Source organism: Lactobacillus sp. HMSC08B12, from assembly GCF_001808415.1.
GTDB lineage: Bacteria > Bacillota > Bacilli > Lactobacillales > Lactobacillaceae > Lactobacillus > Lactobacillus delbrueckii.
Genome location: NZ_KV793208.1, coordinates 1 through 56777 on the forward strand (window position 1 = coordinate 1; position 56777 = coordinate 56777).

At 50.7% G+C, this 56777-nt stretch carries 52 protein-coding genes, 1 tRNA gene, 3 pseudogenes and 1 riboswitch (1 of these 57 running past the window's edge); of the genes and pseudogenes, 16 read left to right on the forward strand and 40 right to left on the reverse strand.

Features of this window, described 5'->3' with window-relative positions:
* Window positions 1-93 precede the first annotated feature (93 nt).
* The 6 genes from HMPREF3168_RS08345 to HMPREF3168_RS08370 all read right to left on the reverse strand — a co-directional run bounded on the left by HMPREF3168_RS08345 (window position 94) and on the right by HMPREF3168_RS08370 (window position 7108).
* The gene (locus HMPREF3168_RS08345; RefSeq protein ID WP_035185418.1) at window positions 94-2526 is read right to left on the reverse strand and encodes a CRISPR-associated helicase/endonuclease Cas3; all 2433 of its coding nucleotides are present in this window, start codon (window positions 2524-2526) and stop codon (window positions 94-96) included.
* Between the two features lie 47 nt (window positions 2527-2573).
* A complete protein-coding gene (locus HMPREF3168_RS08350; protein ID WP_070489579.1) occupies window positions 2574-3833 on the reverse strand; it encodes a sensor histidine kinase in 1260 nt (419 codons plus the stop codon).
* Between the two features lie 2 nt (window positions 3834-3835).
* The gene (locus tag HMPREF3168_RS08355) at window positions 3836-4504 is read right to left on the reverse strand and encodes a response regulator transcription factor (protein ID WP_035162662.1); all 669 of its coding nucleotides are present in this window, start codon (window positions 4502-4504) and stop codon (window positions 3836-3838) included.
* 2 nt (window positions 4505-4506) lie between these two features.
* The gene (locus HMPREF3168_RS08360; protein WP_035185421.1) at window positions 4507-5115 is read right to left on the reverse strand and encodes a GTP pyrophosphokinase; all 609 of its coding nucleotides are present in this window, start codon (window positions 5113-5115) and stop codon (window positions 4507-4509) included.
* Window positions 5116-5300: 185 nt separating this feature from the next.
* Window positions 5301-6170, reverse strand: a complete 870-nt coding sequence (locus HMPREF3168_RS08365) for an FAD-binding protein (protein ID WP_070489581.1) — start codon at window positions 6168-6170, stop codon at window positions 5301-5303.
* Between the two features lie 11 nt (window positions 6171-6181).
* The gene (locus HMPREF3168_RS08370) at window positions 6182-7108 is read right to left on the reverse strand and encodes an FAD-dependent oxidoreductase (protein ID WP_070489583.1); all 927 of its coding nucleotides are present in this window, start codon (window positions 7106-7108) and stop codon (window positions 6182-6184) included.
* 230 nt (window positions 7109-7338) lie between these two features.
* Between HMPREF3168_RS08370 and HMPREF3168_RS08375 the strand changes: the two genes are divergently transcribed.
* Window positions 7339-7427 (forward strand) — tRNA-Ser (locus HMPREF3168_RS08375).
* A gap of 135 nt (window positions 7428-7562) precedes the next feature.
* Window positions 7563-7787, forward strand: coding sequence for a helix-turn-helix domain-containing protein (locus HMPREF3168_RS08380; protein WP_070489585.1), 225 nt, complete (start codon window positions 7563-7565; stop codon window positions 7785-7787).
* 407 nt (window positions 7788-8194) lie between these two features.
* Here HMPREF3168_RS08380 and HMPREF3168_RS10950 read toward each other — a convergent pair whose 3' ends face one another.
* From HMPREF3168_RS10950 to HMPREF3168_RS08390, 3 genes are all read right to left on the reverse strand, one after another.
* Window positions 8195-8329 carry a hypothetical protein gene (locus tag HMPREF3168_RS10950; RefSeq protein WP_256388599.1) on the reverse strand — a complete coding sequence of 45 codons (135 nt, stop codon included), beginning with the start codon at window positions 8327-8329 and terminating at the stop codon, window positions 8195-8197.
* A gap of 252 nt (window positions 8330-8581) precedes the next feature.
* Complete coding sequence (gene argH / locus HMPREF3168_RS08385; protein ID WP_070489587.1) at window positions 8582-9964, reverse strand: argininosuccinate lyase; 1383 nt, start codon at window positions 9962-9964, stop codon at window positions 8582-8584.
* Between the two features lie 35 nt (window positions 9965-9999).
* Window positions 10000-11226, reverse strand: coding sequence for an argininosuccinate synthase (locus tag HMPREF3168_RS08390; protein WP_003611079.1), 1227 nt, complete (start codon window positions 11224-11226; stop codon window positions 10000-10002).
* Window positions 11227-11793: 567 nt separating this feature from the next.
* Here HMPREF3168_RS08390 and HMPREF3168_RS08395 point away from each other — a divergent pair.
* Window positions 11794-12699 carry a LysR family transcriptional regulator gene (locus HMPREF3168_RS08395; protein ID WP_070489589.1) on the forward strand — a complete coding sequence of 302 codons (906 nt, stop codon included), beginning with the start codon at window positions 11794-11796 and terminating at the stop codon, window positions 12697-12699.
* A gap of 18 nt (window positions 12700-12717) precedes the next feature.
* Window positions 12718-13623 (forward strand): LysR family transcriptional regulator, encoded by a 906-nt coding sequence (locus tag HMPREF3168_RS08400; protein ID WP_070489592.1) that lies wholly within the window; start codon window positions 12718-12720, stop codon window positions 13621-13623.
* A gap of 44 nt (window positions 13624-13667) precedes the next feature.
* Here the strand turns inward: HMPREF3168_RS08400 and HMPREF3168_RS10375 are convergent, their stop codons facing one another.
* From HMPREF3168_RS10375 to HMPREF3168_RS08410, 3 genes are all read right to left on the reverse strand, one after another.
* Window positions 13668-13814, reverse strand: coding sequence for a hypothetical protein (locus tag HMPREF3168_RS10375; protein WP_155114311.1), 147 nt, complete (start codon window positions 13812-13814; stop codon window positions 13668-13670).
* A gap of 72 nt (window positions 13815-13886) precedes the next feature.
* Entirely contained in the window at window positions 13887-14288 is a 402-nt protein-coding gene (locus HMPREF3168_RS08405) for a hypothetical protein (protein ID WP_070489594.1), read from the reverse strand.
* Window positions 14289-14309: 21 nt separating this feature from the next.
* On the reverse strand, window positions 14310-16745 hold the full coding sequence (locus HMPREF3168_RS08410; RefSeq protein WP_070489596.1) for a hypothetical protein: 2436 nt from the start codon (window positions 16743-16745) through the stop codon (window positions 14310-14312).
* A 26-nt stretch (window positions 16746-16771) separates the two neighbouring features.
* Here HMPREF3168_RS08410 and HMPREF3168_RS09990 point away from each other — a divergent pair, with 26 nt between their 5' ends.
* Complete coding sequence (locus HMPREF3168_RS09990; RefSeq protein WP_236162031.1) at window positions 16772-17125, forward strand: hypothetical protein; 354 nt, start codon at window positions 16772-16774, stop codon at window positions 17123-17125.
* Here the strand turns inward: HMPREF3168_RS09990 and HMPREF3168_RS08420 are convergent.
* A complete protein-coding gene (locus HMPREF3168_RS08420; RefSeq protein ID WP_083289614.1) occupies window positions 17111-18016 on the reverse strand; it encodes a LysR family transcriptional regulator in 906 nt (301 codons plus the stop codon). The genes HMPREF3168_RS09990 and HMPREF3168_RS08420 overlap by 15 nt on opposite strands.
* Window positions 18017-18383: 367 nt before the next feature.
* Here HMPREF3168_RS08420 and HMPREF3168_RS08425 point away from each other — a divergent pair.
* A pseudogene (locus HMPREF3168_RS08425) lies at window positions 18384-19308 on the forward strand (LysR family transcriptional regulator).
* 77 nt (window positions 19309-19385) lie between these two features.
* Here HMPREF3168_RS08425 and HMPREF3168_RS08430 read toward each other — a convergent pair.
* From HMPREF3168_RS08430 to HMPREF3168_RS08495, 14 genes are all read right to left on the reverse strand, one after another.
* A complete protein-coding gene (locus tag HMPREF3168_RS08430) occupies window positions 19386-22247 on the reverse strand; it encodes a YfhO family protein (RefSeq protein WP_083289615.1) in 2862 nt (953 codons plus the stop codon).
* A 121-nt stretch (window positions 22248-22368) separates the two neighbouring features.
* Window positions 22369-23622, reverse strand: coding sequence for a tetratricopeptide repeat protein (locus HMPREF3168_RS08435; RefSeq protein WP_003612965.1), 1254 nt, complete (start codon window positions 23620-23622; stop codon window positions 22369-22371).
* A gap of 115 nt (window positions 23623-23737) precedes the next feature.
* On the reverse strand, window positions 23738-24013 hold the full coding sequence (locus HMPREF3168_RS08440; protein WP_002877566.1) for an HU family DNA-binding protein: 276 nt from the start codon (window positions 24011-24013) through the stop codon (window positions 23738-23740).
* A gap of 203 nt (window positions 24014-24216) precedes the next feature.
* A complete protein-coding gene (der, locus tag HMPREF3168_RS08445; RefSeq protein ID WP_003612959.1) occupies window positions 24217-25524 on the reverse strand; it encodes a ribosome biogenesis GTPase Der in 1308 nt (435 codons plus the stop codon).
* 76 nt (window positions 25525-25600) lie between these two features.
* Complete coding sequence (rpsA, locus tag HMPREF3168_RS08450) at window positions 25601-26806, reverse strand: 30S ribosomal protein S1 (RefSeq protein WP_003612975.1); 1206 nt, start codon at window positions 26804-26806, stop codon at window positions 25601-25603.
* An 88-nt stretch (window positions 26807-26894) separates the two neighbouring features.
* The gene (gene cmk, locus HMPREF3168_RS08455; protein WP_003612970.1) at window positions 26895-27572 is read right to left on the reverse strand and encodes a (d)CMP kinase; all 678 of its coding nucleotides are present in this window, start codon (window positions 27570-27572) and stop codon (window positions 26895-26897) included.
* Window positions 27573-27624: 52 nt separating this feature from the next.
* On the reverse strand, window positions 27625-28020 hold the full coding sequence (locus tag HMPREF3168_RS08460; protein WP_003612969.1) for a LysM peptidoglycan-binding domain-containing protein: 396 nt from the start codon (window positions 28018-28020) through the stop codon (window positions 27625-27627).
* A 109-nt stretch (window positions 28021-28129) separates the two neighbouring features.
* Window positions 28130-28834, reverse strand: coding sequence for an ECF transporter S component (locus tag HMPREF3168_RS08465; protein WP_003612985.1), 705 nt, complete (start codon window positions 28832-28834; stop codon window positions 28130-28132).
* Between the two features lie 80 nt (window positions 28835-28914).
* Window positions 28915-29030: riboswitch (FMN riboswitch) on the reverse strand.
* A gap of 27 nt (window positions 29031-29057) precedes the next feature.
* Complete coding sequence (locus HMPREF3168_RS08470) at window positions 29058-29777, reverse strand: pseudouridine synthase (RefSeq protein WP_003612952.1); 720 nt, start codon at window positions 29775-29777, stop codon at window positions 29058-29060.
* Window positions 29777-30379: an SMC-Scp complex subunit ScpB gene (scpB, locus tag HMPREF3168_RS08475; RefSeq protein ID WP_003612949.1), complete on the reverse strand. Its 603-nt coding sequence runs from the start codon at window positions 30377-30379 to the stop codon at window positions 29777-29779. Before scpB ends, HMPREF3168_RS08470 begins: the two co-directional genes overlap by 1 nt.
* Window positions 30369-31103 carry a segregation and condensation protein A gene (locus HMPREF3168_RS08480; protein ID WP_002877580.1) on the reverse strand — a complete coding sequence of 245 codons (735 nt, stop codon included), beginning with the start codon at window positions 31101-31103 and terminating at the stop codon, window positions 30369-30371. The genes scpB and HMPREF3168_RS08480 overlap by 11 nt, the downstream gene beginning before the upstream one ends.
* Window positions 31093-31446, reverse strand: coding sequence for a hypothetical protein (locus HMPREF3168_RS08485; protein WP_003612967.1), 354 nt, complete (start codon window positions 31444-31446; stop codon window positions 31093-31095). Before HMPREF3168_RS08485 ends, HMPREF3168_RS08480 begins: the two co-directional genes overlap by 11 nt.
* Before the next feature lie 10 nt (window positions 31447-31456).
* Window positions 31457-32353, reverse strand: a complete 897-nt coding sequence (gene xerD / locus HMPREF3168_RS08490) for a site-specific tyrosine recombinase XerD (RefSeq protein ID WP_080550698.1) — start codon at window positions 32351-32353, stop codon at window positions 31457-31459.
* On the reverse strand, window positions 32346-33224 hold the full coding sequence (locus tag HMPREF3168_RS08495; protein ID WP_003612963.1) for a CvfB family protein: 879 nt from the start codon (window positions 33222-33224) through the stop codon (window positions 32346-32348). Before HMPREF3168_RS08495 ends, xerD begins: the two co-directional genes overlap by 8 nt.
* Before the next feature lie 190 nt (window positions 33225-33414).
* Here HMPREF3168_RS08495 and HMPREF3168_RS10810 point away from each other — a divergent pair, with 190 nt between their 5' ends.
* The 5 genes and pseudogenes from HMPREF3168_RS10810 (at window position 33415) to HMPREF3168_RS09995 (ending at window position 34594) form a co-directional block, all read left to right on the forward strand.
* The gene (locus HMPREF3168_RS10810) at window positions 33415-33636 is read left to right on the forward strand and encodes a hypothetical protein (RefSeq protein ID WP_148129891.1); all 222 of its coding nucleotides are present in this window, start codon (window positions 33415-33417) and stop codon (window positions 33634-33636) included.
* 103 nt (window positions 33637-33739) lie between these two features.
* On the forward strand, window positions 33740-34015 hold the full coding sequence (locus HMPREF3168_RS08505) for a hypothetical protein (RefSeq protein ID WP_246825706.1): 276 nt from the start codon (window positions 33740-33742) through the stop codon (window positions 34013-34015).
* A 38-nt stretch (window positions 34016-34053) separates the two neighbouring features.
* A pseudogene (locus HMPREF3168_RS10955) lies at window positions 34054-34182 on the forward strand (aliphatic sulfonate ABC transporter ATP-binding protein); the annotation flags it as partial.
* Between the two features lie 34 nt (window positions 34183-34216).
* Window positions 34217-34285: pseudogene (locus HMPREF3168_RS10960) on the forward strand (hypothetical protein); the annotation flags it as partial.
* A 51-nt stretch (window positions 34286-34336) separates the two neighbouring features.
* Complete coding sequence (locus HMPREF3168_RS09995; protein ID WP_246825709.1) at window positions 34337-34594, forward strand: aliphatic sulfonate ABC transporter ATP-binding protein; 258 nt, start codon at window positions 34337-34339, stop codon at window positions 34592-34594.
* 285 nt (window positions 34595-34879) lie between these two features.
* On the opposite strand, the gene pyk is transcribed toward HMPREF3168_RS09995, so the two are convergent.
* From pyk to dnaE, 3 genes are all read right to left on the reverse strand, one after another.
* Window positions 34880-36649, reverse strand: a complete 1770-nt coding sequence (pyk, locus tag HMPREF3168_RS08520) for a pyruvate kinase (RefSeq protein ID WP_003612947.1) — start codon at window positions 36647-36649, stop codon at window positions 34880-34882.
* Between the two features lie 39 nt (window positions 36650-36688).
* Window positions 36689-37648, reverse strand: coding sequence for a 6-phosphofructokinase (gene pfkA, locus HMPREF3168_RS08525; RefSeq protein ID WP_003612988.1), 960 nt, complete (start codon window positions 37646-37648; stop codon window positions 36689-36691).
* Between the two features lie 208 nt (window positions 37649-37856).
* Window positions 37857-41351: a DNA polymerase III subunit alpha gene (gene dnaE / locus HMPREF3168_RS08530; protein WP_246825707.1), complete on the reverse strand. Its 3495-nt coding sequence runs from the start codon at window positions 41349-41351 to the stop codon at window positions 37857-37859.
* 119 nt (window positions 41352-41470) lie between these two features.
* On the opposite strand from dnaE, the gene HMPREF3168_RS08535 reads away from it, so the two are divergent.
* The 4 genes from HMPREF3168_RS08535 (at window position 41471) to proC (ending at window position 44921) form a co-directional block, all read left to right on the forward strand.
* A complete protein-coding gene (locus HMPREF3168_RS08535; protein ID WP_003612908.1) occupies window positions 41471-41671 on the forward strand; it encodes a YjzD family protein in 201 nt (66 codons plus the stop codon).
* A 116-nt stretch (window positions 41672-41787) separates the two neighbouring features.
* Window positions 41788-42864 (forward strand): glutamate 5-kinase, encoded by a 1077-nt coding sequence (gene proB, locus HMPREF3168_RS08540; RefSeq protein ID WP_003612902.1) that lies wholly within the window; start codon window positions 41788-41790, stop codon window positions 42862-42864.
* 22 nt (window positions 42865-42886) lie between these two features.
* A complete protein-coding gene (locus tag HMPREF3168_RS08545) occupies window positions 42887-44134 on the forward strand; it encodes a glutamate-5-semialdehyde dehydrogenase (protein WP_003612907.1) in 1248 nt (415 codons plus the stop codon).
* A gap of 13 nt (window positions 44135-44147) precedes the next feature.
* Window positions 44148-44921 (forward strand): pyrroline-5-carboxylate reductase, encoded by a 774-nt coding sequence (gene proC / locus HMPREF3168_RS08550; protein ID WP_002877626.1) that lies wholly within the window; start codon window positions 44148-44150, stop codon window positions 44919-44921.
* A 75-nt stretch (window positions 44922-44996) separates the two neighbouring features.
* Here proC and HMPREF3168_RS08555 read toward each other — a convergent pair whose 3' ends face one another.
* A complete protein-coding gene (locus HMPREF3168_RS08555; RefSeq protein WP_236156511.1) occupies window positions 44997-45566 on the reverse strand; it encodes a GntR family transcriptional regulator in 570 nt (189 codons plus the stop codon).
* Between the two features lie 101 nt (window positions 45567-45667).
* Entirely contained in the window at window positions 45668-46231 is a 564-nt protein-coding gene (locus HMPREF3168_RS08560) for a TIGR01440 family protein (RefSeq protein WP_013439386.1), read from the reverse strand.
* A 323-nt stretch (window positions 46232-46554) separates the two neighbouring features.
* Between HMPREF3168_RS08560 and HMPREF3168_RS10820 the strand changes: the two genes are divergently transcribed.
* Window positions 46555-46857 (forward strand): DUF2238 domain-containing protein, encoded by a 303-nt coding sequence (locus HMPREF3168_RS10820; protein ID WP_231519811.1) that lies wholly within the window; start codon window positions 46555-46557, stop codon window positions 46855-46857.
* Here the strand turns inward: HMPREF3168_RS10820 and HMPREF3168_RS08570 are convergent.
* The 8 genes from HMPREF3168_RS08570 to uvrC all read right to left on the reverse strand — a co-directional run.
* A complete protein-coding gene (locus HMPREF3168_RS08570) occupies window positions 46854-48764 on the reverse strand; it encodes an SNF2-related protein (RefSeq protein ID WP_003613985.1) in 1911 nt (636 codons plus the stop codon). The genes HMPREF3168_RS10820 and HMPREF3168_RS08570 overlap by 4 nt on opposite strands.
* 85 nt (window positions 48765-48849) lie before the next feature.
* Window positions 48850-50415, reverse strand: coding sequence for a bifunctional metallophosphatase/5'-nucleotidase (locus HMPREF3168_RS08575; protein WP_003613987.1), 1566 nt, complete (start codon window positions 50413-50415; stop codon window positions 48850-48852).
* Window positions 50416-50482: 67 nt separating this feature from the next.
* On the reverse strand, window positions 50483-50674 hold the full coding sequence (gene rpmF, locus HMPREF3168_RS10005; RefSeq protein ID WP_003614010.1) for a 50S ribosomal protein L32: 192 nt from the start codon (window positions 50672-50674) through the stop codon (window positions 50483-50485).
* A gap of 114 nt (window positions 50675-50788) precedes the next feature.
* Window positions 50789-51583 (reverse strand): SDR family NAD(P)-dependent oxidoreductase, encoded by a 795-nt coding sequence (locus HMPREF3168_RS08580; protein ID WP_003613994.1) that lies wholly within the window; start codon window positions 51581-51583, stop codon window positions 50789-50791.
* A gap of 10 nt (window positions 51584-51593) precedes the next feature.
* Entirely contained in the window at window positions 51594-52523 is a 930-nt protein-coding gene (gene rnz / locus HMPREF3168_RS08585) for a ribonuclease Z (protein ID WP_003613998.1), read from the reverse strand.
* Between the two features lie 36 nt (window positions 52524-52559).
* Window positions 52560-54503 (reverse strand): acyltransferase family protein, encoded by a 1944-nt coding sequence (locus HMPREF3168_RS08590; RefSeq protein ID WP_003614000.1) that lies wholly within the window; start codon window positions 54501-54503, stop codon window positions 52560-52562.
* Between the two features lie 52 nt (window positions 54504-54555).
* Window positions 54556-55878, reverse strand: coding sequence for a GTPase ObgE (gene obgE / locus HMPREF3168_RS08595; RefSeq protein ID WP_003614004.1), 1323 nt, complete (start codon window positions 55876-55878; stop codon window positions 54556-54558).
* A 68-nt stretch (window positions 55879-55946) separates the two neighbouring features.
* Window positions 55947-56777: the final stretch of an excinuclease ABC subunit UvrC gene (uvrC, locus tag HMPREF3168_RS08600; RefSeq protein WP_003614001.1), read on the reverse strand. 972 nt of this gene lie beyond the right edge of the window; only the last 831 of its 1803 coding nucleotides appear in the window; the start codon falls outside the window, past its right edge; the stop codon is at window positions 55947-55949.

Consider the following 56777-nt stretch of genomic DNA (forward strand, 5'->3'; position numbering starts at 1 on the left):
TGTTCAATTTATTCTTGCAATTGGCGAAATTCAAGAAAGCGCTTTTTATAATTGCGAAGGAGACTATCATTTTTCTCTTCCTAACACCACATTTTAAAAACTAACGAAGTTATTGTTAGTAGGATTTTCAACTAATCCAATCCCATCATCGTAGTGGTCATCTCTAATAGCAAATATCTCATTTTTCTGATATTCGTCTCCTAGAGAAATTACAGCTCCTTTGTCAATTAATTCTTTAAGCTTTGTCCGATAAACACCTACCAAATATGGTTGAGACACTTTCAAGAGTTCTTTAAGTTGTCTGCTTCCTTCTCGTGAATTCAACTTCGTAATAATTTCTTTGCCTAAACCATATGGGGCAATCAAAGACACCATGTCTTCATCGATCACTTCAAAATTCCGTGCTATCGTCTCACTAGCAGACCCTTCAATAGTTTTAGGACCACTATGATATTCGTTAACATATTTTTGCATCAATTTACTGCCATCGATGCAATCTGCCAAATATACTTGATAACCATGATCACTTACCAAGTATTCCTTGTCAGCATCCCTATATAAAACTTGGAAGTAGTAGTTGATTGTCTCATCTTCTAAGAAAGAATCTGCCTTGTACTTTCCATCCAGCATTCCTTGGACGATTTCTTTGCCGTTCTTTATTTCCTGCAAGCTGTTTAATTTCTCTGCAGTTTGATCCATTAAAATTAGGTTTACTGTTCCATATTTCTTTTCAGCATTCCTATTGCACCTTCCGGCTGACTGGACAATTGAATCCAAACCACACAGCGATCTGAAGACGCAGGAGAAACTAATATCTACCCCAGCTTCAATAAGTGCGGTTGAAATGCAAATCACATTTTTTCCTTCCGCCAGCAGTTCCTTTATTTCTTCAATTGCCTTTTTACGGTGTTCTGGGCACATTCTTGTTGTGAGAATGTAAACGTAGTCTTGAGCACCTTTTTTGACCTCATTAAACACTCTTTCTGTCGCTGAAATTGTGTTGAAAATGGCAAGGACAGATCCTTGTGCTCTGGCAGCTTCTAAAATCATTTCTGCTGCTTCAGTTACTGTTAGCTGATGGTCTGCTCCATCCTTTTTAGTGCGATCAATGATTTTCACCCGTTTGAACTGCTGAATTCTACTTGACAAATTAGAAATCATTTCAGGCTTACCAGCCAACTTTAATGAGGTTCCTGATGATAAATTATTAAAGGCCGGTTGTGTTGCCGTACATAGCACAATATTGCATTTTCCAATATTGCTCAAAAAGTTAAGAAGCTTGTTAAACATTGATATAGTCTTTAACGGTAGTTTTTGCACTTCATCGAAAATAATTACTGAGTCACACAAGTTATGAAAGCGCCTGCGATTAACCGTACTCTTGGCATAAATGCAATTTAAGAACTGAACCGTCGTGGTAATTACAATTGGACTGTCCCAGTTATCCTCAGCAAGTCTGACTGTCTTTTCAACCTCAGTATCATCTTCTGTCAGATCATTTGAAACGTTTGAATGAAATTCTAGTATATTAGTAGTATTTTTAGAATTATCATTGAGCATATTCCGAATCACTTCTGCATTTTGCTCAATAATCGTGATATATGGAAGCACATAGATAATATGCTTCTTTTTAGTCTTGATCGCATGCTTCAATCCATAACGCAAACTTGCCAATGTCTTCCCACCACCTGTCGGAATAGACAAGCGGTAAATACCATCTGCTTGGTCTGCAAAAGCATCACATTCATCCGACATTTCGGAACGAGCTTGATTGATTTTCGTGCTCTGGTCAAATTTGCTTATACTGTTTAGCAACTTGCCATAGTACTGCTCAAAGATTTCATCATACTGGTATTCAGTTGCACTCTTACCAAATGAAAACAGAGATGTGTCTGTCCGGTCAGCATCTAACAAACAAGAGTAGATAAACTGGCCCACATAGTAAAGATTGTCAAGTAAGCCATCTTGATCCTTTAGCAACTCCTTAAAAAGTTGGCTAAACTCTCGCATCGCCGTCTTTAAATAGATATTAAAGTCGTTTTCTGCCATCGTTTCTTGATAAAAAAGACTTTCAGCTTGCTTCAGTTCTATTTTTTTCTCGGGATCAATATCAAACTTTTCAACCCTTTCGTAATAGGGACTTTTTAAGCGGGCGTTTAGATAGTCTTTCAATCCTAAACTATTATGGTGAGAGAAAACCGCATTAGAAATGATTTCAGCAAAAAGGCTATCTGCCGAAAATTCTTCCGGCTGTTGCGATAATTCTTTAACTTTCTCTTTGAGGAAAACTGCGCCAAAACTAGAGTGATCAACACTGCCTTTCTTGGCTTTTTCAGAATGCCTAATATACTTTTGGAATTCTTGCCGATATTTACCCAAATCATGTACTAAGGCAGCTACGCCTGTTACATGTGGTATTCCTAAAATATCACCATATTTTTCAGCATACATCTTGCTATTCCAAAGATGATCCCTTAAGGTCTGGATCTCCTCTGAATTTTCTTTTGTGTGAGCAATATAAGTCATATTATTTCTCCTTTTTTAGCAAAAAAGCACCCCGCGAGGGAGTGCTTTTAGTGGACCCGCTTGAAAGTTACCGTAAAGTTCATCACGCCATCCGACCAGCTAGCATTGATTTTGCCGCCAAAAGCAGCGACCAGATCCTGGGCCATAGACAAGCCGATCCCAAAACCATTCTTTTGCTTCTGATCATAATGGTGGGATTCGTCTTCCCGGTAAAAACGTTCAAAGAAGCGGTTGGTATCGATCCCAGCCCCATTCTTATATGAATTGGTGACCGTCAAAACCGCGTTCTGATTAAGCCGGCTCTTGGCCAGGACAACCATGACTTCGCCTTCGGGATCACAATACTTCTGGGCGTTGTCGATCAAGATGTTGGCCAGTTCCAGCAGGCTGTGCTGTTCGGCGTTGATGTAGAGATCCGGATCGATGCTGACCGCATACTTTTTATTATCCTTAGCCAGAACCGATTTAAATGAATCTGCTGATTCCTTGGTAATTTCTGAGAAATTGACCTTTGACAAGACCAGTTCTTCCGGTTCACTCATCCTAGTCAAAGTGATCAGCTGGTTGATCAAACCGGTCATCCGCACCACCTGCTCTTTGGTGCTTTCATTCCATTCATCATCATTACCCAGCAGCTCTTCCATTTCAGCGTTAGCGCTGATTACGGCCAGAGGGGTCTTCAGCTCGTGACCGGCATTGGTGATAAAACGCCGCTGTTTGTCGTAGGCATCCTTGATCGGCTGGATTGCCTTGTCAGCAAGCAGGGCCATAATGATGACAAAAACCAAAATCCCGCCGAAAGTGAAAATCAAGGCATATCTCACCAACAAAAGCGCTGACTGCATCAAAGGACTCAAGTCAATAAAGCATATATAGTACTTGTTGGCGGAAATCTTTTTTGCCAAGTAGCGGAAGCGGACTCCATTAGAGTGGATCGTCCCCTTCAACTGGCCAGCTGACAGGCGCATGGAGATCTGCTTTTTCCGGCTGGAAACCGAGTTGATTGAATAGCCGATGATGTGGTCCGCGTCAATTACGGTCAAAGTCTGTTTTTTCGTATTGATGTTGGCCGTGAAGTAGCGGTACTTGAAGATCCCTTCCTTATTGTACTGATCGCCTAGCCGCTTTTTGGCTTGAACCTCGTCCAGTCGGCCGTTATTTTTAACAATAATGGATAGGACTTGGTCAGCTTCATGGTTGGATTCAAAGAGGCTGATGCCAATCAAGCTGGAGAAAGAGAAAAACATGACCAAAAAAAGCGATAGCGTCGCCAGCCAGATAAAGCGCCGCCTGATTTTTTTAATCATGATCAGGCCCTCTCAAGGCAGAACTCGCCGCCCTTCTCGCCGGAAATCTGGACATTTGCACCGATTGAGGCCAGCTTGGACCGAAGGAAGGAGATGTATACCCAAACCACGTCTTCGCTTTCATCTTCATTCTTCCAAACATGGTTGAATAGTTCTTCCGTGCTGATGGCCTTGCCAGGATTGAGCAAGAAGTAGCGCATCAAGCCGGTTTCCTGCTTGGACAGACTGATAGAGTTGTTGCTGGACAGCTCTTGGGAGTTGAGGTCCAGCTTGAGGTTGTCGTAGTTCAGTTCTTGAGTGCTGTTGTAATCCTCGCTTCGGCGCTCTTTTGACCGCAGGCGGGCCAGCAGTTCCTTTAAGGAGAACGGCTTAGTCAGGTAGTCGTCAGCACCGACATCCAGGCCCGTTACCCTGTCGTCGATTTCAGACTTGGCCGTCAACATCATAATGTAGGTTTTGTCGCCAGTAGCGCGGATTTCCTTGACCGCGTCCAGGCCATTTTTGACGGGCATCATGATGTCCATGATAATGACGTCGTAGGGATGCTTTTTGACAGCATCGACGGCTTCTTGTCCGTTAAAAACTGAGTCGACATCATAGCCGCTTTTTTGCATGGCAACCGTCAAAACTCTGTTCAATTGTGCTTCGTCTTCAGCTAAAAGAATTTTCATAGTTACCCTTCCTTGATCAGTTGGCGGATTGTTTGCATGCTTACATCGCAAGATGCCAGTTCGTCAGCAACCCGCTTGAGTTCCTTGCTGATACGTTCAGGATTCTTGATGTCATGCTTGTACTTCATTTCGTGTTCAAGACTGGCCCAAGTCTCCATGGCAATTGTCCGCAGCTGGATTTCAACGTAGTAGGTGCCAGGCTTGTTGCCATGGACGTCTTCAAAGGGAGTGACTACTTCTATGATCAAGTGGTATGACCGGTAGCCGTTTGGCTTGGCATCGGTAATGTAGTCTTTTTCATTAATTATCTTGAAGTTGTCCTGCTTCTTCAACAAGTCAATGCAAGTGTAGATATCGTCAATAAAGTTGCAGACGATTCTGAGGCCGATCGCATCTCGATTTTCGATCAATGCAGACTCTGGCGTCAGCGGTAAACCTTTTCTTTCGCACTTTTGCGTCATGCTTTCTTCGCCTTTGACGCGACCTTTCAGGTACTCGTATAGCTTTTGCCCGTGTTTTGCACTATACTCCTGACCGATGCCTTGGATTTGCTGGAAAACAGAATCCAGGATCTGTGGAAGATAATCGGCGTACTTACCGTAAATGCTCACGCTTGTTCCTCACTCCTTCTCTATTACCTCTACTCTACCAAAGATCCTTGAAATTTGCTTGTGCTTTAACTGAAACTTATGGATAAAAAACATGGCCCAAATTCAGTATTGGGACCATGTTGTCTGCCTTAGCGGCTAATTTTTATTTTTGTGGATTGACTTCAACACGAGCACTTATCACGTTTTTAGGCTTTCGCGTAAGCACTTGCTCCATGTCCGGCAATAACCCCACTACCGATACATGAACCATAACAGAAGCCTGGGATGTCATAATATGGTGAGTACATCATTGAGCCGTTGTCAGTGCCAACTACATACATGCCCGGAATAACCTGGTCATCTTCAGCTAAAGCACGACACTCGTCATCAGTTTTTACTCCACCAAAAGTTGACCAAGCACTTACCTCACATTCAATGGCATAAAACGGCCCTTGCTTGACCGAGCTTAAGTACCATGGATTGGCACCAAATTGCTCATCTTCTCCTTTTTCACAATAACTGTTATAAGACGCTACTGTACCTGTTAAATAATCGAATCCAGTCTTTTTAGCAAGTTCTTCCAAAGTGTCAGCCTTTACAATCCAACCTTCATGAATTCCTTCTTCAAGATCACTATCTAAGCTCTTCAAGGCACCTCTTTGCTTGTAGTAGGAGCCGATAAACCAGTTGTCATGGTTAGCTCCACGCTTGGTTAAGTACTCATACAGGCCTTCATCCCGCATTTTGTCAACATATTCCTGGTCAACAATGGCGTAATATGGTGAGTGGCGCAAGGTCGGCTCTTCACCATATGACATTGGATAATCACATAGCAAGCCTTCATTCATGAAGCGCTTTCCTTGGTTGTCAACTAACAGATTACCGTAAATGCCAAACTTGAATGCTGGGTTCTGGTCATATTTATCTTGGGTTGCTGGGCGACTGGCCTTGGGGTTGGTTCCACCATACTCACAGCCACAATAGCCAAAGGTCTTGTCAAGAATTGTACCTGCCTTTTGCGCGATAGCCAACCCGTCACCGGTGCAGAGACTCTTGCCGCGAGCAGCAACGTTCACGTGTGTTGTGCCTAGATACTTTCCTTGTTGCCAAGATATCCACCACTGGCGATGATAACGCTCTTGGCATGAACGGTAACTTTCGAACCATCCTTCCGCTGACCAGCAACGCCTGCAATTTTACCGTTTTCCTTCAGAACTTCTTTGGCTGCCGTATTAAAGAACGCATCAACACCATATTTTTCGTAAGCTTCAGTCCAAAGACGGACGCGCTTATCAACATCGGTTAAAATCAAATGGAAGCCGCCCTTTTCATCGACGAAAGGAGTTTTAAAACGGAAGTTTGCTTCCTTAAATTGGTAACCGATCTCCAATAAGTTTTCAACCGCTTCACTCGAATGCTCAAGGTAGTTCCTAATCAAAGCAGAATTCGGTTCCCAGTGAGTGTAATTCATCACATGTTGGGAAACTTCATTAACCGTCAAAGTAGTCCCACGTTCACGCAAGACTGGAGTATTAACGGCAAATGGGCCTGAAACTTTTACTCCGTTAACCGCTGCTAAATTACCAGCTTTTTCCAAAACAACCACCTTACTGCCCGCCTTGGCAGCGGTGATAGCTGACATAAAGCCTGATGCACCACTGCCGATAACTACAACGTCAGCTGTAACATCAGCATCTGGAAGCTTGGTTTCAGTAACATGTGCTGCTTCAGTAAATGTTTTAGGGTCCCCGCCAGCTTCAGTAATTGCTTCTTCTACACTACTGGTCACTGCTTTAGTCAACTTTGTTGCACCACTAATCGCATCTAAGTTTAAAGACTGATTAGCGACAACTTCTGGGATAAATCTGTCTTTTAAATCGTCTACAAAAGCCTGTGTTTCATTTTCTTCAAGAACTTCAATTTTAGTCAGTTTTTCTTCATCAAAAGAAACGCGTAACTTAACCGTAGAATGATGTCCTTCTGCTTCGACTTCATAATCGCCTTTTTTGTACATTATTATGCCTCTTGCTTTACTTCAAGAATATACTTACAAAATACAGATAGCTCCTCAAAGCAGTTGAAATGTCATTATTAGTCCCCAATATCAACTATTTGCTAAAGAGATATTACATTAAACTCTTTAACGAGCATTACCTATTAATTATAACATTTAAAAAAGCGGTTTCACCATCTTAAAAAATAATTTGCAAGAAACAAAAATTAAGGTATACTATTATTGTTAATGGAGAGTTGGCAGAGCGGTAATGCAGCGGACTCGAAATCCGCCGAACCAATGTTGAATTGGTGCGCAGGTTCAAATCCTGTACTCTCCTTATTATAGTCAAAATGGCATCCCTATAGGAAGTATTTCAAAGTAGCCAGTAGTTTTAACTACTGGTTTTTTTCTATCCTTGTCCCAAAAATTATCTACATCTATAGAAAATAAATGGAAAGGACATCTAAATCAAATGAACGCGTTACAAGAATATCTTGATCAAAACGGTGTCACTCGCCACCAAGTAGCTAAACAAACTGGGATTGCTAATACGACCTTAGCCAACGCCGTTAAAGAAACTAAGCCATTATCCGGGCAAACCGTCAAAGTCATTACCGCGGTTGCACAGGCCCTGGGTAAGACGCCAGGCCAAGGTCTTGATGATCTGATTGAACTTGACGAGGATAATTCAAAGTAACCATTTCTCATCTAGTTTTCCATGCAAAAAGCCACTTAGAAGATCTCTAAGCGGCTTTTTTAACTCCTCAAAATTCTGTGTCAAACCATTATTTAAGTATCTTGTCAATCACCTTAAAAGCCAGTCAAAATAGGGAGATAATACCGCAAATCACAATAAACATGATCACGTCAATGTAGCGCCATATAAACCATATAAGCAATCCCGACAGGATAACTCCTATAATCACAGAGCATCCCCACTTGTGCCACCATTCTTTCACCATAACACCACCACATTCCTCTAGCTAACTTAAAGAGGCTGCCCGTCGCCCCCCGACTAGAAATTCCCTTCTACTCCTCAAAACTCCCTAAACTTTTTCTACGTTCCGCAATGTGATATTCCAAATTGTCCAAATCTCCTTCGTTCTAAGCCCAACGGCGGATAAAATCTATCGTAATCCCCCGCCTCATAGCATAGTTCTTTTTAAACTCTGATTTTTCTGCGCCGCTTAAACTTTCCCACTTTGCCCTCATCCTTTTGTCTTCTTTAGATTCGCCCATTCCATTGCCTCCTAATAATACGCTTTCTTCCTCCAAGTTATACCATCTCTCCGCCCTCTTCCTCTACCTAAAAAGCGGATCAAGTCTTGCAGCCTGGTCCGCCTTTTGCGTCTGTTCTAATTTTCTTCTTCCGCGATCTGCTTTCTGTATTCGCTGACGCCCTTCCAAATGGTAAAAGCCTGCATGAAGGAATTCCGTCAAAAGGTGCAAAAAAGCCAGGACAAATTTGCCCTGGCTTAACAGCGATTAATCCTAATTTTCTTCCGCCAGCTTTCCTCTGACCTCATCAACCTGCTTTTGGACTGACTCCGGCGTCGGTCCTCCCAAAGAAGTCCGCTTGGCCAGGCAGTTATGCAGGTCAATTGCCTGGTACAAGTCTTCCTCAAACAAGTCGCTGTAGCCCTTGTAAGTTTCAAGCGGCAAGTCTTCTAAAACCATGTCCTGGTCGATGCACAAGGCCACCAATTGCCCGGAAATATGGTAGGCATCTCTAAATGGCATCCCCTTCTTAGTCAAATAGTCCGCCAAGTCCGTCGCGTTAATAAAGCCCTTCTGCGCCGCCTGGTGCATGGCCTTCTCATTAGCCTCCAGTGTTTTGATCATCGGGATAAAAGTCTCCAGGCACAGCTCAACATTGTCGATGGCGTCAAACAAGGCTTCCTTGTCTTCCTGCATATCCTTATTGTAGGCCAGAGGCAGTCCCTTCAAAGTCGTCAAAATCGCCATCAAGTCCCCGTAGACCCGGCCGGTCTTCCCCCGGGCCAGTTCAGCCATGTCGGGATTTTTCTTCTGCGGCATGATGGATGACCCAGTCGTATAAGCATCCGCCAGGCGGACAAAGTGAAATTCCCAAGATGACCACAAGATCAGCTCTTCGCTTAAGCGGGAGAGGTGCATCATCACCAGCGCCAAATCACTTAAATCTTCCACCACATGGTCCCGGTCGCTAACCCCGTCTAAACTGTTGGCTACCGGAGCCTTAAAGCCCAAAAGTTCCGCTTCATAGACCCGGTCGATCGGGTAAGTCGTCCCGGCCAGGGCGCAGCTGCCGATTGGCGAATAGTTCATCCGCTCTTCCATCTGCCCGAGACGTTCCAGATCCCGCATGAACATGTAAGCATAAGCCATCAGCTGGTGGCCAAAAGTGACCGGCTGGGCCCGCTGCAGGTGGGTATAACCCGGCATGAGGCTGGCCTTGTACTTTTCTGCCTGGTCGCAAAGAGCTGCCACCAAATCTTTTAAAAGCTGCTTGATATGCCCGTTTTCTTCCCGCATGTACAAGCGGATATCCAGGGCCACCTGGTCGTTTCTTGACCGGGCCGTGTGCAGCATCTTCCCGTCCTGGCCGATCCGGTCAGTCAGGGTCTCTTCAATGAACATATGAATGTCTTCAGCGGCCGGATCGATTTCCAGCTTGCCACTATTTAAGTCAGCCAAGATGCCCTCCAAGCCGGCAATGATTTTCGCACTTGCTTCTTCAGGAATAATCCCCTGCTTGGCCAGCATCTTGGCATGGGCAATGGAGCCGGCTATGTCTTCTGGATACATTCTTTGGTCAAAACGGATGGATGAGTTGAAGTCGTCCGCGATCTGGTCAGTCTTACCGGAAGTTCTGCCGGCCCACATTTTTTTCATATCACAATCACCTAATCTAAAAAACTTGTCCCGTCTTACTTCTTCTTGGCGTCCAGCTTGGCTTGCACCTGGATCGGCAGCCCGAAGAGGTTGATAAAGCCAGCGGCTTCCGCCTGGTCGTAGTCTGATTCGTCAAAAGTTGCCAGTTCAGTTGAGTAAAGGCTGTTTGGCGAAGTCACCCCGGCCTTGATGATGTTGCCCTTGTAGAGCTTCAATTTGACCGTCCCGGTCACGCATTCCTGGGTCTTGTCGACAAAAGCAGCCAGTGCTTCTCTTAATGGGGTAAACCATTGCCCGTCGTAAACCAGTTCCCCGTAAGTAATGGCCAGTTCAGACTTCTTGTGCTGAACCTGCTTGTCCAGGGTGATGGTTTCCAGGTATTCGTGGGCAAAGTAGAGAATGCTGCCGCCTGGAGTTTCATAAACACCTCTTGACTTCATCCCGACCAAACGGTTTTCGACCAAGTCCAAAAGGCCAATCCCATTTTCCCCGCCGACCTTGTTCAGCTTCTCCAACATTTCCATTAAAGGCATTTCCTGCCCGTTTAAGGCAACTGGCACGCCCTTTTCAAAGTCCAGCTGCAGGTAAGTTGGCTTGTCCGGGGCATCAAGCGGTGACACGCCCATTTCCAAAAAGCCCGGCTTTTCATAAGTTGGCTCAAGACTCGGGTCTTCCAAATCCAGCCCTTCATGGCTTAAGTGCCAGAGGTTTTTATCTTTAGAGTAGTTGGTCTCCTTGCTGATCCGCAAAGGAACATTATGAGCGGCGGCATAGTCGATTTCATCTTCTCTGGAAACCAGGTCCCATTCCCGCCAAGGAGCAATGATCGGCATGTCCGGGGCAAAGTGCTTGATCCCTAATTCAAAACGTACTTGGTCGTTGCCTTTACCGGTTGCCCCGTGGGCAATCGCGTCAGCCCCTTCCTTAATAGCTACTTCCGCCAGAGCCTTGGCGATCAAAGGACGGGCGTTGGCCGTCCCCAGCAGGTAGCCTTCGTACTTGGCATCAGCCTTCAGACATGGCAGCAGGTAATCGTTGACATACTCTTCTTCCAAGTTGGCTACGACCAGCTTGGCCGCCCCGGAGTTCTTGGCCTTTTCCTCCAGGCCTTCCAGTTCATCCCCCTGGCCGACATTGGCTGAGACCGCGATGATTTCCGGGTTGTTGTAGTTTTCCTTCAACCAGGGAATAATCACGGAAGTGTCCAGGCCGCCGCTGTATGCCAATACGATTTTCTTGATCTTACTCTTGTCGATGTTCATTAACATTCTCTCCTGTAAAATTCTAACTTACCTTTAATCTGCTCCGCTAGTCCGCCTCATTTTTATCACCTTTTCTATCAAAAAAGCCGCCCCTTTGCTAATTGCAAAAGGACGACTTGCTCGCGGTACCACCTTTAATTCCCAGCCATATCCGGCTGGACCCTCTTGATTCTTAACGCGAATCAAACGATGGCCGCTTCTCGGTCATTTTCCCGGCTGCGTTCCCCGCGCTGGCTCTGTTTCCTCTCAACTACGAAACTCGCTTGAAGAGTCAGGGGAGCGGGTACTACTTCCTTCGTTTAACTTGTTGGACTTAATTCTAACAGGTCTCTCATTTTATGCAAGCCCCCTTTACAAACTTTTTTGAATTTTTCTGCGAAAATCTACATAAAGTGCTTGCCATTTTCACGGCAAAGCCCACCCTGATCGCCTTTATCCAAAATTGATTACATTTTTTACTTTTTTGATCAATTTTTTAAACCAGTTCTTTGACTTGGACTAAATAATGGGGTATTCTTTCCTCATAACGAGAACAAGCAAAATTAATCAGAAAGACTAATACTATCCATGAATACCGATAAAATCAAAATTTTCCTTGATTTGGCAGAAAGCCTGAACTTCTCGCGGACTGCTCAAAACATGAATATTACCCAGTCGGCTGTTTCCCAGTCAATTTCTTCATTAGAGCGCTACTTAAATACCAAGCTCTTCTACCGCAGCCGCAAAGAAGTCAATTTGACCCCGGCCGGCCAGCTCTTTTACCAGGGGATGCAGCCGGTCATCACCCAGTTCAACAAGGCCGTCACCCATGCCCGGGAAGTGGCCCAGTCAGTTAATACTCTCTTGACCATCGGCTTCTCCGGGTCCGGTTATGACCGCTACGCCATCAACCAGTTGATCCATGAATACCGGAAGGTCAGACCGGAAGTCAAGATCTTCTTGGAAAATTACGACCACCGGACCATGGTTGCCCGCTTAAAGCAGGGCTTTTGCGACGTGATCTTGACCGGACCAGAATCAATCGACTCCGGCATCACCCTAACTTACGACAAGCTGCTGGAAGGACGCTTTTATGCCGTCTGCAGCAAGAACTACTGCTACATGGGCAATTCGCCCGTTACCATGAAGGATTTGTCTAAGGAGCGCTTGATCTTCCTGGACAACAGCTGGTGCCTGCCCAAGCAGAACTCCCTGCAGAATGCCTTAAGCCGGGACCTGGCCAGCCTGGACTATGCCGTAGCTAACAACATGGCCGACTACACCCAGATGATTTCCGCCGGCCTGGGCATCGGCATCTGTGCTGACTTTGTCGTTGACCCCAGCGATGACCAGCTGGAGCTTTTCCCTTTGGAAAAGGAAGTTACTGATGAAATCGGCATCGTCACCTTGAAGGACCGGAAGTCACCGGCCGCCGACTTTATCGCCTGGGTCAAAGAGCGGGGGCTGCCGGCCACCCACCCGATCACAAAATAAGGTGCTGGAGAGCAAAGAATGAACACAGAACACTTGGCAATTTTTATTAACCTAGCTGAAACCCTGAGCTTCTCCGGGACAGCCATGAATATGGGGGTCTCCCAGTCGGCGGTCTCCCAGACCATTTCCTCGATGGAGCGCTATATCGGGGCCGACCTTTTCTACCGGACCAGGAAGAAGGTCTCCTTAACCCCAGTTGGCAAGGCCTTTTATGAAGACATCCGCCCTGTCCACCACAATTACGTGGACACTTTAAGGCAGCTGGAAGCCCTAAACGAGCAGGCCAGAGACAAGATCACCATCGGCATCAGCAATTCCCCTTACGAGATCTTTGCCTTGTCTAAAAGCATCAAGGCCTACCAAGCGGAAAATCCCAAGGTCCAATTTTACATCGAAAGCCATAACAACCGGGACCTGGTTGGCCTCTTAAACGAAGGCGCCCTGGATATCGTCTTCTTAAGCCAAGACTCCTTGAGTCCGAGTGCCAATGTCAAATTCAAGCCGCTTTTAACAGGCAAGTACTGTGCCGTTTTCCATCAGGACTATGATTTTGCCATCCGCGGATCGGTCAAGCACAGCGACCTGCACAAGCAAAGAGTTATCTTCTTAAGTGACAATATCTGCACCCCTGGCCAGTACTCTTTGCAAAAGATCCTCTGGCAGAAACTACCCCACCTCAAGGTAACTTCGGCCAACTCCATCAACGCTGCCATGCTCAGCATCAAGGCGGGCCTGGGCATCGGCATCCTGCCCAACTTCCTCTTGCCTGACCAGCTGAAGGACTTGACAGTCGTTCCCCTGTCCGGAAAAAACGAGGTCAGCTATGGCACAGCCATCCCCGAGCGGACCATGTCTACCGCCAGCCAGGACTTTTATGACTGGCTGGAAGAGGGCAAATTGCCAGCCATGCATGAACTGGCTTAAATTAAAAGGCTAGAAGCACTTACTGCTTCTAGCCTTTTTGCATGCTATTTCAAATTTTCCTTGGCGGTCAAGGCCAGGTCCCAGGCCAGCCAGTCGCCGCTGCTTTCTGAGCCCAGCCACTTGTCCAGCCTGCCCAGGCTGACCCCGGTCAATTTCACCCAGGCCGCCTTGGTTAAGCCTTTCGCTGCCAAGCTGCCGGCAGGCACTTTTTTCGAAAAGATCAGGTCAGCTGGGCCAAATCCGTCATTGCCGTCCCTCTTTTCTTAAGCCAGAGCTTCCTTCAGCGGCTTAAAGCGCTTGTCGCCTGTGGAAAAATCTCTGACCAGCCACTGGAAGTCACCTTCATACTTGCAGTACAAAAAGCAGCAGGCCAGGTAGTCCCCCTGCTCTTCAGTAGCCCGGTCAAAAACTTCCGTGTCCGCGTAATTTTCCAAGACCAATTGGTCTTCATGCTCGTCCCGGTAGTAGGCCCGACTTTCTTCCGCCGTCTTCCCCAGCCTCTTTAAGTCACCTAAATTGACCAGGGCCAGGACTTGCTCATAATCCTGGTAGTTTTCCTCCAGAATCCGGCCGGCGATTTCCAAGTCCCCGTCATGGTCCAAAACCAGGCTGGAAACGGTATTGTCTTTTTCTTGAACGGCAATCATGCTTTGCGTGTCGGTCATTTTATTCTTCTTTCTAAAAAATTACTTGAAAAAGCGGTCAAAGAAGCCCCGCGGCTTCTTTTCCTCGCTCTTGGCGGCTTCCGCGGCCTCCTTGGCCTGGGCCAGTTCATCCAGCAGCTTCTGGATCTGGTCGGCCTGCTCCTTCTTCTCAGCTTCTTCCTGCTGCTGCTTTTCAGCCTGGGCTTCCTTTTCCGCCAAAAGCTGGGCATTCTGCTCGGTGACCTTCATCATCCGGTCCATCATTTTGGCATTCTTCTTCAAGTATGGAGCAATGTTTTCGACCATTCTCTGCCCCTGGACTTCCGCGGCGGCTCTGGCCTTTTCAATTTCAAAGCGCTCAGCCGCGATCCCAGTTTCCTTCTCATAGCGCTCAATCAGCAAGTGGTTGCCCTGCCAGAGGTCCATATTGGCCATCTTGACCGTCAGCCCCTGGCTGTTAAAAGTCTTGCAGATCTCAGCTGAAGCCGGCAGGTATGCGAAGTAGCGGTTGATGTCGTTGCCCTTGTTGGGGAAGACCCGGGCGGGAATCATGCATTCCGGATTGTCCCGGGTAAAGGTGATTTCCCGCAAGGTCGCCTCATCGTGCAAAAGAATGCTCCAGTTCCGCCGGCCCAGGTCCTCAACAATATTGTAGTTCTTTATGTGGAAGTAGTACTTGGTTTCCGTGTTGACCAGGCCGTATTCTTCAACCAACTGCCAGAAGGCGTGCTTAACCGGGTAAAGGAAGTCGTGCTTGAGCTTCAAGTAGTCCTCGTCATCCATCTCTTCCAGCCAGCGGTCGATCTGCCGGGTCAGGTAAAGAAAGAGGGTGTTGTTCAACCAGTGGCCGTGGTTGTCGGTATTGCCATCCAAGTATTCAAAAAAGTGGATGTCCGCGTCCGTCTTCTTGCGGAACTGGTTGCCCTGGCTAATTACGTAGCCCCTGCGGCCAACTTCAGTCAAAAGCTCGATATCCTTGCCCTTGCTGTTCATGCTGAAAATGGCCACCGGTTCCACTCCCAGTTTCTCGCCATGCCGGTTGCTCCGCTTTTTCAAAAAGCTCTGGGCGGCGCTAGAAGAAAAGAGGGAGACTTCCGGGTCATCGATGCAGATCGGGGTGATGACCTGGTCTTCATCCATGTAGTGGTCGGTAAAGTTCCAGATATTCTTGTTGATGACCTTGGGGTTGGAGCTGTAGGCGCTGACCCGGTCCTGCTTGCTCAAGCTCTTGCCGGCCAGCAGCTTCTTTCTGACCGCTGCCGTCATCCCGAAGAGCTTGTCTTCTGAACCGGCCTGGACGATCTCCTTGGTATTGCCGATGGTCAAGTTGGAGGCAATTTTAAGCAGGGTCGACTTGCCAGTTTCTCCCTGCCCGACCAGGCCGGCCACGATCGGGACGTCTTCCACGATCCCGTTTCGCTCATCGATGGCCTGGCGGATCTTCCAGATGCTGCCGCTTTCCAGGACATACATCAAGAAGGAGAAGGCAGCCTGGGATTCATTATCCTGCTTGCGGTCCCGGTAGAAGCGGATAATGTCAAAAATTGCTGACACGTCCTGCCGGGTCGGCTTTTGGACCGCGACTGGTTCTTCCTGGTAGGAGTCGATTGCCGGCTTCTCCAGAATCGTCCCGGTTACCGGGTCTTGCAGGTAAAGGGGGCGCGGGTAGTGGGCCTTTTCATCCGGCAAAACAATGGCCTCGCCATTTTCATTGCCTTCGCCAAAGACGATCTGGCTGAGCCGCTTACTCAATTCCTCATCAGCCAGGATCTTTTTTCCCGTCAAGTTCTCCTTGTCAATCCCGCTTTTAAAGCGGAGGAGCTTGGCCGTCTTCTTAAAGGACACGCCGGCCTGACTTTGGCCTAATTGCCCCAGCCGGGTCGCTTCTTTGAAATCCTTTAAAGGTGCTTCAGCCATTTTATCTGCCAAGCCGCTGACTTCCAGCAGGTACTGGGATCGCTTGTCTTCTGCCAGGTCCAAATAGCCCTGGTAGATCTCCCTGTCTAAAATATCTCTGGCCTTGGCCGTCAGCTCTTTGACCAGCTGCTGGACCATGGCCCAGTCGTCACCGGTCTTTTCCCCGCTGCTTAAGAAGTAGGTCGCCCCCTGCCCCCAGTAGAAGCGGTACTGGTCTTTCCCGGTCAGCAGGAAGAAGTTGCTTTCTTTCTGCGGTGAAAAACTAACCGCCAGCCGGCCAGCAGCCAGTTTTTCCTTTAAGTCCGGGCAGTCGCTAGCTAAGAGCGGAAAAAGCCGGGACAGTTCACTTGCCGCGGCAAGTTCGGGAACTTCTTCCTCCCCAAAGAGCAGGCAAAACTTTACCTGCTTAAATAAAGGGCTGAGCTCCCGGTCCAGCAGGGTCCAGTCAGGAGCGGCCAGGGCGGCCGTCAGACTCCCGTATTCCTCCCCTGCTTCCTTGATGTCTTCCAGCAAGCCGTGCTGGATCAGTAACTTTCGCTGAGTATCAATAATCCTTGCCATCTGTCTTATTTCCCATTCATGACTTTTTGCCTGCCATATTGCAGACCTTTAACAAGATTATAGCACTATCCAGCCAGTTTTCGGCAGCGTTTACCCGCTTTACTGGCAAGATTCTGCGGATTTTTGCCAAAAGAAAGCCGGGCTGGATTGGCTGCGGGATCTTCATTCTCTTTGCCTTGATCTGGCTCTTTGGCCTCATCACCAGCCAGTCCCGCCTCCGCTTTGCCTGCGACTTCTTCATGCTCGGCACCTTGTTCATCATGTTGATTGGCTTCGGCGGCCGGCACAAGCAGGTCCTGCTGCAAGAGAAAAGGCAGGCTGCTATCGCACTTAAGCAAAAGAATTACGACCAGACCGCTAGTGAATTAGGGCCACGTTAAACCCCGGGTCTGGCAGAAGTCCAGGATAAAGGAAGCCATCTTCTGGGCAACCTTCGGCTCTTGGGCCAGATTCCGGCTGGCCAGGCTGATGGTGTAAGAAGTATCTTCCCTTACCGGCACGGCAATGGCACCAGCAGATTCGTGGTACTTGGACTTAGGCAAGAGAGCCACCCCTTCACCGATCGCCACCAGGTTAACCAGGGTCCGCACATCGTCAGTCACGCTGCTGATCTGGGGATGGATGTCATTTTTAGCAAAAACGTCAGCGATGATCCCGGCCAAGGCATGTTCTTCCCCAAAAGCCAGGTAAGGATACTGCTCGATCTGCTTCAAGCTGACCGACTTCTGCTTGGCCAGTTCATGACCCGCCGGCAAGAGCAGCTCCAGCTTTCTGTGCATCATTGGTACTAAGTCAAAGCCGGCAATCTTTTCACCCGGCCGGGTTGTGACAATGGCCAGGTCCAGTTCCCCGCTTTGCAGCATGTCCAGGAGCTTGCCGGTCACGGCCCGCTTTAAATTGAAGTCGACCCGGTATTCCGGATTGACCTGCCGGTAGTCCTTGATCACATCGGTAATGAATTTATGGGCCACGATTTCAGCCACCCCGATTGACAGCTTGCCGCTTTCGCCCAGGGCCATCTCAGACAACTGCCGCCGCCCTTCCTGGATCTGCTGGACCCCGGCTTCACTGTACTCTTTGAAGACCTTGCCGTAAACCGTCAGGCGGATGTTGCGGCCTTCTCTTTCAAAAAGGGGAACGCCCAGTTCCTCTTCCAGTTTCTTGACCGCGTAGCTCAAGGTTGGCTGGGAAATCCCCAGTTTTTCCGCTGCCTGGGCCATATACTGGGTCTCAGCCAGCTCGTTGAAGTATTCCAAGTGTTGAAAGTTCATGTCTTTTTCCTCATCGTTAAGTCTTACCTCTTATTTTTGCCAAAATTTAGTTTTTAGCAAGAATTTAGCATTTTTTAAAACGTTTTTTAGTAATTTTCAAACTTTTTTGCCAAAATTTCCTGCTAAAAACCGCCAACATAAGTTCGGAAATATATGATTCAGATTTCATATACCGCTTTTATTCCTCTTTCTTGATCGGAAAAGTCGCATTTATCCGAAAAATTAGCAGTAATTATTTGAATTTCACCGAATATTATGTCAAAATTGAGTAAGCATGATTGGCGTTGACTAATAAGAAAAAGGCGCTATAATAATCTTATTGTAAAATTTATTTTGTAAATTCATTCACTTAAAAGAGAGCCTTAAGATGAAACAAGACGTACTTTACCAAATCTTGACCACTGCTGAAGACTGCCAGACAGTCAGCGATATCGCTAAGAAGCTTTTCCTGAGTCAGCCAGGTTTTGAGCAAGGCAGAAAAGAAATACAATGTCGTTCTCCTGGAAAGAAGAACCCTGCCGATCGAACTGACTGAAGCCGGCCGGACCCTTTGCGACGGCTTAGCCAAGCTGCACAGCGACCAGATGAAGATCGAACAGGACCTGCGCCGCTTCACTGAAGAAGAGCAGTCCTACATCAAGATTGGTTTCTCCCCGATCTGGGCACCAGGCGAAAGCAGGAAGATCATCCCCGTTCTGCAAAAGCAGTTTGAAACCACCCGCTTTGAACTGATCAAGACCTTCTCTATCAACTCTGCCAAGCGTTTGATCGACAACCGGATGGTTGACATCTACCTGGGGCCGCTCCTACGGGGGGAAAACTTGAAGAACTTCTTCCTCTTCCAGCCTCGGATCTTCTTGATCATCCCTGAAACCAGCAAACTTTACCAAGAAGGCAAGCGGGACGTTCCGTTCAGCCAGCAGCTCTTGATGGACCTCAGCGAAGAAAAGATGGTTTCCTTAAGCGATGACTCCGGCTTCCAAAAGACCGTTGACCACCTGCTTGAAGACCAGAACCTCTCCGTTAACAAGAGTATCAAGGTCAACGACTACGAAGTCGCCCTGCAAATGGCAGTCGGCGGTTTGGGCTGGACGGCAACTTTGGAATACATGCTGCCGGACCTGGACCCAGACCTTAAGTACAACCAGGTTGAACTTCCTCACACCTTGATCCAGTCAGACAACGGTTTGACCATCCACATGGACTCCAACGACCGGGCCAAGGAAGTTGCCCAGGTGATGACCAGACTGATGAAGGATGACCTGGTTGCCCGCAAGCTGATCAAGGAATAAGAGCAGAAATTTAAAAATATGCAGACAAAAAACGAGCCAGCTGGCTCGTTTTTTTATTGGCATTTGACTATTAAAAACTATTTTTCTTTCTTCTTGGCCCGGAATTCCCGCCGCCATTCTTTGTGACTAAACGCGGCATAAACCAAGATGGCTAAAGCCGTCAAGAGTGAAATCAGCAGGCCGCTTCGCAATCCCGGCGTCCGGTAAACCAGGCGGACGCGGTGCTTGCCTGCTGGCATTTTGAAGCCGACAAAGGCCGTGTTGGTCTTAATTACCTTGACTGCCTTGCCGTCAACCGTAGCCGTCCAACCGTTTGAATAAGGGATGGTCGAAGTAACGACACCGGCTTTCTTGCTAGTAAAGAGGCCGGTCAGCTGGTTTTGCGCGAGTTTCAGCTGCTTGACCCCCTGCTTTTGAATCTGCCGCACTTCTTTCGTGTATTCTTGATTCAAAGGAATTGCTACAACTTTGATCTTGAAGCGGTAGGTCCCCAGTTTTGAAGGCTGGAAGGTCAGACTATTGGGCAGAGTCTGATAAGTGCCCATGTTCATGACCGCGCTGTCGACCAGGCGGTAAAAAGAAGTCATATCCTGGCTTCTCTGCACAATTGTTTCACTGGCCTTCTTCCCCGTTACCGTCAGCTTGTAGCTGGGGTCTGGTGAACCGGCCAGAAGGTGGTAGCGCCAGTACTTGTAGCGGGTCGCCCGCTCATTAAAGGTCTGCCCGGCCAGGTCGGCCTCCTGCTTGGCCTTCTTCAGCTCCAAGTCCAGCTGCTGGCTTAAAGTGAAAGGCTGGTAGGAAATCTGGCTGATCTCGACATGCAACTCGCTTTTGCCCAGTTTGGCCTTTTCTCTATCTGACAAGTGCAGCTTCAACTTGTAGCTGGCATCAGAGTCCGTATAAGTCAATTTATTCTTGCTCAGCTTCTTGCCACTGGCATCGACCAGGCTGGCTTTGATGGTCTTGACCCCGGTCAATTTCGCGGCTTTAAGGCCAACCCCCTTGACCACCACCCCGCTGGCCAGAGACCGCTCTTTTTGGCTCGCTGACAGTTTTTGGTAGCGGCTGGGGCTAATTGCCTTATAGCTTAGCCAAAGCAGCGGGAAGGCCTCTGTGGTCTTGTAGAGCTCGGCCTGGTAGACAGACTCCTGATTTTGATCTTTTTTCTCCTTGCCAGCAGCGATCAGGTCGTAAGTCCCGGGCACCTTGCTACCGTTTACTGAGTATTTTTGGTTAAAAATATAGCGGACGCCCAGGAAATTGTTCAATATCGTCCGGTCATCAAGCTGGTGGAAGGGAATGTTGTTGTCATACTGCAGGTTGCCCAGGTCGGTCGAGAACTGACCCAGGTACTGGTTCTGGATGGAATAGTAAGATGACACGTTGGCCAGGCCGCTGGTCAAGTCGTTAAACAGCTTCTTCTGGCTGACAAACTGGTTATTTGACACCGTGTTGACCCGGTAAAAGCCGGCCGGCAGGATATAGTTCAAGCCGCCATAGCGGTCTTCCGCGATTTGCTCATATTCCCCCCTGACCAGCATTTTGGCCGCAAAGTTGCCATTGTATGGAAGAGCCGCGTACAGGGCGTTAAAGGCCAAGTTAGCCGCTACAGTAAGCAATAACGCTCGCTTTAAAGCCCGTCCTTCGTTGACCAGGTAGCTGGCCCCCAGACTGAGCAAGAGGAAGATGACTGGCAAGAAGAGCTTGTAGTCATTTTCCAAAAAGGACATGGCGACCAGGTAGACCAGGTAGATTCCGCTGGTGGTAAAAATCAGCCGCATCTCCTTTTGACTGACCGCCTGCTCACTGATGGCCTTGACAAAGACCATCACGCTGAAGGCAAAAGGCAGGTACAAGAGCAGAGTCCAGCGGTTTGACGCTGACATCCCCCCGTTAAACACTGCCCCGACTGCCGGGATCAAGAGCATGACTGCCCCTAATAACAGAGAAGCAGCGACCAGCCGGTACTTGCGCCAGTTACGGAAGAGATAGACCAGGGCTGGCAGGATGATGCTAGCCAGGCCCAAGGCTGACCAGAACATCAACTTCCAGTTGTCCCCGTCAATCAGTTCCTTTGGCAAAAGCAAGTAGTAGTAGGCCGGATAAAAGGTCAAGCCATTGGCAAACTGCGATCCGGTCCGGGTGGAGTTGACCACGGCCAAAAGTTCCGGCAAAAGCAGGCCGGCTGACAGAAGGACCGCTCCTAAACTGGCAAAGAAGAGCTTATTAATTGTTGGCCAGAAAGGAATCTTTTTCCAATAAGCCAGGCCCCAGCGCAAAAACAGGTAAATGATTGCCCCCAGGCCCAGGACAAAGGCCAGGTAATAGTTGCTGACCAGCATCCAGACAAAGACCCCGAATAAGGGCCAGGCGCTGCCTCCCTGCAAGAGTCGCTCCAGCTGGACCACGATCAAGGGAAAAAGAATAAAGGTCGTGGTGAACATCGGCTGGGCCAGGGCCGCGTACAGCAGGTAGGCATTGACCATGTAGACACCACTGCCAATCAAGACAACACCGTCTTTAAAGTCAAAATGGCGGGCAAAATAAACAAAGGCCAAACCCACGCAGTAAAGGCGCAACAGCAGGATCAGCTGGTAGGCAAAGACCAGGTGGCTGGTCGGAAATAAAAGGGCCAGATAGGCAAAGACGTCACCAATCGTATAGTAAGAAAAGACTGAAAACAGGTCACTGCCCAGGCCCATGGTCCAGGACCATTCAGCTGGCCCCTGACTTAAGTGGCGCAGGAAACTGAACACGTACTCCCGGTACTTGACCAGCAAGGGCAGGTGCTGGTTGGCCGTGTCAGTGTTCCAGATCAGGCTATGGCCCGTAACCAAGTAAGGTCCAAAAACACAGGCCGCCAAAAAGAGGAAGAAGACAGAGTACTTCCAGTAGACGGCCCGGTCACGCTTTTTGTTAAAGCTGAATTGCAAAATCATCCCTCCAAAATGTTTAATGCTCTATCTTTTTATTCTACCGCTTTTCTTCCCTGCCCGCTAAAAGGCTAGAAAATATTAAAAAAGAAAAATGACCAGCAAAAGCTGGTCATCATCCAAAATTCTAATTTCTCAGCTGTTCGTAAACATCCTGCATTTCCTGGTCATCTGGCACAAGCTTCAAGTACTTTTCCAGCAATTGCCGGGCCAGATCGCCATGGGCGCTCTCTTGAGCAAAGGAGATCATTCCCCGCAAGAAGGCAGGACTGGTCTGCAGGCTCTGGTAGGCCAAGAGATATTCCTGCAGGGCCTGGTCATATTTTTCCATTTCCTGGTAGGACCGGGCCATGTTCCAGTGGGCCTGGGGCTCCAGGTCGCTGTCAGCCAGAGCAGTAAACAAGGCCAAGGAGTCCTCTGCCCGCCCCTGGGCCAAGTAGAGGTCGCTCAGCAAGAGGCGGAGGCTGGAATTGTCCGGGTTGACCTCAAGGCCCCGCTGCAAGAGGTCCTCAGCATCCTCAGCCTTGCCTAATTTGGCAGCTGCCTTAGCCCCAGTCAGGTAAAGCTCTTCATCCAGCTCATTGTAGCCCAGGCCCGTCTGAGCCGCAAAGAGGGCTTCTTCTGGGTTGTCTTCTTCCTGGTAGGCCTTGGCCAGGAAAGGATAAGCGTTGACGTAGTCAGGGCTTTGCTTAATGACATCATCAAGGAAGGAAATGGCCTTGTCAAACTGGCCGGCCTCTTCCATGATTACTCCGGCTTGGTACTTGGCGTCGATGTCCAGGAGGTCTTCTTTATGGTCATTGATAAAAGCAGCTGCTTCTTCATACCGGCCCAGTTTAGCCAGGGTCTGGAAGACCCGCTGGTTAAGATTGACTTCCCCGAACATGGTCTGTCTTTGCCGCAAGTCCTGGTACAGAGGCAGGGCCTGGTCGTTCAAGTCGCTCATGTAGTCCAGTTCCGCCAGGCCAAAAGTAATGGCATCTTCATCCGGGGCCTGCTGCCGGGCCTGCTCCATCTTGGCCCGTGCCGTTTCGATGAGGCCCTCGCTTTGGTAGTAGTCAGCCTGGACCAGGAGGCTTTCCAGATAGGCATCTGAATCAGCCGGCACATTGTAAAGCAGGGTCAAGCCATCGTCCTCTGCTCCGTCATTGAGGAGGATTTCGGCCAGGTAGACCTTGAAGAGGTCTTCATTGGGAAAATCAGCGATCAAGCTGCGGTAGACTTCCTTGGCCAGGTCGGTAAAGCCCAGGTCGGTCAGATTTTCCGCCAGAGACGCCAGGATCTCCGGATCATCGTTTTCCAGGGCCTGCTTCAAGAGGGCGCGGCTCTCGCTGAAACGGTGACCTTGAATCGCGTCCAACAATTGTTCAGAATATGTCATCTTTGTCCTCACTTTCTGCTTACTATTGTACCGTAACTAGTCAGCTAAATAAGTTTTTTGCCCAAACAAAAAAACGCCAGAAATACCGGCGTTTCTTTATTTTAAAGCGCGTCAATTACTTAACAGCGTCCTTAAGAGCCTTACCTGGCTTAAATGCAGGAACCTTGCTTGCTGGAATTTCAATTTCAGCACCAGTTTGTGGGTTGCGGCCCTTGCGAGCTGCACGGTCACGTACTTCGAAAGTACCGAAGCCGATCAGTTGCACCTTTTCGCCCTTAGCCAAGTCTTCTTGGATTGCTTCGAAAACCGCGTCAACAGCTTCTGAAACGTCCTTCTTAGTCAACTTAGTCTTTGCAGCTACTTCTGAAACTAATTCTGCCTTATTTGCCATGTGGAATTCACCTCCTATAAATTAGACTCGCGTCTAATCACTTCATTTCTCTTGTAGAAATGAGGGACACTGAGCGCTTGCTGCATTCAATTAATTCCCTGCTCTCTAAAATATCACAAGAACGTCGTCCCTACAAGGCTTTTAGCCCGCGGCTTAGCACTTTTTCAAGAGAATGTCACAAATTGAAAAAGAAAAGCCCGGTCCTACTTCCGCTTACGCGGCAGGATCTTGATCGGGGTCCCGGTGAAGTCGAAATTCTCCCGCAGCTGGTTGATCAAAAAGCGCTGGTAGGAGAAGTGCATCAGTTCTGGATCGTTGCAGAAAACAACGAAAGTCGGCGGATTGGTCTTGACCTGGGTCATGTAGTAGACCCGGAGCCGCTTGCCCTTGACCATCGGCGCCGGCACCAAGCGGCTGGCTTCCAGGAGCAGGTCGTTTAAGACGGATGACTGGATCCGCTGGTTCTTGTTCTCGTAAACTTCCTTGACCATCTTTGGCAATTGGTCGACGTTCTTGCCGGTCTTGGCCGAAACAAAGACAATCGGGGCATAGTCCAGGTAGGAGAATTCTTCCCGGATAACCGCTTCAAAGTCCTTGCCGGATGAAGAGTCCTTCTTCGGCAAGTCCCACTTGTTGACGGCGATAATCATCCCCAGGCCCGCTTCATGGGCGTAGCCGGCCACGTGCTTGTCCTGCTCTCTGATCCCGGTGCTGGCATCCAGGACCAGGATGGCCACGTCTGACCGTTCCATGGCGCTCATCGCCCGCATGACGGAGTACTTTTCAGTCTTCTCATAGACCTTGCCCCGCCGTCTGATCCCGGCTGTGTCAACAACCCGGAACTTGGTTCCATCCTTGACGAATGGCGTGTCAATGGCGTCTCTGGTCGTCCCTTCTTCGTTGGCCACAATCACCCGTTCTTCGCCCAACAGGCGGTTGACGATGGATGACTTGCCCACGTTTGGCCGGCCGATCACGCTGAAGGAGATAACCCCTTCTTCGGTCTTTTCGGCATCGGCCGGGAAGTTCTTGACTACTTCGTCCAGCAGGTCACCGATCCCCGTCCCGTGGGAACCGGAAACCGGGATTGGGTCGCCCAAGCCTAAGCTGTAGAAGTCATAGATATCGGTCCGCTGCTCAGGGTTGTCTGCCTTGTTAACGGCCAAAAGAACTGGCTTATCGGCCCGGTAGAGCAGGTGGGCGATCCGTTCGTCCAGACTGGTCACCCCCTGGCTGGCATCGGCCAGCATGACGATGACGTCGGCCTCTTCAATAGCGATTTCCGCCTGGGCCCGGATTTCTTCGTCAATCGTACTGTCTTCCCAGGTAATCCCCCCGGTGTCGATGATGCTGAACTGGTGGCCCATCCAGCTGGCCCGGGCATAGTTCCGGTCCCGGGTCACGCCTGGCCGGTCTTCCACGATCGCCACCCGTTCATTGATAATCCGGTTGAACAGGGTTGACTTGCCCACGTTTGGCCGCCCTACGATGGCAACAATTGGTAATGGCATCTTTTCACCTCTTTTGCTTTCTATTGATTATTGTCAAACAAAAAGACCGACCAACGGTCGGTCTTTTTAGTGCTGATTAACGGTTCTTAAGTTGGTCACCGATCATGTCACCAAGTGAGAAGCCGTTGTCGTCGTTGTTCATGTACTTGCGAGCAAATGCGTCGTTGTTTGATGAGCGACGTGCGCGAGGTCTGTCGTTTGATGAAGAAGCGTTCTCTGGATCAGCTTGCTTAATTGACAGGGAGATTCTTCTTTTACTTGGGTCAATGTTAAGAACCTTAACCTTGACCTTTTGACCTACAGTCAAGACGTCGCTTGGCTTGTCAACGTGCTTGTATGAAATTTCTGAAACGTGTACCAAGCCTTGGATGCCGTCAGCAACTTCAACAAAGGCACCGAAGTTGGTCAAAGACTTAACTTCGCCTTCAATTACATCGCCTTCGTTCAAGCTTGAAGTAGCTTGTTCGAATGGGGATGGTTCAGTTTGCTTGATTGACAGGGAGATACGGTGACGGTCATTGTCGATGCCAATAACCTTAACCTTAACATCTTGGCCAACCTTCAAGACGTCGCTTGGCTTGTCAACGTGCTTGTATGAGATTTCGGAGATGTGTACCAAACCGTCAACGCCGCCGATATCAACGAATGAGCCAAAGTTGGTCAAGCGTGATACCCGGCCTTCAACTACGTCGCCGACAACCAATTGTGAAGCAACGTTTTCAAAGGCTTGTTCGCGTTCTTCTTCGATCAGTTCCTTGTGGGAAAGGATCAGACGGTTCTTAGCCGGGTCGATTTCAGTAATCTTAACCTTGATAGCCTTACCGATGTAAGGCTTAAGGTCTGAAACGAAGCGGTTTGAGATCAAGCTTGCTGGCAAGAAGCCGCGGGTGCCGACATCAACGAGCAAACCACCGCGAACTGATGAAGTAACCTTACCTTCGATAGTCTTGCCTTCTTCGAAGTCCTTTTGCAGCTTGTCGTAAGCTTCGCGTTCCTTAACGCGGGTTACTGAGAAGAAAAATTCACCGTTTTCCTTGTCACCGCCTGCACGACGAACTACGTAAACCTTGAAGGTATCACCTGGCTTAACTTCGTCACGCAAGTTGACACTACGGTCGTTGGTGAAATCACGGCGAGTGATTACACCTTCAACGCCGGCGCCTTGAACACCAACGTTAATTTGGCCATCTTCAACGCTCAAAACGTTAACATCAACGATGTCGCCTGCCTTAACTTCTTGCATTTGAGCAAGAGCATCTAAAAATTGATTGTTTTCTGACATAAATACAAAATGCCTCCCTGTTTATTCGTTCTCTATTTTACCAAAAAATAGATGAATTTGCTACTATTTTACCAGACTTTTTTTGACTTTACTTGCTGGTATTTGTTTTTTTAGCAATTTCGGCCAAGATAGCGGCAACAACCTGGTCAATCGTTAAATTAGTTGAATCGATTTCGATTGCATCCGCTGCCTTCTTCAAAGGTGAAACTTCACGGTGGGAGTCAAGGTAGTCCCGCTTGGCGATATCAGCTTCGATTTCCTCAACCGTCTGCTTGGCCTCAATCCCCTTTTCCTGCCAGTCCAAAAGCCGTCTTTCTGCTCTAGACCGGGCGCTGGCAACCAGGAAGATCTTGACTTCAGCCTCAGGCAAAACCGTGGTCCCGATGTCGCGGCCGTCCATGATCACGTTGGTTGACCCGGCAAGTTTTCTTTGCAGGTCAACCATCTTGCTTCTGACCCCCGGCAGGGCTGAGACCTGGGAGACATTAGCCGTGATTTCCGGGGTCCGGATTTCCAAAGACACGTCTTCCCCGGCTACCAGAACCTTCTGGCCGCTTTCGCCGGGCTCTAAAACGATGCCGTCTTCGTCGATCGCCTTTAAAATCCCGGCTTCATCCCCATAGTCCAGGCCGTGCTTGCGGGCGATAAAAGTACATGCCCGGTACATAGCACCCGTGTCGATATAAACGAATGACAGCTTATTGGCCACAATCTTGGCCACCGTGCTCTTACCTGCTGAAGCAGGTCCATCAATTGCTACTTGCATAACATCAAAATGAAGCGACTCGTATCGCTTCAATCCTTTCCAATAAATTCAGCTATTTGGCTTGCTTGATCTTCAGTTTCTGACCAACTGCCAGGGTTGAGCTGGTATCCAGACCATTTTGCTCAGCCAGCTCTTCGGCGCTTATGCCGTACTTCTGGGCGATCGCGGCCCAGCTGTCGCCGGCCTTGACCACGTAAGTCTTGACCTTGGGAGCAGGCTTGGCCTTGCTAGTCTTTTCAACGGCCGGCTTGGGCTTGGCCTGCTCTTTCTTTGCTTGCGGAACGGCGTAGTCACTGTTTTGACTGGTGATCAGCGGCACGGCTGCCAAGGCCATCATAACCGCGATCAAGAGGGCCGTCCACCACGGCGCCTGCTTGTTCTTGCGCTCTTCTCTGACCGCTTGCTGGCGGGCCAGACGTGACAAGGGCTTTTGGGCATTTTGATCCATCTAGCTTCCCCCTTTAAGCTTACATTTTAACATAAAACCAGGTGCTAATCGAAAAGAAAAGGCCTTCCTTAAGGAAAGCCTCATCTAATATTTTATTTGTCTTTTCGCATTAGTACTTGCTGGAAACGCTGAAGTGCTTGATCACGAATGGCTTGATCGTCTTTAAGACTGATTCAAAGAGGATGTAGACCACAACTGAGTTGATGGCCCCCTTGATCAAGTTGAATGGGACGATGATGCCCATGATGTAGCTGGACATGCTTGGAATGTGCAGCATCTTGCCCAGGTAAGTCTGTTCAGTAAAAGTGAGCAGCTGAGCGTAGCTCATGTGCATCCCCGCTGCCTGCGGCACTGAAGTGTAGGCGTAAACCGGAGTCAAGAGGAACTGGTTGGTCAAAGCCATGACCACCGTCAATGACAAAACGCCCAAAAGCAGGCCCAGGGCCGGCAGCAGGTAGCCCTTCAGGCTCTTTCTGTCTTCTTCCTTGACTGAGCCAGCCAGGAAGTAAAATGGCAGGGCAAAGGCCATTGAAGCCAGGAAGGCAGCCAGTTCACCGACCAGTGACGGGAGGGCAAAGCCGGCAAAGATCAAGGACAAAAGGCACTTGATCGCGGCTACGGCCACCCCGCCGCCGATGCCGAAGATAAAGGTGGTAATGACCACGATGACGTCTGAGAAGTCCATCTTCAAAAAGCTGACACCCGGCATGATCGGGAATTCAAACTTCATCACCACAAAGGCGATGGCCCCGATCATGGCATAAGCGAGCCAGTTGCTGACTGATTTATCTGTCCGTTTGTTAGCAGCTTCCATATTAACATACCTCCATTAAAAAAGTCCGTTGCCTCGAAGAGCAACAGACCTTTCTTAGTAAGCATGCTTATTATTCCAGCGTCTGCCTTCTTCCATCTAGACTATAACTATCGGTAGCTTTACAGCATTCAACCACTCGCGTGGCTCGCGGACTTGCACCGCCGGTCGGGATTTTCACCCTGCCCCGAAGACAACTTGTATTATTTTTGATTACGTTTACATTCTAATCCACTTGCTTGAGTCTGTCAACTTCTTTGCGGTTTAATTCCCGGTACTGTCCGGATGTAAGGCCTTGCAAGTCCAGGAAGGAGTAGCGTTCTCTGGACAATTTGTCAACCAGGTGATTGACAGCTTTAAACATTTCCTTGACCTGGTGGTAGTGGCCTTCATGGATGGTCAGCTGGACGATCTGGGTCTGGGCCCGGGGATTGGTCTTCAAAACCTTGACTTGGGCCGGCTTGGTCTTGTAGCGGCCGATCTGGACCCCCTTCTTCAAGGCCTTGATTTCATCTGGCTGCAGAATGCCCTTGATCTTAGCCACGTAGACCTTGTCAACTTCGTTTCTCGGGTGCATGAGTAGGTTGGCCAGTTCCCCGTCATTGGTCATCAAGAGCAGGCCGGAAGTGTCGTAGTCCAAGCGGCCAACCGGGTAAAGGCGGTATGGCAAATCAGTAAAGTAGTCTGCCACCGTCTTGCGGCCCTTGTTATCCTTAACCGCGGAGATCACGCCCCGGGGTTTGTAAAAAAGATAAGTATGGTGGCTTTCTCTTTCAATCGGCTGGTTGTCAACAACAACTTGTTCAATCGAGCTGACCTTGGTCCCCAGCTTGGTTACCACTTGCCCGTCGACTCTGACCCGGCCGGCCAGGATCATTTTTTCCGCTTCTCTTCTGGAAGCGATCCCCGCCTGGGCGATCACTTTTTGCAAACGTTCTTCCGCCATTATAAATCCTCCATCTTCTGCAATGCTTCATCAGCCGTGCCGTTTTCGGCAAACAGGTCTACCTGGCCGTCGGCATCAAAGCTGCTGTCTTCAAAATTCTCAATTACCGGCAGATCCGCCAGAGACTTGTAGCCAAAGTACTGGAGGAAATAATCGGTCGTCACGTACAGCTTGGGGTGGCCCGGGGCGTCCTTAACCCCCTGGGCCTTGACCAGGCCACGCCAAACCAGGGTCTGCAGGGCACCAGAAGAGTTGACCCCCCGGATTTCATCGATCTCAATTCTGGTAATCGGCTGCCGGTAGGCCACGATCGCCAGAATTTCCAAGGCTGATTGGCTGATATTCTTGGTCAGGTCCTTGTTGAAATAGGCTTCAACCAGGTCGCTGACTTCCCCGCTGGTCGTTAATTTATATTCGTCGTTGATTTCCAAAAGCTGCAGGCCGCAGTCCGGATCACTGGCCAGTTTTTCCTGCAGCCTTTTGGCCAGACTCTCAATTTCCGGGTCCGCCAGCTGCAGCAGGTCCCGCAGCTGCTCTTTCTTGATCCCGCCGTCGCCGGCCATATAAAGGAGGGCTTGCAGCTTGGCTATTTTACTCGTCATGCTTGCTTCTCTCTATTTCCAAGTCGCCAAAGCGGCGCTTTTGCCTAACTTTCAAGTACTGGTCCTTGGCCAGTTCCAAAATTGCCAAAAAAAGGCCAACCAGGTCGGCCAGGCTTTCCACCTGGTCAGTCAAGGCAAAAAAGCTGACCCGGCCCTGCTGCTCTAAAACTTCCTTCAGCCAGGCAATCATTTCCTGGATCGGCCGGCCGGTCAAGGTCACCTGGGCATGGTCGTTCCTTTTCTTAAAGCGGCGCATAGCCAAAATAAAGCTGGCCGTCAGGTCCTGCTGGCTGATTTGCCCTAAAGGCAGGGGCTGAACCTTGGCCCCTACAGCCACGCTGGGCTCCTTGGCGGCCAAAACTGGTACCTCGTCATTTCTGACCTTGAAGTAGGCCGAAATCTTTTTAAAGACGGAATACTGAACCAGTTGCTCAACCAGTTCTTCCCGGGGGTCGGCAAATTCTTCTTCTGTCTCGACAAAGTCGTTTTTCGGCAGCAGATACTGGGACTTGATCCGCAGCAGGGTTGCCGCCATCACGAAATATTCCCCGGCTAGTTGCAGGTTCAGCCGCTGCATCTGCTGGAGGTAGTCCAGGTACTGCTGGGTAATCCGGGCAATCGGGATGTCATAGATGTCTAATTCCTGCGACCGAATCAGGTGGAGCAAAAGGTCCAGGGGGCCTTCAAAATTCGGCAGCTCAATGGTCATGCCTTCATTCATCATTGTTCAAGTACTTCATCAAATAGGTATATTCCGGAACCGTCATTACTTTTTGCTTGCCAGCTTCCTGGGCCAGTTCCCGCATGATTTCCGAAAAATGCTCATCATCCCGGAAACCCGGTGCTAAAGACAAATAGCGCAGGACCAGGCAGCCGGCCCCGGTCTCGCAGCCCGCCAGGCCGACGATGTTTTGGTCCTCGTCCCGGTAAAGGTAGAGCTGGTGGGCCGGGTCTTCAGCGTAAAGCTGCATCTCTTCCTTCAAATTCTGCAGGTTCTTGAAATCCGGCAGATAGGACAAGAGGCCCATGGCGACTTTTTCATAATCTTTCTTATATGGTACTAGCATATGATCGCCTCTAAATGCGGGGATGGGTCTTTTGGTAGACGTCCAGGATATGCTTCTGGGTCAGATTAGTATAGATTTGGGTCGTGGAAATGTCAGTATGGCCCAGAATTTCCTGGACCACCCGCAAATCCGCCCCATGCTCCAGCAAATGGGTCGCGAAGCTGTGGCGGAGGGTGTGGGGAGTCACATCCTTGGCAATGCCGGCCTGCTGGCAGTACTTCTTGATCTTCTGCCAGACGGCCTGCCGGGTCAACTGCCCGCCCCGGCTGTTCAAGAACAGGTAATCGCTGCTCTTGCCCCGCTTTAAAAGCTGCTGGTCCCTGACAGGCAGATAGCGCTTAATCCAGTCTAAGGCCAGGGCGCTCACCGGAATAAGCCGTTCCTTGCTCCCCTTGCCCAGGACTTTGATCAGCTGCAGGTCGGCATGGACATCGGCTAATTGCAAGTTGACCGCTTCGCTGACCCGCATCCCCGTCGCGTAAAGCAGTTCCACAAGGGCCCGGTCGCGGATTCCTAAATCCGTAGTCAGATCTGGCTGCTCTAAGAGCTTGCCCACTTCAGCCTCAGTCAAAGCCAAGGGCATCCGCTTCTCCCGCTTGGGAGCATCAATCTGGCTCATGGGGTCCAGGGCGATCAGCTGCTGGCGGACCAGCCACTGGTAAAAGCGGCTCAGGGTCGACACCAGCCGGCTGATAGAGCTGTTAGCCTTGCCCAAGTCCCGCTCTTTAGCTAAAAAAGCATCGATTTCCACGGCTTCCAGCGGCCAGGCGGGCATCTGCTCTTCTTTGACAAAGGCCAGAAACTCCAGCAAATCCTGCTTGTAGGCCGCGATGGTATTCGGACTGAGTCCCCGCTCAATCTGGCTGTAGCGCAGATAATCGTTTATCTGCTCAGCGAGCTTATTCATCCGCCTCATCCTTAATCAGCTTGATCGTGCCGGCTTCCTTGTCCTGGCTGACCAGGCCCCGCTTGATCAAGTTGCCTAAGGCCCGCTTAAAGGCAGACTTGGAGATGCCGAAATAGTCCTTGATGGCCTGGGCCTCGCTCTTGTCGCTAAATGGCAGGGTCTTGTCGCCCTTGCGGCGCAAAGACATCATGATCATAGCCGCGTCATCGTCAATTTCTTCAAAAGACCGGGGCAAAACGCTCATGTTCAAGCGGCCATACTGGCTGACCCCGATTACCCGGGCCTTTACTTCCTCACCCAGCCGCAGCGGCTGCTGCATTTGAGATTCATGGATGAAGCCCAAATAGTAGTCATTGGTCAAAACAAAGCAACCCAGGGACTTGCTGGAGTATACCCGGGCCAGCAGGTTCTTGTTGACCAGGTTGTTGGGGAAACGGACAGCGATTTGGTCAAAGACGTTTTCGTCAGCGGCCTTGGCCCAGATCCGGTCCTTGTCATCAGTTTCCAGCCGCACCAAAAGACGGTCATCTTTTTGCGGCCAGCGGGCCGGGTCAAGTGGCAGGTCGTCCAGGGACATAACTATATCCTTATCAGGCAAGCCAACGTCCAAAAAGACCCCCAGCCCCCGCTGGACCCTGGTAACCGTGGCCCAGCCGTATTGGTCAGCCTGGGCAAAAGGCAGGAACTGGGTCATTTCCCGTTCATGTTTTTGGTTATCATAAATAAATCCCGTGATTTGCCCGCCAATTTCCGGCGTCTCTTCCTGGGTGATTTCTTCTTTCTTCAATTTGAACGTTAAGCCATCAATCTGCACGAAATAGGCTTCAGCGTTGCTGTCAGTGATTTTACCGGTCCGGATTTCTCCAAGCATAGTCTGCCTCCAACTTTACATAATTCTAATACTAGTATACGGGAACAAAGAAAGAAAATAAAGCAATTAACAATAGTTTTTCTGCCAGTTCGCTGATTTTTTTCAATTCACGCATATTTTTTTCTATTTTAAAGCAAGTTTTGACCAAGTTCTTTAATTAATCTAGGTAATCAACGAAAAGGAGGCTTACATGACCAAGAAAAAACACCTTTACGAAGTTGACCTGATGCGCTGCTTCTTTATGTTCGGCATCGTGCTCAACCACGTGGCCAGCACATTTGCCGCGGCTTTAGGCAACAAGGCGACCCCTGCCGGCCGCTTTTCAGTATCAATGCTAATTTCCCATAAATTACTACTCAAAGTGCTCTATCAGTTGATATATCAACCTTTTATAGGATTTCGTTGGGTTTAAGTTACAACTCAAAAAATATTATCCTAAACTTCGAAAAAGACCGTAATAGTAGGCTTCTTAGACATTGAGTTGTAAAATCCTGGGAAATTAGCAATCAACCCACTTGATCCTGCACTTTCCCCGCTTCGGCTTTATGTTCATCACCGGCCTGGTTCTCTTTTTAGGCTACTGGGGCCGGCCTAAAAAACAAAACTGGCCGGTCTTCTGGAAAAAGCGCTATATCGGTAGCGGTATTCCCTACCTCTTCTGGAACGGCCTCTTTTTGGCCTTTCTCTTGCTGACCAGCGGCTCTTTTAGCTGGAACAAGTGGCTGACCGGCTGGCTGGAAGCCATCAGCAAGGGCAACCAGTTCTACTTCAGTCCACCCTCCTGCGCCTAATCGCCGGCCTGGAAGCACCGACAGCCGGGGAAATCACCATGAACGGACAAAAATTATCCGGCCTCAACCAGCAGGCCCGGGTCATGTTCCAAGATGATCGCCTTTTGCCTTGGAAGACCGTCCTGGGCAACCTGCTCATGACCGGCAATGACCCGGACAAGGCCAAGCGCCTTTTAGCCCGGGTGGGCCTGGAAGAATACGCTGACGCCTACCCGGCCACCCTGTCCGGGGGGGCAGAGACAAAGAGCTGCTTTAGCCAGAGCCCTCCTGTCCTCTCCCCAGCTCCTGCTTTTGGACAACCCCCTCGGAGCCCTTAATGCCTTGACCAGATCCAAGATGCAGGAGCTCATCCTCCAGGTCTGCAAGGAAGAGGGCATCACCACAGTGCTCGTTACCCACGACGTCCGGGAAGCCACCATCATGGCCAACAAGATCTGGGTCATCAAAAACCAAGGGATCGCGACAGAAATGATCAACGACTTCCGCGACCAAGACGATGACCAGGCCCAACTGGCCAAGGACAAGATCTTCCACGACACCTTGCAGATCATCTTAGGTGAAGATGACCTTGCAGCTTAACAATTAAAAAAGTGATAATTTAACTCTAGCTCAGCTGGAGTTTTTTAATGCGCTTTTTCCTCCCTGCTAAACAGCCCATATCGGTCTTCTAAGGTCGGCTATTCTTTTTGGGTAGATTAAGTTTGCAGACGATTTAAAGCGGCTCAGCAGTTTAAAATACCTCTTCTGCCTTAGCTATATTCAAGGCAATCATTAAAGAAAGCAGAGAAAAAATTGGCAAAGAAAAAGAGCTCAATCGATTGATTGAACTCTTTTTTCTGTGGTTGTCAGACTTGCAATCCTAGATTACAGGTTTGAAACTTCACCTTGGTAAATTGCGCCGCGACGTGCGTCAACAGTCAAAGTTGAGCCGTCAGCGATCTTTGAAGTTGCGTCAGCAGCACCGACAACAACTGGAATGCCGAGTGATACGCCGACAACAGCTGCGTGGCTGGTCAAGCCGGAAGCTTCAACGATCATACCGCTGGCCTTCTTGATAGCTGGCATGTAGTCCTTGTCAGTAGTCTTAGCTACCAGGATGTCGCCTTCGTGAACCTTAGCGTTGGCTTCTTCAGCGCTGTTCGCAACAACAGCCTTGCCGATAACTGAGCCAGTGCCTACGCCCAAACCTTGAGCAAGTTGGTTGCCGATGATTTGCAGCTTCATCAAGTTAGTAGTACCTGATTGGCCGAATGGTACGCCGGCAACGATGATTACCAGGTCGCCATCCTTAACGAAACCGTGTTCCTTAGCTACGCGGGCAGCTTCTTCGAACATTTCGTCAGTGTTTGAAGGTTGCTTTGCCAAAACTGGTTCAACGCCCCAAACGATACCCAATGAGTGTTGGATCTTTTCATCGAAAGTCAAGGCAACGATGGTTGCGTCTGGACGGTACTTGGAGATCATACGAGCTGAGTAGCCGGAGCTAGTAGCAGTAATGATAGTCTTAACGCCCAGTTCTTGAGCAGTGCGGACAACTGATTCACCGATAGCTTCAGTAACGTTTGAACCCTTGTATTCTTCAAAGCGTTGCAGAGCCAGAGTGTTCCGGGTGTCCATTTCCTTTTCAGTCCGAACGTTGATGTCGTGCATAGCTTGAACTGATTGTACTGGGTACAAACCGTTTGCTGATTCACCTGACAGCATAGTTGCGTCAGTACCGTCAAGAACGGCGTTAGCAACGTCAGTCACTTCGGCACGGGTTGGACGTGGGTTTTCTTGCATTGAGTCCAGCATTTGAGTAGCAGTGATAACTGGCTTGCCCAAAGCGTTGCACTTCTTGATCAAAGTCTTTTGAACAAATGGCACGTTGATGAATGGGATTTCAACACCCATGTCACCACGGGCAACCATCAAACCATCTGAAACTTGCAAGATTTCGTCGATGTTGTCAATACCTTCTTGTGATTCAATCTTTGGGAAGATCTTAACGTATGATGCGTTAGCTTCTTCGCAAAGTGCGCGAATGTCAAGAATGTCTTGAGCCTTACGTACAAATGAAGCAAAGATGAAGTTAATACCGTGCTTCAAACCAAAGCGGATGTCGTCAGTGTCCTTTTCAGTAATCCCTGGGAGGCGGATTTCAACACCTGGAGCGTTAACACCCTTCTTTGAGCCGATGACACCAGTGTTTTGAGCTTCACAAACCAATTCGCGCTTTTCTTCGTCCTTGGCCTTGATAGTCAAACCAACAGCACCGTCGTCGATCAATACAGTGCCGCCTACGTGAGTGTCGTCGAACAGACCTGGGTAGGTAACGTGGATCATGTCCTTGTTGCCGGCCTTGGTTGCGTCCATTGACACGCGGATTTCGTCACCAGTGTTGATAGTGAACTTGCCGCCTTCTTGGTCAGTGGTTCTGATTTCAGCACCCTTGGTGTCCAAAGCGATGCCTAAAAGCTTGCCAGTCTTCTTTTCAACTTCACGAACCATGTTCATTCTTGCCAAGTGTTCTTCGTGGTCACCGTGTGAGAAGTTGAAGCGGAATACGTTTGCCCCTGCTTCGGCTAACTTGGTAATAGTTTCAATATCGTTTGAAGCTGGCCCTAAAGTACTAACAATCTTCGTTTTTTTCATCTTGAAAAAATCTCCCTAAATCAAAAACTATAAAAATAACTATCTTGATAAATCTGCGTTGAGCTTTAACAAGTCATAGTCACCCTTGTGAGACTCATCAAACAAATCAAGGATGTCGTGTGAAGTAACCTTGCCGTTTTCAATGCCGACAGCCAGGCCGCCCTTGCCTTCCAAAAGAAGGTGAACGGCTTCACTGCCCAGCTTGGAAGCCAGCACCCGGTCAGAAACAGTTGGCGTGCCGCCCCGCTGCATGTGACCCAAAACATTGGCCCGGACGTCGAAGTCACCATACTTCTTCAGTTCAGCCATGAATTGGTCAGCGGTCATTACGCCTTCAGCAACGACTACCAAACCGTGGTCCTTGCCGCTTTCCTGGGCTTGCTTGAGCCGGTTGGCGATTTCTTCGACATCATATGGTCTTTCAGGAATGACGATCGCGTCCGCCCCGCAGGCTACGCCGACGCGCATAGCGATGTCACCACAGTTGCGGCCCATTACGTTGACAATGAAGACCCGGTGGTGGCTGGAAGCAGTGTCACGGATCTTGTCGATCGCGTCCATTGCCGTCATGCAGGCCGTGTCATAGCCGATCGTGGCATCCGTGTAAGGGATGTCGTTATCGATCGTGCCTGGCAGGCCAATTGAGTTGAAGCCGTGGCGGGTCAGCTGCAGGGCGCCATGGTAGGAACCATCCCCACCAATAACGACAACAGCATCGATGCCGTGCTTCTTCAATTGCTCAATACCAGCCAGCTGTCCTTCTTCTTCTGCAAATTCAGGATAACGCGCAGAGTAGAGGAAGGTACCGGAAACATTGATCAAGTGGGCTACGTCTTCACTTTCCAATGGGAAAATGTCGCCCGCAACCAAACCTGCAAAACCGTATCTGATACCGAAAACTTCCAAACCGTTCGCGATCGCGACTCTGGTTACGGCTCTTACGGCTGCATTCATACCAGGGGCGTCACCGCCGCTAGTCAAAATACCAATCCGTTTCATGAATTCACCTCATCATGATTTAAATTGTGTAATATCTCACATCACATAAATCATAACATTTTTCCCGCATAAAGTCTTGTAAAATCTGGTTTAAATTCGATTTTTTCAGACTTTCGACCTGTTAGGGCTTACAAATCCCAGCCTGGCGTTTATTATTTATTTCACTAGGAGAGATTTTTTTCAAAAAAGCAAATTGGTCAAGTCGTTTTCAGCGCAAATTTACCTGCTTCATGTCCCAAATTTTGAAGTCCAGGATCTCTCTTTGGCCTAAAGCTTCCAGCTTGAGCAGGTAGTAGTCATTTACCTGTAAATTCAAAGTTAATTTGGCCAGTTCCCCGGCAAAAAGCCAGCACCTGTAGCGGCCGGAAGAATCAGCCAGAATCAAGGTCGCCATCTTCCGTCCCCGCTTGTCTTCCTGGTAGCGGACAGCCAAAAGCTTGGCCAGGGCCTGGCCCCTTTCTTTAACCTGGAAGTCGCCTAAGCGCTTGGTCCGGTAGTGCTGGTCAAAATAACGCTCAAGAGCCAGGTCCTTAGGCTTGACGGTAACCGGCTTGACTTCTTCAGCCTGCTCGAGCTGCTTTAAGTCCAAAAGGCGCAAATCCTGCAAGATCAGCTGGTAGCCCCGGCTGTCCTTTTGGTCTTCTTTTTTGTCAACTTGCAGGAGGTAGACGGCGTTTTCTTTCAGAATTTGGGCAAAGCGGCGGTACTGGCTGGTAAAAATGGTCACCTTCTCGCTGGTCTGTCCGTCGCTAAAGACGGCGTTGCTGCCTAACTCACCGGCCCGGGCTCCCCGCTTGACCCGCCAGTCGTTTTTCTTAATGAACTGGGCAAGCACCTGCCCGGTCTCGTTTAAGGCAAGACCAGCAAAAGGCTTGGCCCCATAACGCTTGGCCAGGGCCTTGCCGGCAATTTCCAGGGGAGATGCCGTTACGGCAAAGCCCATGGCTCTTTCTTCCATAGCCACCTTTTCTGCTGGCGTCGGCATTGGCACGTTTTCTTCCTTGGCGGCCAAAAAGTCCTGCAAGACCAGGCTTTTTTGCGACAAGCGGGCAGTATTGAGCATGTTGCCGCAGTTGACCAAAAGACTGGCCCGGTTGGGACTGACCTGGTCAAAGAGGCCGGCTTCGATCAAGGGGACCAGCTGCTTTTCTTTCAATTCCTTGGTATCCAGCTGCCGCAAAAAAGCCGGGAAGCTGGTTACTGGCCGTTTTAGGGCCAGAAGCTGGTCCAAAAAGGCCGGCGTAATCCCCATAATGTCCTTTAAGCCCAGGTAGATCCGGCCTTCAAACAAGCGGGCCTCTGCCTGGCTCAAGTTGATGTCGGGCCCCAGGATCTCAACGCCGGCCTTTCTGGCCTGGCGGATGATGGCCCCTTTTTCCTTGCCCCGGCTGGCCCTGAGCTTTTCCAAGTAAAACTCCCTAGGGAAATGGACGGACAAGAAGGCCTGCCAGTAGGCCAAAAGGGCATAGGCGACGGCGTGGGAGTGGTTGAAGCCGTAGTTGGCGAAAGGCTCGATTAAGGCGTAAACTGCCTCGGCGGCTTGCCGGCTGTGTCCCTTTCTGACAGCGCCAGCGACAAACTTGCCCTTTTCTTCGGCTAAGAGGCCAGCCTGCTTTTTGGAAATCGCGTTCCGGAAGACGTCAGCCTCCGCCAGGCTGAAGCCCGCGAAAATCCGGGCTGTCTGCATGACCTGCTCCTGGTAGACGAAAATACCATAGGTCGGTCCCAGGACTTCTTTTAAGCTGGGGTCAGGATACTGAACCGGGCTGGTCCCGTTTTTCCGGGCGACGTACAAGGGGATGCTGGCGATCGGGCCCGGCCGGTAAAGGGCCACGGCGACGGACAAGTCGTCAAAAGTCCGGGGCTGGATTTTTCTTAAGACCTCCTGCATCCCGCTGGAATTAAACTGGAAAATCTGCTGGGTCTCCCCGCGGGCAAAAAGGCGCAAGGTATCCGGATCATCCAGGGGCAGCCGGGTCAAATCCAGGGGGCCGCTGGACTTTTGAATCTCTGCTAAAACGCCTTCCAAAAGTTCCAAATTGTCCAGGGTCAGAAAGTCGATCTTTAAGAGACCATACTTTTCAACGTACTTTTTGGTCTGCTCAACCGTCCACAGAGGGGCTTCTTTCCCAGTCATCAAGCCGATCTGCCTGGATAGGGGCTCTTCACTGATGACCAGGCCGGGAGCGTGGGTGCCCGTGTCTTCCGGCAGCCCTTCCAGCCTTGCGGCGGTTTGATAAAGAAGGCGGGTCAAGGGACTGGCAGCGACCAGGGCCTTAAATTCAGTCTGCTGGCCAGCTTCGGCCAAAGTTTTGGCTGCCCCCATGGCCTGCTTGAGGCGGGCGATAGCCGGCAGGGTTAAGCCAAAGACCTGGCCGGTCCGCTCAAGGACGCTTTTGGCCTTCATGGTCGTCAAGGCCAAAATCCGGGCCACCAGGTCAGAGCCCTCGCCAAAGCGGGCTTTAGCACCGTATTTTTCCTGCACGTAAGCAAAAGCCAGCTTTCGTCCGCTCGTGGTAAAGTCCAGGTCGATGTCGGGCATGTCGGCCCGGGCGGGGTTTAAGAAGCGCTCAAAGAGCAGGTCGTATTTTAAGGGGTCAATTTGGGTAATGCCTAAAGCATAGGCTACCAAGGACCCGGCAGCTGACCCCCGGCCCGGGCCGACCAGGGCGCCTCTTTGCCGGCAGTAATTGACGATGTCGCCGACGATCAAAAAGTAGTCAGCAAAGCCCATCTGCTGGATGACGGCCAGTTCCTTTTGCAAGCGGGCGTGGTAAATTCCCTGCCTAAGGCCTAATTTTTCCAGGCCAGCAAAAGCCAGCTTTTCCAAATATTGGTCGGAAGAAAGTCCTGTTGCTTGCGGAAAGACCGGCAGCTGTGGCTCCTTAAAAGGAATCTTAGCATGGCAGCTGGCCGCGATCTTGCCGCTGTTGGCCAAAGCTTCTTCTAAGCCCATTTCCCGGCAGGCATCTTCCAGGACAGGCGCGGGCCGCAGCCAATGTGACCCCTGCCCCTCCGCCATCAAGGTCAGTTCATGCTCATCCAGGACCCGTCTTTCCTTAATGGCCTGCAGGACCTTGCAAAGAAACTGGTCGCCCGGGTCTAAGTAGCGGACGTCCTCAACAACCGTGATGGGCAAGGCTGAAATTTCTGCCAGCTTTTTGACATAGGCATCATAAGCGGCCGCGGATTCAGCCGGGTAAACGCCTAAGTATAAGGGCAGGCCTTTTGGCAAAAAGGCCTGGAGCTTTTTAACATATTCCTCACCACTGTTCCTCAGTTTATTAAGCTGGCGCAGTTCGCTGGTCAGCCCGGCCGGCACGATCACGGTCAAGTCAGACAATTCGGGCAGGTCAGACAGGCTAGGCGCCGGGCCGGCAAGGTCGCCAGAAGCGATATTTAAAAAGCTGGATAGGCGCATCAAGGACTGGTAGCCTTTTTGACTTTGAGCCAAAAAGACCAGGTCATATTCTGCTTCTTCCAATTCGACTCCCTTAAAGCGGCCCTGCAGGCCCAAAAGGGGCTTGATCCCTGCTTTTACGGCTTCCTGGTAAAAGTCGGCCAGGCCAAAAGTTACATTGATGTCCGTCAGTGCCACGGCGCTATAACCCCGCTCTTTTGCCCCCTGGACCAGGTCAGCCGTTTTCATTGGGCTGGCCAGAATGGTATTGGCCGAAATCGTCTGCAATGCTGCTATGTTCACCTTGCTCGCCCTGCCTTTCGCTTTTTGCTAGTTATTTTAATTATAGCAAAGTCCTTTTTCCACCAATTGAATTTGCTTGCCGATTCTGGTAAAATGCAGAGCGAAAGAAGGAAGATACTATGGGACGTTACATTGTTTGCATCGTCTGGGGGATGATTTTTACTTTCATCATCGGCTTTATCGGAGCCCCTCTGACCCAGAGCACCTATAACCCTGTTACCTTGTTGATCGTCGGTGCCGTATTTGGCCTGCTGTTCTCTTTGACTATTCCAAAGATCACGGCCAGGTCATACAATGACGACTCCGCGTACAGCAAATAAAACAGAAGACCACAGTGGCTAGCCTAACCGGCTAGCCCTTTTTGTTGTAATTTTTCTATCCACGGGCAAAAGATGCTATGATTTACCTAGTCTAATTTTATTAAGGAAGTTGACTAATGAAAGATAACCTGATCGTTTTTAAAGTAGGAACCTCCTCGCTGACCAGCCCGGCCGGCGACCTGGATCCGGAGAAGATCAAAAAAATTACCCGGCAGCTGGCCCAGCTGCACCAGGCCGGCTACAAGCTGGTCCTGGTAACTTCAGGATCCATCGCGGCTGGCTTCCGCCGGCTCGGCTTTGACAAACGACCCAGGAAGGTGGCCAACAAGCAGGCTGCGGCCGCTGTCGGCCAGGGGCTCTTGATCGAGGAATACACCCGCAGCCTTTTGGTCCAGGGCGTGGTTTCCGCCCAGATCCTCCTGACCCAGGACGACTTCGCTGACCAGCGCCGCTACCAAAATGCCCAGACAGCCTTGAACGTTCTTTTGAGCCGGCGGGTCATCCCCATTATCAACGAAAATGACACCATCGCCATCGATGAACTGAAAGTCGGTGACAACGACACCCTGTCAGCCCAGGTAGCCTCCCTTTTAAAGGCTGACCTCCTGGTCCTTTTGACAGATGTGCCTGGCCTGTACAGCGACAACCCCAGAAAGAACCCTGATGCCCGGCCGATCCCGATCATCAACGAGATTACCCCGCAAATTTTTGCAATGGCCGGCGGGACCGGGTCCAGCAATGGAACCGGCGGCATGGCCACCAAGATCAAAGCCGCTGACATGGCGACCAAGTCCGGCGTCCCGGTCTTCATCTGTTCAGCAGACTCCACTGCCCTGGTTGACGCCGTTCACCAGAAGAACCAGGGGACCCTTTTTACAGCCAACGAAAATGCCTTCAACCAGAAGAAGCAGTGGCTGGCCTTCTACGCCCCGGCCAAAGCCCGGGTCTACATCGACCACGGAGCCGTCCACGCCATGGCCAGGGAAGGCTCCAGCCTCCTTATTTCCGGGATCAAACAGGTCCAGGGCAACTTTAAGAAAGATGACATCGTGGAAGTCTACAGCTTGAAGAGCAAGAAGCTGATCGGCAAGGGCAAGGCCCGATTCTCCCGGCCTGTTCTTGAAGAAATTCTGGAGCAAAAGCACCCTGAAGGCATCTTCATCCACCGTGACGACTGGGTTACCACCCTTTGATTTGAGAAAGGAAAAAGAAAATATGACTGAAAGCTCAACTCAGCAACTGATGGACAGCCTGCTGGCAAACAAGGCGGCTGTCAACCTGGCGAATACTGCCGATAAGAACGAAGCCTTGGCCTTGATGGCTGACAGCCTGCTGGATCATGAAGCGGAGATCATTGCTGCCAACCAGCTTGACCTGGAAAAGGCCAAGGGGCAGATTCCTGACGTCATGCTGGACCGGCTCCGCCTCACCCCAGACCGCTTAGCCGGCATGGCCAGCGGCATCCGGGCCTTGATCGACCTGCCAGATCCAGTGGGCCGCCTTTTAGGCGAGCACACGGCTGACAATGGCCTTAAGATTGAAAAGCGGTCCGTGCCTTTTGGCTTGATCGGGATGATCTATGAAAGCCGGCCAAACGTCACTTCTGACGTGGCGGCCCTGGCTCTTAAGTCCGGCAATGCCGCCCTTTTGCGGTCCGGCAAGGATGCTTTTAATTCTGCTAACGCCATCATGCAGGCCTTAAAGGCGGGCTTAGCCAAAAGCAAGATCTCCCCAAAGGTGATTGAACTGGTGCAAGACACCAGCCGGCAGTCTTCCACCGAAATGATGACGGCCCGGGGCAAGATCGACCTCTTGATCCCGCGTGGGGGCAAGGGCTTGATCAGAGCGGTTGTTGACAACGCCAAAGTTCCGGTAATTGAAACCGGGACCGGGATCTGCCATATCTATGTCAACAAGGCCGCTAATTTGGACGAGGCAGTCAAGATCACGGCCAATGCCAAGATGAGCCGACCATCAGTCTGCAACGCTGCTGAAGTCTGCCTGGTTGACCAGGAAGTTGCCGCTGACTTCCTGCCCCGTTTAGCTGCAGCTTTTGCCGGCAAGGTTGAGATGCGGGCTGACGAAAGAGCCAAGGAATTTTTGCCAGAAGCTAAAGCAGCTGGCCCGGACGACTTCGACACGGAATTTTTGGACTATATTATGGCTATCAAGGTCGTAGACGGAATTGAAGAAGCGATTGACCACATCGCCAAGCACTCAACCCACCACAGCGAAGCCATCGTGACTGAAGACCAAGCAGCCGCTGACCGCTTTACCCAAGCCGTCGACTCAGCCGCTGTTTACGTCAACGCTTCTACCCGCTTTACCGACGGGGGTGAATTCGGCCTGGGCTGCGAACTGGGCATTTCCACCCAGAAGATGCACGCCCGGGGGCCAATGGGTTTAAACGAACTTACCAGCTACAAGTACATCGTCCGTGGCCAGGGCCAGGTCAGAGAATAGCAAGGAGTTTTTTATGAAAGTTGGATTTATCGGTTTAGGCAACATGGGAAGCGCGATCGCCAGAGCAGTTGCCAAGTGTGATGACGTCAGCCTGCTTTTGAGCAGCCACAACCCGGAAAAAGCCGGCAAGCTGCAGGCGGAAATCGGCGGCCAGCTCTTAGACAACGCGCAAGTTGCTGCTGAAAGCGACGTGGTCTTTTTAGGCGTCAAACCTTACCAGGTGGCCAGCACCATCAAGGAAATTGGTGAAAACAGCAATAACGGCAGCATCTGGATCTCCATGGCGACCGGGGTCAGCCTGGAAACTTTGGCCAAGCTTTTGCCCGGCCACGACCTGGTCAGAATGATGCCCAACACCCCAGTAGCCATCGGCCAGGGCATGACCAGCTACACCAGCCAGAGCAGCCAGGCCAAAGATGTCTTCAAGGAATTAATGGCTCACTCCGGCAAGGTCGTGGAAATCCAGGAAGGCTTGATGGATGCCGCTACGGCAGTAGCTGGCTGCGGTCCGGCCTTCGTCTACCAGTTTATTGAAGCCCTGGGCGACGCTGGCGTGCAAAACGGCCTCTCCCGCTCCCAAGCCATTGAAATGGCCGCCCAGACGGTTTTGGGCTCAGCCCAGATGGTCCTGGCGACCGGCCAGCACCCGGCCCAGCTCAGAGATGCCGTAACTTCACCAGGCGGCTCAACCATTGCCGGCGTCGTTGAACTGGAGAAGAATGGTTTCCGCTACGCGGCCATCAGCGCAGTTAACGCGGCTCTTAAGCGGAACCAGGAATTGGGCTAAAGAGCTAATAAATATGATAACAAAGAAATACCCACTGAAGATTTGCTTTCCTTCAGTGGGTATTTTTTCGTAAGTTTAATGGCTGGTTTCGACCATGATATAAGACCGGTTGTTGTAGAGGTTTCTTGACCGAGAATATTCAAGGTTGACCCCGGAATTGGTCCAGACGATCTGCTCGATTTCCAGAATCGGCGTGCTTTCGTTGGCCCCAAGGTACTGCCGGTCATATTTATCTGGCAGATCAGCCTTGATCCGGCGGAAGACCCCGCCAAACTTGATATGCAGCTTCTTGTGCAGGTAAGAATAGATCGACCCTTCCAAGATCCTTTTGGACAGGGCCGGCACCGGGCTGACCGGCATATAGGTATGCTCAATCACCAGAGGCTCGTCGTCCAAAAGGCGTAAGCGGATGATCTCATAAACCGGGTCATTTTCATCCAGGTTCAATTTCTCGCACAAGTCAGCTGACGGAAAGGCTACTTCAAACTTGATAATCTTGCTGCTCACCCGGTCACTGCCGTTTTCAGCCGACAGGCCGGCAAAAGAATTGACGGGGGAGTCATGCTGGCCCAAAAGGGTCAAGTTGGACAAGACCTTGGTTCCCAGGCCTGACTCCTTGTAAACAAAGCCTTCCTGCTCCAGCAAGTCCAAAGCGCTCTTGACCGTAATCTTGCTAACCGAAAACTCCTAAGCCTATGTATTAATAGTATGGCGTCTATTATTTTTAGAAAAAATTAAATATTTTCTTACATCAAAGCCTGATCGTAGATGGCCCGCTGGCCGCCGACATACTTTGGCCGGCGGCGGGCACAGATGATTCTGGCCTCCCCGATCTTGTCCAGGGAAATTCTTAGGGGAACGACCACCGGATGCAGGTGCATCCCAATCAAGGTACCGCCAATGTCAATCCCGGCTTCCCCCCGGGCAGCAATGTCTTCTACAAGTACCGCATTTGGCATTTTCTGGTAGGCTACGGTCGCGAAGGCCCCGCCGGCATGGTTTGGCTGGGGAATGGCGTTGACCTGCTCTAAGTCATACTTTTCCATCGCTTCCCGGCTGACCACCAGGGCCCGGTTCAAGTGCTCGCAGCACTGGGCGGCCAGGAAGATCCGCTTTTGCTCCAAAACTTCATTGATCCCCTGGTAAAGGGCTTCAGCAACATCAGTGCTGGTATTGGTGCCGATCGCCTCACCTAAGACCTCGCTTGAAGAGCAGCCAACCACGAAAAACTGGCCGGCCTTGATCCCGGATGCCTCGACAATTTCACTGACGGCCTGCTTGGCCTGCTTTTGAATTTCTGCTAAATCCATCTTTTTCCTCCAATCTTGTTTCTTGCTTTGCTTGCTGCCTTTATTGTAACTCAGTCAGCAGATTCTGCCGCGAGCATAAGCAAATCTGTTAAAATATAGAAAAAATAATAAAAATTTCTGTTCATAATTAGTGAGGTGTTCATTGCCATGCACAAACAAAGTCTGGCCCTCAAATTTTCTTTTGTCTTTGTCGTTCTTTCAATAGCTATTTCCCTGCTCACTGCTGCCTGGCAATTAGCGCAAGGCAAGTCCGGTAGCCTGCTCCTGGTCCTTGAGACCGGGGCTGGCCTGCTCTTGGTCCTTTTGCCGGCCCTTTTGAGCAAGTGGCTTCGCTTTTACCTGCCGGCTTTTTGTGCCTGTACGGGGTGGCCTTTGCCGTCTTCTGCGGGGTCCTCTGGGAATGCTATGAGTTTACCTGTGACGGTCTTTTCGCCATGAACCTGCAGCGCTACCTGTCAGCGGGCCGGGCTCTTGCCGGCCGGGCGGCCTTACTGGACACCATGGGTGACTTGATCGCCGACCTGGCCAGCAGCCTCCTCTTCAGCTGCTGGAGCTACTGGCAGCTGAAAAACGACCGCTCCTGGCTCAAGACCTTCTTTTTCAAGAAATACAGCCCGGACGACTAGGCAAGCGTCCGCCTGACCGCCGCTAGCAAGGCCTGCTGGGAGAGGTCTTTCTTTTTCAAACTGTCTAATACATGCCGGTCAATCGTTCCCTTCGTCAAAAGATGGTGAATGATGACCGGCTTTTTCTGTCCCTGCCGGTAAAGGCGGCCATTCATCTGCTGGTACTGCTCCAGGCTCCAGGGCAGGGTAAACCAAATCAGGGTGTGGCCCCCTTCTTGCAGGTTAAGGCCCGCCCCGGCGCTGGCCGGCTGGACCAGCATGACAGGGATCTTGCCCTTGTTCCAGCGGCGGATCATGCCAGGTGAGCCGTCAAAAAGCTCAGCCTTGACCCCGTTTTTCCGGTAAAAGGCTAAAAGGCGGGAGGCGTCTGACTTGAAATAATAAGCGACCAGGCTGGGCGTAGCCGTATTGCTGGTTAAGTAGAAGCAGCTTTCTATTTTTTCAGCAAAAATCTCCTGGTAATGCTCCCCGTCTTCTTCATAGATGGCACCGCTGGCTAGTTGCCGCAGGCGGCCGGCTAAGACAGCCGCGTTATCGGCGCTAATCTCCTGGCCAGGCAGGTCCAGGACCTGGTCTTTTTTCAGCTGCTGGTAGCTCTTTTTGGCCCTTGGAGGCATTTCCACCCAGTCCAGGCTCTCTGTCAGTTCCGGCAATTTCAGCCGAGTATTTTTCATGGAGATGACGATATCGTCGATGGCCTGGTAGATTTTTTCCTCACTTCCTGGCAAAAGCCGCCACTTGACCGGGTGGTTGTTGACCAGCAAGGTCGGCTCAAAGTACTGCTGCCGGTAGGCCGTGATGCTCCTGCCCAGCCGCTCTCCCTGGTCCAAGAGGTAGATTTGTGACCACAGGTCCTGGAGGGAATTAGGCGCCGGGGTCCCGGTCAGTTCAATCAGGCGCTGGATCCTCCCCCGCACGCTCTTTAAGGCCTTGAAGCGCTGGGAAGCCGGTGACTTGAAGGACTGGGACTCATCGATTACCACGTTTTTAAAAAGCCAGGGACCCAGGTCAACCAGCTTGCTGACCAGGTCCCGGCTGGCAAAATACAGCTGCCAGTCACCCTTGGCGGCCTTGGCCGCGGCAGCTTCATAGAGCTCTTTCCGGCCAGCTGGAGTCAGCTGGCGGCCTTTTTCATCGGTCAAAAAGGACTGGGTCTTAAAAGGCAAGTTCCACTTATCAATCTCATCTTGCCAGGTCGACTTAGCCACGGTCTTTGGGGCGATCACCAAAATATGCCCCTTCATCCCCTCTTCCCGCAATTTAGCCAGGGCAGCCAGGGTCGTCAAGGTCTTGCCCAAGCCGATATCCAGGAAAATCCCGCAGTAAGGGTGGTCCATAATAAAGTTCATGCTGTAGAGCTGATAGTCATGCAGGGGCAAAGTCTGCCCGCCCAACTTAACCTGGGCATCAACCATTTTCCCAGCAAAAGACTCAGTCTTTTCTTTTGCTCCTTTTGCTTTTTTAGCTCCTTTAACTCCTTTAACTCCCTTTACTTCTTCTGCTTTATTTGCGTCATTTGGCTTTTGGGCAGCCATGATCACCCCATCCAGCTGCAACTGCCAATTGCCATTTCTCCCGGCTTGGCTGAGGGTCAAGGTCACCACTTTCCCGGCCGGGACTTCCTGGCCAAAAATCTGCTTGAGCCTGCCGCCTTCTTCTTTGGCCAGCCAGGGCAGGACCCCTTCGGCCGCCTCAAAAGAAACAATTGCTCCCGGCAAATTCTTTTCTAAATGGCCGGCAACCAGCTCCCAGTCTTTCAAGGTCACGAAAGCATAGGGCTTTTGGTGGACAGGCAGGCCGGCTAATTTTTCCGCTGCCTGCACCTGCCGCAATTCTTCGGCTGAAACGAAGGAAGTCAAATGGCTCTTAACCACTTTCCCTTGCACGCGCACATTTTCTCCTGGCATACTCCACCTCCTTAAATCGCTGCTTTTATTATGCCACAAGGGCATGAAAAAAAGGCCTGGCGGCCTTTTTCTTCGTTATTCGTTACTAATAGAAGCGATAGTACTTCTTCGTGTCGACCTTGACCTCTCCTTGAGTCAGGTATTCGCTGAACATCTGGACATAGTCCTTGTCCAAGGAGAATTCGATCTTGTCCAAGCTGTATTCCGGGTAGAAACCGCCCCCGTTGGCCCGGTAGTTGTTGACGGCCAGATGGTAGACCTGGTCATCTTGAATATCCTGGCCCTTGAACTTCAGCTTGGTCAAACGCTGGCCGACCGGCTTGGAGAGGTCAGCCTCGTATTCCAGTGGGTAAAAGACGTCAAAGTGGTAAAGTTCCGGTTTTGGCTTGAGGTAGCGGTCGATAAAGTGGATCTTGCCGTTTTCGTCTTTTTCCAAAAAGCTGGCCGTGTGCTCTACAATGTGACGGAGCTGCTTACCAGTCAATTTGACGCTGACCAATTGGTTGGCATATGGGTAGTTCAAAAGAATGTCCCGCATGGTTACCGTCTTGCCAAAACCCTTGGCCACGTCATTCATCACAGCCGTGGCTGAAAGGTCAGCGTGGGTGAAGTAGAGCTGCATCTGCTGGAGCAGGTTGATGAAAGGTGCCCCTTCAATCCGGCCCTTGTTGGCATCTTCAATCGGGGCTGGCTGGTCCAGGTGGGCAATTGGCTGGTCAAGCCATTTCTGGGTGGCTAGATCGAGCGGCTTAACGATTTCTTCAACTTCCGGGTCTGATGCAAAGTCCTTGGTGTCGATCAATTCGCTGGTAGCTTCTTTGACCTTGTAGCCTGCTTCCGTCTTTTCCAGGTCCAAAACGACTTCCGCAATCGCCTCGCCCCGGTAGCCCGGCTGCACGCAAGGCTTGCCGGACGGGCTGATCATGTTCAGTCTCCGGTGCTGGTGGCCCGTCAGCATGACGTCGACTTCCGGGATCTCAGTCAGAATCCGGTAGCCTTCGTTTTCCCCGTTGTGCGGTTCAGTTGCTTCCCCGCTGGCGATGTCACTTTCAAAGCCGCCGTGGTAAAGGACGGCCAGGACATCGACTTGCGGCTTGATGATCTTGGCAAAATGAGCGATCTGTTCGTAAGCAGACTTAAAGGCCAGGCCCTTGATCCGGTCAACTGCTTCCCAGTGAGGGATGTACTGGGTGGTAATCCCCAAAACGCCAACCTTGACCCCGCTTCTTTCCAGGATCACGTAGTCCCGGCCCAGAGTCGGCACCTGGGTTTCGGTATCCAAAATATTGCAGTTAACGAATGGAGCCTTGTTGTTGTCCACATAGTAGGCCATGTATTCCTGGCCAAAGTTAAAGTCATGGTTGCCTAGGCAGCGGACGTCGTAGCCGACCGCGTTGTAAGCAGCAGTAAAGCGGGCCAGGTTGTCCAGATTCTTGCTGCCATGGGTGTAAGCAGCCAAAGGAGACCCCTGCAGGCAGTCGCCGGCATCAGTCACGATGACGTGGTCTGCCCCCCACTTGGCCTTCTCCGCCTTGATAGCGCTGGCTACCCGGCTAAGGCCGTAAGGAGCGTCGTAGTCGCCCGTGCTCTGGTAGTCAGTTGGCAGCAAGTAGCCGTGGGTGTCGCTTGAATGTAAAAAAACCAGTTTCATTCTTCGAATTCCTCAATCCTAATTTTTGGCATAAAAAAAGACACCAGAAAAACAGGTGCCTTTTAAATTAGTCGTTATCGCTAGCGCTGTTTTCGCTGACTACTTGACGACCCTTGTAGTAACCCTTAGGGGAAACACGGTGGCTCAAACGGTATTCACCAGTAGTTGCGTCGTAGTGCATTGCTGGCACGCTGAGCTTCAAGTGAGCGCGACGTGAACGTTTCTTTTGCTTAGAAGTATGTCTTGCAGGAACTGCCATTTATAACTGATCTCCTTTATTGTAATATCACAGTATCAGGTCGGTGACCTAAATACTCAAGTAATTAAATAATACTATTGCCTGGCAAATAAATCAAGAAAAACCTTACTTTATTTATTTGCGGGAGGCAAATTCAAGCGACAATTTGTCCCCGATCCCCGGGAACAAGTTGTACAATTTGGCCAAAGCCGCCAGGCTGACCGGGAGGTTGAGCTCACGCTTGTTTGAACCGAAGTAGTGGACTACTTCCCAGGCAACGTCGTCCGGGTCAAGCATGAAGGCCTGGACATTCTTGACGTACTGGCCGCTTGCGTCGGCAATGTTGAAGAAGTTGGTGTAAACCGGACCCGGGTTGACGGTCATGACCTTGACGCCAAAAGGCTTGAGTTCAAGGCGCAGAACGTTGGAGAACTGGATTACGGCTGCCTTGGCGGCGCTGTAAGCCGCTGACTTGGTCGTCGGCACCTTGCCGGCCATGGAGCCAAAGTTGATGATCTGCCCGCTGCCCTGCTCCAGCATCAGGCGGCCAAAAAGCCGGGTCATGTACATCAAGCCCAGGACGTCAACTTGGAACATTTCCGTGGCGTCTTGCATGTCAGCTTCCATGAATTCCTCAAACTTGCCGAAACCAGCCGCGTTGACCAGGTAGTCGATGTGCTTGACCTTTTCCTTAACTTCGGCAAAAGCCGCTTCGATGTCGCTGGCCAGGCCCAGGTCAGCCTTGACGGCGAAAGCTGCTGAAGCAGACAATTCCCGGGCTTCAGCAGCGATTTCCTCCAGCTTGTCCAGGCGGCGGGCCAGCAAAACAACCGTGGCGCCCCGGCTGGCGCTTTCCAGGGCAATTGACCGGCCGATCCCGCTACTGGCCCCGGTAATAACTACAACTTTATTGCGTAATGAATCACTCATCTTTATCACGTTAACCTTTCATTGGAACTACGAACTTGTCCAGGTCCTTGGCCAAAGTCGTGGCCGGGAAGATCTCCCGCGCCTGTTTGACCATCTGGCTGGCCAGAGGGCCCACGTAGCGGGCCGAAACATGAGTCAGGTATAAATGCCCGACATGGCAGGCGCTAGCCGTCTCAGCGGCTTGTGTGCACGTTGAGTGGTAATAGTCCCTGGCCAGCTTACCTTCGCTGGCGTCAAAGGTCGCTTCATGGACCAAGACATCAGCATGGTCAGCCAGGCGGCGGATTGACGGCGTTGACCGGGTGTCGTAAATCACGGTCACTACCCGCCCCTTCTTGGCCGGGCCTAAGAAATCCTTGCCGTTCAACACCGTGCCGTCAGCCAGTTCAACCTGCTCACCCCTCTTTAGTTTACCAAGGAGCGGGCCGTTTGGCACTTTAAATTCCGCCAATTTGTCCATCAAAAGCTCACCGGCCTTGTCAGCTTCAACCACCCGGAAGCCCCAGCTGTCGATCCGGTGGTCCAGCTTTTCAGTATAAACCTCAAAGCCCCGCTCACTGACGATCTTGCCGCCTTCTTCCAGGGTGACGAATTTAATTGGATAAGAAATCTTCGCTTTTGAAATCCTGAGAGAGGTCTTGACGAACTGTTCAATCCCTGCTGGCCCGTAAATGGTCAAGGGGCCGACGTCGCCTTGAAAGGACCTGGTTGACAAGAGGCCCGGCAGACCGAAAATGTGGTCGCCGTGATTGTGCGAGATAAAAATCTTCGTGATTTTGCGCAGGCGGATATTGGTGCGCAGAATCTGGTGCTGGGTTGCTTCCCCGCAGTCAAAGAGCCAAATCTCGTTCAGCTCATCCAATAGTTTTAAAGCCAGGCTCGAAACGTTCCGTAGCTTTGACGGCTGGCCCGAGCAGGTGCCAAGAAATTCCAGTTCCATTTAACTCCCATTCTTTTCCAAACAAGTATAAAAAGGCTAATTCGATCCGCTGGCGCGGACCATTTCTTTGACGATATAAGTGCTGTAGTAGTTTTGCCCCACATTATTCGGGTGGGTCTTGTCGTCGTAAAACCAGCTGGACTGGCCGTGGGCGTAGCCGTACCAGTCAATGACGGTCAAGTTCTTGTACTTCTTGGTCAAGGCCTGCAGCTGCTGGTTGACCTGGTTTTGCCAGGACCGGGTTGGCACGACGACATTGATCCAAAAGAGCTGGCGCTTCGGCCCGACAATCTGCATGATTTGCTTGACTTCGTCATCAGTAAAAGGCCCGTTGGTCCCCAGGCCAATCAAGACATTGTCCTGCAGCTCACCTTTTTGGGCATAAGACTGCAGCAGCTGGGGGGCCACGTTGGCCTGCCGGGAAACCGTGGCGTCAATCACGGCGTGCGGCAAAAGCTGGTGCAAGATGTCACTTGAAGAAGCCATGACCGAGTCGCCAATGGCCGTCACCTGCAGCTTTTGCGCGGCTTGCAAGTCAGCCTGGCTGATCCCGTACTTCTCAAATTCCTGGTTGACCTTTTTTCCGCCGCTCTTAGACTTAGTCGTTTTTGACTTGGTCTTGGCCTTGGAAGTCTGCTTGCTCTTCTTGCTGGATGACTTCTTAGCCGCTTTTCGCGAGCTCTTGATCGATTCCAGGGCCTTCTTGTTCATCTCAGCCTGCTGCTTGGAGTTGTCATTGATCGTCTTGATCAAAGCCCCATCCTTGTTGTCAGCCTTGGCCAGCGGGGAGAAGATGATCCCGCCGCTGCCGATCAAAAAGACCAGGAAGAAGGCCGCCGTCTTCAGCCAGTTTTTGGACAACTTGACTGGCCACTGAAAAAGCTTGGTCAAGTTGTAGCGGATGCCTTCGCTGGTGTAGCGTTTTTTTTCAAAAAGACGGTAAGTAATTTCACTGATCAAGAGGATCAAGACAATCTCGGTCACCCGGTAAAGAGTCACATGGTCGGCCAGGTCGCTGACCCGGCTTTCGAAAAAGATCATGACCGGGAACTGGTAGAGGTAGATTTCATAACTTCTTGACCCCAGCCAGTTAAAGACCGGGTTGGTCATCAGCCGGTTCCAGATTCCGACCGGAGCCGCGATTACCGCCGCGAAAACCGTCACGAAGAAGCTGAAGATGAACATCCCACCATAATATGGGAAAGCGGTCTGAGCGTTCATCAAAGGCGAGAACATGAGCAAAAGCATCCCAAACAGGGTCGCCAGCCCCGTCCAGTTGAGAATCACCCCGTCTTTTTGGGTAAAGCGGTTGTCCAGCTCTTCAAAAGGCCAGAGAACTGCCATGGCGCTGCCCAGGCCCAAAGAGAAGAAGCGGGTGTCAGTCCCGTAGTAAATCCGGCTTGTATCCTGGCCCGGCCGGAAAAGCAGGGCCATTTCCAGAGCGGACAAGACCGACAGGCCCACCAGAACCCAGAAGATATTCCGCCGCTTTTTGGCAAATTTGACCAAGAGGGCCATCACCAGCGGCCAGAGCAGGTAGAACTGCCAGTCAATCGCTATCGTCCACAAGTGGGTAAAAGGCGATTCATTATTGGCAAAACGCTCAAAGTAACTCTGCCCGTTGAATATCTGCCACCAGTTATATACCCCCAGCAAGTTGCTGGCGACAATCTGGTAAAGCTTGTTTAAAAGGTTGCGCTGAAAGAGCACGATATATGCGCTGGTCAGCCAGAGCATGGCGATCAGCGGGGGATAAAGACGCTTGAAGCGGCGCTGGTAAAAGGACTTGATGTCAAAATAGCCCTGATTGCGGTAGGCAGCCATAATCTGGTTGGTTACCAGATAACCGGTCAAAACCAGAAAGACCGGCACGCCCAGGTAACCTCCGCCAAAGTGGTCCGGATCCAGGTGATACAAAATTACCCCGATTACGGCCAGGGCCCGCAAGCCAGCATAGCCAGTAATATATCGTTTCTTCATTTTTTCAATTTTCTAACTTTCGTTTCTCTATTCTATTTTTGCAATCTATCCCTTATTGCACGAATTCAAAGCTGAAGTCGCCAATGTAAACGTCGTCTCCATCGACAGCGCCTTGCGCCCGCAGTTCATCATCGACACCCATCTTCTTCAAGCGGCGGGCCAGGCGCATGATCCCGTCCTGGTGGTCCAGGTTGGTCATGGCTACCAGGCGTTCAAGCTGCTCACCGTGAATTTCAAATTCGTGGTCAGCCAGCTTTTCAACCGTGAATTCCATCTTTTCAGGCCGGTGGTACTTGTAGGTCTTAGTCTTGACCTCTTCCTTGGGCTTAACGGCAGCTTCAGCCTCTTGGGCCTCAACCTCGCTGACCAGGTCAGCCGCCCGACTCATCAAGCGGTCAACGCCCTGGTGGGTAACGCTGGAGAGTTCGTAAACTTCCTGGTCAACCCCATGCGCGGCCAGGTCCTTCTTAAACTGGGCCAGTTTCTCATCGGCGCCTGGAATATCCATCTGGCTGGCCACGATGATTTCCCGCTTGCTGGAAAGGTCATCTTCCGTGTATGAGGCCAGTTCGTGCAAGATGGTCTCATAGTCCTCGTAGGCATCCCGGCCGTTGTTCGGGTCCATGGACACCATATGCAGGATAACCTTGGTTCTCTCCACGTGGCGCAGGAACTGGATCCCCAGCCCTACCCCCTGGCTGGCCCCCTTGATCAGGCCCGGCAGGTCGGCCATGGAGAAGTCCCGGCCGTCTGGCAAAAGAACCATGCCTAGGTTTGGCTTCAAAGTCGTAAACTGATAAGCCGCGATCTTTGGCTTGGCACTGGTGACGACTGACAAAAGGGTTGACTTGCCGACAGACGGGAAGCCGACCAAACCGACGTCAGCCAGGACTTTTAATTCCAAACGCAGGGTCCGGAATTCACCCGGTTCCCCGTTTTCAGCGATTTCCGGCGCCGTGTTGACGCTGGTGGCAAAGTGGATGTTGCCCCGGCCGCCCCGGCCGCCTTTAGCGACGACCAGTTCCTGGCCATTTTCAACCAAGTCACCGATTTCTTCACCGGTGAAAAAGTCATAAACGGTCGTGCCGACCGGCACCTTCAGGTACAGGTCTTTGGCTGCCTTGCCGTATTGGGCCTTGATGCGGCCGTTTTCGCCCGGCTCAGCCTTGAACTTGCGCCGGTAGCGGAAATCCATCAAGGTTCTGAGGCCGTTATCGGCCACGAAGATAATGGACCCGCCCCGGCCGCCGTCACCGCCAGCTGGTCCCCCGTTAGGCATGAATTTTTCATGGCGGAAGGCCACCATGCCGTCCCCGCCCTTTCCGGCTTGGACTTCAATTTTAGTTTGATCAACAAATGTTGAAGGAGTTGGCATTCTTGTTTTTACCTTTTCTTTCTTTCGTTAATTGTTACCATTTAATCATAAGCTATTTTGCCCAATAGCTAAAGGGAAATTTTGACTGCCTGCGCCTGGGTTAAAGTCAGTCCCGCCTTGCGCAGATCATCAATAGAAGCTTCCTTGATCTTCTTTAAAGAGCCAAATTCCCGCAAAAGCTTGGTCCGGCTCTTCGGCCCGATACCTTTGATCGAGTCCAGCCGGCTGACCAGGGAGTTTTTCGCATGGGTCTGCCGGTGGAAGGTGATGGCAAAGCGGTGGACCTCATCTTGAATCCGGGTCATTAAGTAAAAGCCTTCTGACTTCGGATCCATTGGAATCAGCTTGAAAGGCTGGCCCTTAAACGGGTCACCGTACAAGAGGTGGTTGGTCCGGTGCTTGTCATCTTTAACCATCCCCGCTACCGGAATATCCAGGTTCAGCTCGTTTCTTAAGACGTCCTCGCAGGCTTCCACCTGGATCTGTCCCCCGTCCATCAAGATCAGGTCCGGCATTCTTTCATGCTCTTTTAACAGCCGGCTGTAGCGGCGGCGGACGACTTCCCGGGTGTTGCCGACTTCATCGGCGCTGTTTTGGTGCTCAACTTCCCCCTTCAGCTTGAACTTCCGGTAGCCGGTCTTAAAGGGTTCTCCGTCTTTAAAGACAACCAGGGCCGAAACCGGGTCTGCCCCTTGAATATGGGAGTGGTCAAAACTTTCAATGTATGACCCGTAAGGCAGACCCAGGGCCTTGAAAATTTCTTCCTGGGCCCCTTTAGTCTTGCGCTGGCCGAGCTCCAGCAGGCGGAATTTGTCATCCAGCTTCAGCTGGGCATTTTCCCGGGCCATCTCCATCAAAGAAGCCTTCTGCCCCCTTTGCGGGGTCCGGACCTTAATGCC

Excerpts from the sequence above, each read along its gene's own strand:
- HMPREF3168_RS08345 (WP_035185418.1), bottom strand. The coding sequence starts at position 2,526 with ATGACTTATATTGCTCACACAAAAGAAAATTCAGAGGAGATCCAGACC.
- HMPREF3168_RS08350 (WP_070489579.1), bottom strand. The coding sequence starts at position 3,833 with ATGATTAAAAAAATCAGGCGGCGCTTTATCTGGCTGGCGACGCTATCG.
- HMPREF3168_RS08355 (WP_035162662.1), bottom strand. The coding sequence starts at position 4,504 with ATGAAAATTCTTTTAGCTGAAGACGAAGCACAATTGAACAGAGTTTTG.
- HMPREF3168_RS08370 (WP_070489583.1), bottom strand. The coding sequence starts at position 7,108 with ATGTACAAAAAAGGCGATTATGAAGTCGAAGCAGAAGGACATCATTCT.
- HMPREF3168_RS08380 (WP_070489585.1), top strand. The coding sequence starts at position 7,563 with ATGAACGCGTTACAAGAATATCTTGATCAAAACGGTGTCACTCGCCAC.
- HMPREF3168_RS10950 (WP_256388599.1), bottom strand. The coding sequence starts at position 8,329 with ATGGGCGAATCTAAAGAAGACAAAAGGATGAGGGCAAAGTGGGAAAGT.
- argH (WP_070489587.1), bottom strand. The coding sequence starts at position 9,964 with ATGAAAAAAATGTGGGCCGGCAGAACTTCCGGTAAGACTGACCAGATC.
- HMPREF3168_RS08390 (WP_003611079.1), bottom strand. The coding sequence starts at position 11,226 with ATGAACATCGACAAGAGTAAGATCAAGAAAATCGTATTGGCATACAGC.
- HMPREF3168_RS08395 (WP_070489589.1), top strand. The coding sequence starts at position 11,794 with ATGAATACCGATAAAATCAAAATTTTCCTTGATTTGGCAGAAAGCCTG.
- HMPREF3168_RS08400 (WP_070489592.1), top strand. The coding sequence starts at position 12,718 with ATGAACACAGAACACTTGGCAATTTTTATTAACCTAGCTGAAACCCTG.
- HMPREF3168_RS08405 (WP_070489594.1), bottom strand. The coding sequence starts at position 14,288 with ATGACCGACACGCAAAGCATGATTGCCGTTCAAGAAAAAGACAATACC.
- HMPREF3168_RS08410 (WP_070489596.1), bottom strand. The coding sequence starts at position 16,745 with ATGGCAAGGATTATTGATACTCAGCGAAAGTTACTGATCCAGCACGGC.
- HMPREF3168_RS08420 (WP_083289614.1), bottom strand. The coding sequence starts at position 18,016 with ATGAACTTTCAACACTTGGAATACTTCAACGAGCTGGCTGAGACCCAG.
- HMPREF3168_RS08430 (WP_083289615.1), bottom strand. The coding sequence starts at position 22,247 with ATGATTTTGCAATTCAGCTTTAACAAAAAGCGTGACCGGGCCGTCTAC.
- HMPREF3168_RS08435 (WP_003612965.1), bottom strand. The coding sequence starts at position 23,622 with ATGACATATTCTGAACAATTGTTGGACGCGATTCAAGGTCACCGTTTC.
- HMPREF3168_RS08440 (WP_002877566.1), bottom strand. The coding sequence starts at position 24,013 with ATGGCAAATAAGGCAGAATTAGTTTCAGAAGTAGCTGCAAAGACTAAG.
- der (WP_003612959.1), bottom strand. The coding sequence starts at position 25,524 with ATGCCATTACCAATTGTTGCCATCGTAGGGCGGCCAAACGTGGGCAAG.
- rpsA (WP_003612975.1), bottom strand. The coding sequence starts at position 26,806 with ATGTCAGAAAACAATCAATTTTTAGATGCTCTTGCTCAAATGCAAGAA.
- cmk (WP_003612970.1), bottom strand. The coding sequence starts at position 27,572 with ATGCAAGTAGCAATTGATGGACCTGCTTCAGCAGGTAAGAGCACGGTG.
- HMPREF3168_RS08460 (WP_003612969.1), bottom strand. The coding sequence starts at position 28,020 with ATGGATCAAAATGCCCAAAAGCCCTTGTCACGTCTGGCCCGCCAGCAA.
- HMPREF3168_RS08465 (WP_003612985.1), bottom strand. The coding sequence starts at position 28,834 with ATGGAAGCTGCTAACAAACGGACAGATAAATCAGTCAGCAACTGGCTC.
- HMPREF3168_RS08470 (WP_003612952.1), bottom strand. The coding sequence starts at position 29,777 with ATGGCGGAAGAACGTTTGCAAAAAGTGATCGCCCAGGCGGGGATCGCT.
- scpB (WP_003612949.1), bottom strand. The coding sequence starts at position 30,379 with ATGACGAGTAAAATAGCCAAGCTGCAAGCCCTCCTTTATATGGCCGGC.
- HMPREF3168_RS08480 (WP_002877580.1), bottom strand. The coding sequence starts at position 31,103 with ATGATGAATGAAGGCATGACCATTGAGCTGCCGAATTTTGAAGGCCCC.
- HMPREF3168_RS08485 (WP_003612967.1), bottom strand. The coding sequence starts at position 31,446 with ATGCTAGTACCATATAAGAAAGATTATGAAAAAGTCGCCATGGGCCTC.
- xerD (WP_080550698.1), bottom strand. The coding sequence starts at position 32,353 with ATGAATAAGCTCGCTGAGCAGATAAACGATTATCTGCGCTACAGCCAG.
- HMPREF3168_RS08495 (WP_003612963.1), bottom strand. The coding sequence starts at position 33,224 with ATGCTTGGAGAAATCCGGACCGGTAAAATCACTGACAGCAACGCTGAA.
- HMPREF3168_RS10810 (WP_148129891.1), top strand. The coding sequence starts at position 33,415 with ATGACCAAGAAAAAACACCTTTACGAAGTTGACCTGATGCGCTGCTTC.
- pyk (WP_003612947.1), bottom strand. The coding sequence starts at position 36,649 with ATGAAAAAAACGAAGATTGTTAGTACTTTAGGGCCAGCTTCAAACGAT.
- pfkA (WP_003612988.1), bottom strand. The coding sequence starts at position 37,648 with ATGAAACGGATTGGTATTTTGACTAGCGGCGGTGACGCCCCTGGTATG.
- HMPREF3168_RS08535 (WP_003612908.1), top strand. The coding sequence starts at position 41,471 with ATGGGACGTTACATTGTTTGCATCGTCTGGGGGATGATTTTTACTTTC.
- proB (WP_003612902.1), top strand. The coding sequence starts at position 41,788 with ATGAAAGATAACCTGATCGTTTTTAAAGTAGGAACCTCCTCGCTGACC.
- HMPREF3168_RS08545 (WP_003612907.1), top strand. The coding sequence starts at position 42,887 with ATGACTGAAAGCTCAACTCAGCAACTGATGGACAGCCTGCTGGCAAAC.
- proC (WP_002877626.1), top strand. The coding sequence starts at position 44,148 with ATGAAAGTTGGATTTATCGGTTTAGGCAACATGGGAAGCGCGATCGCC.
- HMPREF3168_RS08560 (WP_013439386.1), bottom strand. The coding sequence starts at position 46,231 with ATGGATTTAGCAGAAATTCAAAAGCAGGCCAAGCAGGCCGTCAGTGAA.
- HMPREF3168_RS08570 (WP_003613985.1), bottom strand. The coding sequence starts at position 48,764 with ATGCCAGGAGAAAATGTGCGCGTGCAAGGGAAAGTGGTTAAGAGCCAT.
- HMPREF3168_RS08575 (WP_003613987.1), bottom strand. The coding sequence starts at position 50,415 with ATGAAACTGGTTTTTTTACATTCAAGCGACACCCACGGCTACTTGCTG.
- rpmF (WP_003614010.1), bottom strand. The coding sequence starts at position 50,674 with ATGGCAGTTCCTGCAAGACATACTTCTAAGCAAAAGAAACGTTCACGT.
- HMPREF3168_RS08580 (WP_003613994.1), bottom strand. The coding sequence starts at position 51,583 with ATGAGTGATTCATTACGCAATAAAGTTGTAGTTATTACCGGGGCCAGT.
- rnz (WP_003613998.1), bottom strand. The coding sequence starts at position 52,523 with ATGGAACTGGAATTTCTTGGCACCTGCTCGGGCCAGCCGTCAAAGCTA.
- HMPREF3168_RS08590 (WP_003614000.1), bottom strand. The coding sequence starts at position 54,503 with ATGAAGAAACGATATATTACTGGCTATGCTGGCTTGCGGGCCCTGGCC.
- obgE (WP_003614004.1), bottom strand. The coding sequence starts at position 55,878 with ATGCCAACTCCTTCAACATTTGTTGATCAAACTAAAATTGAAGTCCAA.